Here is a 54735-nt window from a genome sequence, read left to right as displayed (position 1 = left end):
ATTCGACCAGGCTTTGCAGGCGCGCGTCGGCCGCCAGGCGGTCGCGCATCAGATTGTTGAAGGCGGCGGTCAACTGGCCGACCTCGTCGTTGGCGCGCACCGGCAGCGGCGCGAAGTGGGTGGCGTCGCCGCGCATCGCGACGATGGCGTCGCGCAATTTGATGAGCGGCGCCAGCAACCCGAGGGTGAGCCAGCCGATCAGCAGCGCCGCCAGGATCGACGCCACCACGCTCCACAGCAGCACGCGCGAGAGCACGCCGTCGAAGGGTTCGAACGCCTCCTCGGCCGGCAACGAGGCGGCCAGCACCCAGTCGACCGACTTGAGCGTCTTGTAGCTGTTGAGGGCGCGCTCGCCATTGCCGTTGATGCTGTCGACGGTGCCCTCGAAACCGTCTTGCAACGCGCGCGTGGTGGCGGCGTTGGCGCCGGCCTGGCGCGGCTGCAGCAGGCGGCTGGCGTCCGGATGCAACACGTAGACCGGATGCTCGCCGCGCGTGAGGGCGAAAAAGTAACCGCTTTTGCCGACCTTGGCGGTGCGCAGGTGGCCCAGCACATTGTCCTTGTACAGGCGCAGCACGCCGTTAAGCACGCACACCACCTCGCCGTTGGCGTTGAGCACGGGCGCCACCATCTGCACGATAGGCTGCTTATGGGATTTGCCGATCACCGGCTCGGCGATCAGCGGCTTGCGGGTGCGCATCACGGTTTTGAAGTAGACGCGGTCGGAGGCGTCCAGGCCGACCCGGCCCGGCCGGACCGGGACGTCGGCCACCACCACGCCCTGCGGGCTGAGCACCAGCAGATCGTCGAACAACGCCAACACGGCGCGGTCCTGGTAGTAGGCCCGCAGGCGCTCGGTGGAACCGGCCAGCTCGACCGGCTGATGGCGCGCCGACAAGGCGATGATGTCGAGCAGCATGGTCAGCTTGTCGTCGAGTTCCTCGGCGGTGCGGCCGATCAGCGCCGTCTGCTGCGTGAACAGCACCTTGGTGAAATCCGCCTTCATGCGTTGCATCTGGACCACGGTGACCAGCGCGATCATCAGGATCGACGTGATGCTTGTCGCCAGCGCAACTTTCGCCTTGATCCCAAGTGGCTTCATTTCATCCTTGTCGGGCGGGTCGGACATGAAATCGGAGAATTACCAGGCGCCGGGTATCGCAGTGCGCTTGGGAATTCTCCTATCAATGGCCGACCTTGGCAACAGGATTAGCGTTGTGCTGCGGCGATGATCACATCGGCCACTTTTTGCGGCTGCGACACCATCGGCACGTGGCTCGACTTCAGCGTGATCGTAGTGGCGTTGATCTTCTTGGCGAACACTTGCTGCAGGGCCGGATCGATCATGCGGTCGTCGGAGGCGGCGATGTAATAGTTCGCCTTGTTTTTCCAGGCCGCCACGGTGGTTTTGTCGGCAAAGGCCTTGGCGGCGATCGGGCCCTGGGTGGCGGCGATCAGCGCGGCGGTGGCCGGCGACACGTCTTGGGCGAAGTTGCTGGCGACCGATGCGGCGGGCAGCCACAGGAAACCGCCGGCGTCGGCCTGCAAGGTGGCGATGCCTGGTGGCACGGCGTAGTCCTTGCCCAGGTCGGCGGTGGCCTGGCCTTCCGACGGCGCGAACGCGGCCACGTAGACCAGCGCCTTGACCTTGTCGCTGGTGCCGGCCTGGGTGATCACGGTGCCGCCCCACGAGTGGCCGACCAGCACGACTTTACCGGTTTGCGCGTCGATCACGCGCTGGGCGGCGGCGACGTCGTCCGCCAGCGAGGTCAGCGGGTTTTGCACAGCCACCACCTTCAAGCCCTTGGCTTGCAGCAGCGGGATGACTTTTTCCCAGCTGGAGCCGTCGGCGAAGGCGCCATGCACCAGCACCACGGTGGTGTCGGCGGCCGGCGCGGCGGCTTGGGCGGTCAGGACGGTGGAGGCCAGCAGGGCGGAGGCGATGATCGAGCGTTTCATGGTGGTTCCTTTCGGTTGGTTGTTTGTGATTAAATAGTGTGCTACTTGCTTGAGTTGAACTATAGCGAACAATCAAATAGCGCGCAAGATAAATTTTGCGAAATGTCGAAATATTTTGGTGTGGCCCGGGAAGGGCTGCTTGCATCCCGCTATGTTGCACATGCGCAAATACTTGATCGGGCCACTGCGGCATCGCGAAAATATCGCATCCGATGGTCTACACTGGCGCATGATCAGAGACCTCCCCTCCCTGGTGCTGCCCGGCGCCACCATCGACATCCTCAAGGCGAGCTGCGCCAACTGCAGCATGCACCAGCTGTGTTTACCAATGGGCCTGGGCAACGCAGACATGGACCGGCTTGACCAGATCATTGGCCGCCGCCGCAAGGTCGCGCGCGGCAGCACCTTGTTCCGCATCGGCGATCCGTTCGTGAACCTGTACGCGATCCGGCTCGGGCATTTCAAGACCTACCAGGTCAACCGCGAGGGCGCCGAGCAGATCACCGGATTCCAGATGGCGGGCGAGCTGCTGGGCATGGACGCCATCAGCACCGACCTGCACCATTGCACCGCCGTGGCGCTGGAGGACAGCGAGGTGTGCGAGATTCCATTCGGCAGCCTGCAACAGCTGCTGGCCGACATGCCGACCTTGCTGCGACATTTCCACCGCATGATGAGCCAGGAGATCACGCGCGAGCAAAGCGTCATGCTCCTGCTGGGCAATATGCAGGCGACGCAGCGGTTCGCCGCGTTCCTGGTCAACCTGTCGTCGCGGTATGAAGCGCGCGGTTACTCGCCCAATACTTTCCAGCTGCGTATGTCGCGCGAAGAGATCGGCAACTACCTGGGTCTGACGATCGAAAGCATCAGCCGCCTGCTGTCGAAGTTCAAGAAGGGAGGCTTGCTGCGCGTCAGCAACCGCGAAATCGAACTGCTCGACCCGCCGACGCTCAAGGCCATCACCGCCGGCACCCAGACCTGCCACTAACGTCGGAATGACAACGTAAACTCGCTGCCATCACCGGGCCGGAAATCATTCGGCACGCAACGTCACGCTGCGTTCTGCCGGCCAGCTCCAGGCGCCGGCCAGGCGCCAGTCGCGTTTTTCGCCTTCCACCAGCACCACCCAGCGGCTGCGCTCGAGCATCGGCAGATTGATCTGGAAGGCGCCGAACTCGTCCGGCTGCACCACCACCTGGATGTCCTTGGCCGGCAAGGTCGCGTGCGACAGCCGCACGAACAATCGCTCCGTCTTGCCGTGGTCGTCACTGTTTCGGCGCAACTGGCCGGTCAGCATGCCTTGCGTGGCGTCGTAGCCGATCGCCATCGATAACCCCAGCGCGCTGGCCGCGCGGTCGCGCCGCAAGTCCTGGTTGATGGCCTTGCCCTGCTTGTAGTAGTCGCCCACCACCAGCGCGTCCTGCCGCGTGAAGGCCAGGTAGCCGGTATAGCTGCCGGCGACGATGACGATCGCCGGCCCGGCCATCAGCAGCCAGGGCCAGCGCTGCTTCCACCACGGCGTCAGCGTGGACTGCGATATCGATACGGTCATGGCGTTCTCCTTAGCGCGGTACGATGAAGACCGCGTCTTCTTTCACATGCAGCGACGGGTCGTCGACCGACGTCAGTTCGACGACAATCTTGTTCGAGCCCGGATGGGCGGCGCCGTGCGCCGTGCGCAACCGGATCGGATGCGCTTTGGTGTCGGTGGCGTCGACCCGCACCAGCTCCGGCGTGACCTGCGCCAGCGTGGGAATGCCGCTGACGCGGATGCGGTAGGTCTGCGCCCGCTCGGACGTGTTCATGATCTGCAGCCGGTACACGTTTTCGATCATGCCGTCCTCGACCTCGCGGCCCATGGCGCCACGGTCGCGGATCACGTCCAGCTTGAGCGGCACCCGCAGGATCAGCGCGGTGCCGACGGCGGCCACGATCAGCGCCAGGATGGCGGCGTAGATCAGCACGCGTGGGCGCAAGGTGCGCTGGCGAATTTGCGTCGGCGTGTCATGCTGGTCCATCGCGCGCTCGGTACTGTAGCGTATCAGCCCGCGCGGCAGGCCGACCTTGTCCATGACGCCGTTGCAGGCGTCGACGCAGGCGGCGCAGCCGATGCATTCATATTGCAGGCCGTTGCGGATGTCGATGCCGGTCGGGCATACCTGTACGCACATCGAGCAGTCGATGCAATCGCCGCCTTTGCCGGCTTGCTTCTTCGACAGCGGCATGCGCGGTTCGCCGCGCTCGCCGGCGTAGGTGATGATCAAGGTGTCGGGGTCGAACATCGAGCTCTGGAAGCGGGCGTACGGGCACATGTATTTGCACACCTGCTCGCGCATCCAGCCGGCGTTGCCGTAGGTGGCAACGCTGTAGAACACCACCCAAAACCATTCCCACGGGCCAAAGCTCAGCGTCGCCACCTCGCCGGCCAGATGCTTGATCGGTGTGAAGTAGCCAACGAAGGTAAAGCCGGTCCACAGCGCGACGGCGCCCCAGGCCACGTGCTTGGCGCTTTTCTTGGCGAACTTGGCGGCCGACGGCGGCCGGCGGTCGAGCGCCATGCGCGCGCTGCGCTTGCCTTCGATCTTGCGTTCTATCCACAGGAAGATTTCGGTGTACACCGTTTGCGGACAGGCGAAGCCGCACCACACGCGCCCGGCCACCGCCGTCGCCAGGAACAGCAAATACGCGCAGATGATCAGCAGCGCGGCCAGATAGATGAAGTCCTGCGGCCACAACACCAGGCCGAAGATGTAGAACTTGCGCGCGCCCAGGTCGAACAGCAGCGCCTGGCGGTCGTTCCATTGCAGCCACGGCGTGCAATAGAACGCCAGCTGCGTCAGCCAGACGAACAACCAGCGCAGCCGGGCATAACGGCCCGAGGTCTCGCGCGGGTAGATTTCCTCCCGAGCGGCGTACATGTGGACGACTTGCGATTCAGGCGAGATCATAGCGTTCTACACTTATTCCGCAGCCGGCGTGGCGGTGGCGACGGCCGGCGGCGGATTGGGCGACGCTTCGGGCGCGTTGACATCGTTCGACAAACCCCAGACGTACGCGGCCAGCACGTGCACCTTGGCGTCGCCGAGGAAGTCCTCGAACGCCGGCATGGTGGCGTTGCGGCCTTTGCGGATGGTTTCCATGATCGTCTCGGCGCTGCCGCCGAACAGCCAGATCTTGTCGCTCAGGTTGGGCGCGCCGATGGTCTGGTTGCCGGTGCCGCCGGCGCTGTGGCAGGCCATGCAGGCGCCGAACTTGCCTTTGCCGAACACGGCCTTGATCGGATCGGCGGTCGAGCCAGACAGGCTGAGCACATAATGGGCGACGTTTTCCACATCCTTGTCCGAGCCGAGCGCGGCGCCCATCGGCGGCATGATGCCCATGCGGCCGTGCAGGATGGTTTCCTTGATGATTTCCGGCGAGCCGCCGAACAGCCAGTCCTTGTCGGTCAGGTTGGGGAAGCCCTTGTTGCCGCGCGCGTCCGAGCCGTGGCACTGCGCGCAGTAGGTCAGGAACAGGCGCTGGCCGATGGCGTGCGCCTGCGGATCGGCGGCGACCTTTTTCAGGTCCTGCTTCTGGTATTGCGCGAACAACGGACCGTACTCGGATTCCGCCTGCTTGAGCTCGGCCTGGTACTGGCCGGACGATTTCCAGCCCAGCTTGCCCGCGTAGCTGCCCAGGCCCGGATACAGGAACAGGTAGGCCAGCGCGAAGACGATGGTGATGTAAAACAGCCACATCCACCAGCGCGGCATCGGCGTGTTCAGTTCGGTCAGGTCCTCGTCCCAGACGTGGCCCGTTGTATTCACCTTGCCGTCCTTGCCCTTGGCCAGCTTGACCTTGGCCTGCGAATACAGCAGGATGCCGCAGCCGGCGATACCGAGCAAGGTCAGCACGACGATGTAGAGGTCCCAGAAACCGTTGGTGAAATCAGCCATGGCCGTTCTCCCGATCAGGATGGTCGAGGTGCTCGTCGTCGAAAGGGAGTCGCGCGGCCTTGGCGAAGTCGGCTTCCTTGTTGGAGATGAAGGTCCACCACAGGATGCCGGCAAACGTGATGAAGGAAATCACCGTCATCACGCTGCTGGCGCGGTCAAACAGGTTTTCGATAGCCATGCTAGTTCCTCGTCTTGATTAGTGTGCCCAAGCCTTGCAGATAGGCGATCAGGGCCTCTTCTTCGGTCTTGTCTTTCAGCTCTTCCGGCGCGGCGGCGATCTCGGCGTCGGTGTACGGATCGCCCAGGCGTTTGAGCGCGCGCATCTTCGGCACGATCTCGGCAGGTACCAGCGCGGTCTTTGCCAGCCATGGATAGTTCGGCATGTTCGACTCCGGCACCACGTCGCGCGGGCTGGCCAGGTGGGTGCGGTGCCATTCGTCGCTGTAGCGGCCGCCCACGCGCGCCAGGTCGGGACCGGTGCGCTTGGAACCCCACTGGAACGGCCGGTCGTAGACGAACTCGCCGGCGACCGAGTAGTGGCCGTAGCGCTCGGTCTCCGCGCGGAACGGCCGCACCATCTGCGAGTGGCAGTTGTAGCAGCCTTCGCGCACGTAGACGTCGCGTCCGGCCAGGCGTAGCGGCGAGTACGGCTTCAGGCCCGCGACCGGCTCGGTGGTCGATTTCTGGAAGAACAGCGGCACGATCTCGACGGCGCCGCCGACGCTGACCACCAGGGTCACCAGCGCAATCAGCAGCCAGGGATTCTTTTCAATCCAATCATGGGAAAATTTCATCTTGTGCTCCGATATCAGGCGTGACCGGCGGCCAGCGCGGGAATGCGCGCGGTCGCGGTGACGCGGTTACGCAAGGTCATCCAGGTGTTGTAGCCCATCAGGCACATGCCGCCCAGGTACAGCAGGCCGCCGCCGAAGCGCACCACGTAGTACGGATAGGTGGCCTTGACGCCTTCGACGAAGGTGTAGGTCAGGGTGCCGTCGGGGTTGACCGCGCGCCACATCAGGCCCTGCATGACGCCGGCGATCCACATCGCGGCGATGTACAGCACGATGCCGATGGTGGCGACCCAGAAGTGCAGGTCGATCAGTTTGGTGCTCCACATCTTTTGCTGGCCGGCCAGGCGCGGCAGCAGGTAGTAGATCGAGCCCATCGTGATGAAGCCGACCCAGCCGAGCGCACCGCCGTGGACGTGGGCGATGCCCCAGTCGGTGTAGTGCGACAGCGAGTTGATGGTCTTGATCGACATCATCGGACCTTCGAAGGTGGCGATGCCGTAGAACGACAGCGAGACGATCATGAACTTCAGGATCGGGTCGGTGCGCAGTTTGTGCCAGGCCCCGGACAAGGTTATCATGCCGTTGATCATGCCGCCCCACGACGGCGCCAGCAGCACCAGCGAGAACACCATGCCGATCGATTGCGTCCAGTCGGGCAGGGCGGTGTAGTGCAGGTGGTGCGGGCCGGCCCACATGTAGGTGAAGATCAGCGCCCAGAAGTGCACGATAGACAGGCGGTACGAGTACACCGGACGCTCGGCCTGCTTTGGAATGAAGTAATAGACCATGCCCAGATAGCCGGCGGTCAGGATGAAGCCGACCGCGTTGTGGCCATACCACCACTGGATCATGGCATCCTGCACGCCCGAGTAGGCCGAGTACGATTTAAACGGCGAGGCGGGCATGCTGGCACCGTTGACCACGTGCAGCAGGGTCACCGCGATGATGTAGGCGGCGAAGAACCAGTTGGCGACATAGACATGCTTGACCTTGCGCCTGAGCAGCGTGCCGAAGAATACAATCGCGTAGCAGATCCAGACCACGGCGATGAGGATCGAGATTGGCCACTCCAGCTCGGCGTATTCCTTGCCGCGCGTGAAGCCCATCGGCAGGGTTACGACGGCGCTCAGGATCACCGCCTGCCAGCCCCAGAAGGTGAAGGCGGCCAGCTTGTCGGAGAACAGGCGAACCTGGCAGGTCCGCTGCACCACGTAGTACGAGGTGGCGAACAGGCCGCAGATGCCGAACGCGAAAATGACCGCGTTGGTGTGCAGCGGCCGCAGGCGGCCATAGGTCAGCCAGGGGATGTCCAGGTTCAGCGCCGGCCAGGCCAGTTGGGCGGCGATGATCACCCCCACCAGCATGCCGACGATGCCCCAGACTACGGTTGCGATCGAAAATTGCTTGACGATCTTGTAGTTGTAGTTCCCGTCCACGAAGTTCTCCCTTAGAACGCTTTGATGATGTAGATCAAAGGTTACTTTTCGGGGCTTCAAAAAACCTTGATGTGGATCAAAATTTTCCGGATGGATCTTTTTCGATTGAATTAACTTCTGGCGAGTCGTCATCCTGCAACACGCGCAGGGCCGGGCCGACCAGGTCGTCGAACTGACCGTCGTCGGCGGCGTTGAAGAATACCCACAGGGCGGCGAACACCAGCGCCACGCTGAGCGGAACCAGCAGGAATAAGGCTTCCATCAGATGTCCTTTTTTGCGTGAGCGCCAGCACGGGGAACCCGGCGCAGGCGCAGCGCGTTGAGCACCACCACGGCCGAGCTGGCCGCCATGCCGACGCCGGATAGCCACGGATTGAGCAGGCCGACTGCCGCCGCCGGGATCGCCAACAGGTTGTACAGGCTAGCCCACGCCAGGTTCTGGCGGATCACCGTCATCGTTTGGCGTGCCACGCGCGCGCTGTCGGCCACCGCGCCGAGTTGCCCGCCGAGCAGCACGGCGTCCGCATGGGCCTGCGCCAGTGCGGCGCCCTCTCCCATCGCGAACGAGACGTCGGCCGCGCTCAGCACGGCGGCGTCGTTGATGCCGTCGCCGACCATCGCCACCACCGCGCCCGTCATTTGCAGTTGTCGAACGAACGCCAGTTTTTCCTCCGGCAAGTAGCCGCCGACCGTGGTGCCGATACCGAGCCGGTCGCCGACACGGCGCGCCAGCACGTCGTGGTCGCCACTGAGCAGCACCACCGTCTTGCCGGCCGTGTGGAAATAATCGATGATCGCCTGGGCATCCGGTCGCAGGCCGTCGTGCAGTTGCAGACAGGCCAGCCATTGGCGTTCGGCGCCGAGGTAAACGGGTGTGGCGCCGTCGGCAATCGCGTGCGGCGGCATGGAGCCGCTGAGCTCGGCGACGAAGCCGGCGTTGCCGAGGCGGTAGCGGCGGTTGTGCACCATGCCTTCGACGCCGCGCCCGGCCGTTTCGGTCAGCGCCGTGGCGTGCCAGTCGGCGCGTGCGCCGCCGCCCACGCCGGTGGCGGCACCGACGATGGCACGCGCCAGTGGGTGGCCGCTGCCGGCGTCCAGCGCGGCAGCGACCTGCAGACAAAAGTCTTCGCGCATCGCCCCCAGCGGCAGCACGTTTTGCAGCACCGGCCGGCCGAACGTGAGCGTACCGGTTTTGTCGAACACAATATGGGTGGCGCGGTGCAGCGTTTCCAGCGTTTGCGCGCCGCTCACCAGCACGCCCTGCCGCAGAAGGCGGTCGGTGGCGGCGGCCAGCGCCGTCGGCGTGGCCAGCGACAGTGCGCACGGGCACGACACCACCAGCACGGCGATGGCGATCGGCCAGGCGCGCGCGGTGTCGCCATCGAGCCAGAACCAGCAGCCGAACGCCGCCAGCGCGAACAGCAGCAACCCGGTGACGAACCAGGCGGCGACCTTGTCGGCCCACAGCGCAATGCGCGGCTTGTCGCGCCCGGCGCGGTCGATCAGCTTGACCAGGTTGGACATCGTGCTGTCCTGCGCGCGGCGCGTCACGCGCGCGAGCACGACTGTGCCGGCGTTAATGGCGCCGCCGGGTAGTGCGTCGCCGGTCGCCTTAGCAACCGGTCCGCTTTCGCCGCTCAGCAGCGACAGGTCGAGCGTGGTGGCGCCGTCGACGATGACGCAATCGGCCGCCACCGCCTCGCCCGGTTTGATCATGATGATGTTGTCCACGACCAGTGCAGCCGCCTTGATCAGACTGGCTTCGCGGCTGGCGGGATAGTCCGACAGCAACGTCGCCGAGGCCGGCAGTGCGTGTTGCAGGCGTTCGAGCGCGGCGCCGGCTTTGCGGCGCGCGCGCAGTTCCAAAAGCCGGCTGCACAGCAGCAGGAAGATGAACATCGTTACCGAGTCGAACCAGACGTCGCCATGGCCGCGCACGGTGGCCACGACGCTGGCCCCGAAGGCGGCGATGATGCCGAGCGCGACCGGTACGTCCATGCCCGGCGCACGCGCTTTGATACTTGTCCAGGCGCCGCGCCAGAACGGCTGCGCCGAGTAGCAGATCGCCGGCAACGTCAGCAGCAGGCTGGCCCAGCGCATCAGCGACGCCATGTTGTCGTCCAGCGTGCCGTCCTCGGCCAGATAGGCCGGCGCTACATACATCATCACTTGCATCATCGACAGCCCGGCGACAAACAATTGGCGGCCCAAGCTGCGTGCCGCCTTGCGTTGCTGGTCGCCGTGACGGCCGGCGTCGTACGGGTAGGCACTGTAGCCGATCGTGTGCAGCGCGGTCAGGATGTCGGCCGGCTGGCACGCGTCCGAACGCCAGCGCACATACAGGCGCTCGGTGGCGACGTTGAGCTGGGCGCTGTCGACGCCCGGCAGGCGCGCCAAGCGGCTTTCGATCAGCCACACGCAGGCGGCGCAGCGGATGCCTTCGACCGACAAGGTGGTCTCTCGGCTGTGCTCGTCCAGCGCGAAGCGGGGATCGGCGTTGTCGTACAGCTGTAATTCCGGCGGCAGCAGTTGTGCGCCCTCGGCGGTGGCGGCAAAGGCCGAGCGGTCGCGGTAGTACGATTGTTGGCCCAGATCGACGATGGCCTGCGCCACCGCCGCGCAGCCGGGGCAGCACATCGCGTGATCCGTGTCGTCGATGCGTACGGTCCAGGCGTTGGGCGACGAGGACGGCACCGGCAGGCCGCAGTGATAGCAGGCGGCTGTGGCCGCGCTGGCTAGTGTGGTGTCAGGCATAGGGTATCCATCCAGGCGGACGCCGTGGCGTCGGCGCCGGTCAATCCGGCCGCGCGGGCGATGCCGAGCAGGCCGAAGGCGAGCACCAGCAGGCCGCAGGCGAGGCGCACTTTGCGTTGTTGCAGTGCGCCCCGCAGCCGCGCACCCAGCAAGCCGAGGCCGGTCAGCATCGGCAAGGTGCCAAGGCCGAAGGCCAGCATCACGAGGGCGCCGCCGAGCGCGCTAGCGCTGAGCATGGCGGTCAGCAGCACGCTGTAGACCATGCCGCACGGCAGCCAGCCCCACAGCGCGCCCAGCGCGAACGCCTGGTGCGGATGGTCGGCGGGCATCAATGTTTTCATCGCCGGCGCCATCCACGGCTGGGCGCGCTGCCACAGCACGCGGCCGGCCTGCTCCAGTTTGGTCAGGCCGTGCCAGACGTTCATCAGGGTCAGGCCCAGCGCCACGAGCATCAGGTTGGCCAGCCAGTAGAAACCGATTTGCCAGCCAGCCAGGGCGGCCAGGCTTTGCGCGCCACCCGCAAGTCCTCCCGCCAGCGCGCCGGCCAGCATGTAGCTGCCGATTCGGCCGGCGTTGTAGGCCAGCACGCGGGGGATCGCGCTTGCCAGCGCGGCGTGGTGGATCGGAATGACGTTGCGCTGCATTACGACGTTGACCTTGCCGCCGCTGGCCGAGATCGCACCGACAATGCCGCCGCACATACCGACGCAATGCACGCTGCCGGCAAGTCCAACCAGAAATACGGGCAGCAGCTGGTAGCCGGTGATCATGTTGTCAGATGGTCTTGGAATAACGCAGCGGCTGCGCCGTGTAGGCGCGCGCCAGGGTCAGATAGCGGTCGAACACCATGCAGATATTGCGGATCAGCAGGCGCCCTTTGGCGGTGACGGTGATCCAGTGCGCGTCGATGATGAGCAGGCCGTCGTCCTCGAAGGCTTTGAGTTTTTCCAGCTCGGCCGCGAAGTACAGCGGGAACTGGATCGGATAGGCCTGCTCCAGCGACGAGATCGACAATTCGAAATTGCACATCAGCTTTTGGATGACGATGCGGCGCAGCAGGTCGTCGGTGTCGAGCTTGATGCCGCGCGTGACCGGCAGCACGCCGCTGTCGAGCTTTTCGTAGTAGGCGTCAAGCGTCTTCTCGTTCTGGCTGTAGGTGGCGCCGACCGCGCTGATGGCCGACACGCCGCAGGCGATCAGATCGGTTTCGGCGCGGGTCGAATAGCCCTGAAAGTTGCGCTGCAAGCGGCCTTGGCGCTGGGCCACGGCCAGTTCGTCGTCCGGCTTGGCGAAGTGGTCCATGCCGATGTAGACGTAACCGGCCGCGCACAGGCGGGCGATGCACAAGGCCAGCAGCTCGAGCTTGACGGCCGCGCCGGGCAGGTCGGCGTCGAGGATGCGGCGCTGCGGTTTAAATAAATGCGGCAAGTGCGCATAGTTGTACAGCGCGATGCGGTCCGGGCTGGCGGCGATCACCTTGGCCAGCGTTTGCTCCATGCTGGCGACGGACTGCTTCGGCAGGCCATAGATCAGGTCGATGCTGACCGAGCGGAAGCCGGCGTCGCGCGCGGCGTCGATGACGGCGCGGGTCTCAGCCTCGGGCTGGATGCGGTTGACGGCTTTTTGCACGTCGGCGTCGAAATCCTGCACGCCCAGGCTGATGCGGTTGAAGCCCTGCGCCCGCAGGCTGTGCACGCGCTCGACGCTGACGGTGCGCGGATCGATCTCGATCGAGTATTCGCCCAGCGCGTCCGGCGCGAAATTGAAGTTGGCGCGCAGGTGCGCCATCAGGTCGCCCATCTGGCGGTCGCTCAGGTAGGTTGGCGTGCCGCCGCCGAAGTGCAATTGCTCGAGCTGGCCAATGCCGGCGAACAGGCGTCCCTGCATGTCGAGCTCCTGCTTCAGGTAGCCGAGGTAGGTGGCGGCCTTGCCGTGGTCCTTGGTGACGATCTTGTTGCAGCCGCAGTAGTAGCAGACCGTGTCGCAGAACGGAATGTGGATGTACAGCGACAACGGACGCTGGCTGCGGCGCAGGCGCAGGCCGGCCACCGCCTCGAGGAACTGGCCGTAGCCGAATTCGGGATTGAAACGGTCGGCGGTCGGGTACGAGGTGTAGCGCGGCCCGGACTGGCTCAGTTTGCCGATGATGGCGGCGTCGAATTCGACGGCGGGAAAGGCGGCGCCGATGCCGGCGTGGCTGGGGCCGGGAATGGAAGTGGTCTGCATGGTGCGGTCGTCCTCAAGCGGCCAGGCGCGGGGCCGCTGGCGACTTGCGGGCCGGCGGGATCGACTTCGCGCTTGGCCGGACCGGGACGACGCGGCCGAACTTGAACAGGCTGACCGCTTGGGTCAGGCCGCCCGCCTCCAGCGCCAGGCTGGCGGTGGCGGCGGCCGCTTCTTCGACCAGCGCGGCGTTTTGCTGCGTGACCTGGTCCATGTGGGCGATGGCCGAGTTGACCTGGTCGACGCCGATGCTCTGCTCGCGCGAGGCGACCGAGATCTCCTCCATGATGGCCGTCACCTGCCGCACCGAGGCGACCACTTCCTTCATGGTGGCGCCGGCGCGGTCGACCTGCAGCATGCCCGCGCTGACCTTGCCCACGGACACGTCGATCAGGTTCTTGATGTCCTTGGCGGCGGTGGCGCTGCGCTGGGCCAGGTTGCGCACCTCGCCGGCGACGACAGCAAAGCCGCGTCCCTGCTCGCCGGCCCGGGCCGCCTCGACGGCGGCGTTGAGCGCCAGGATGTTGGTCTGGAAGGCGATGCCTTCGATCAGGCCGATAATGTCGACGATCTTGCGCGAGGATGTGTTGATCTCGTCCATGGTGGCGATGACGTCGGCGACGATCTCGCCGCCCTGCACCGCCACCGTCGAGGCGCTTTGCGCCAGCGCATTGGCTTGGGCTGAGTTGTCGGCGTTTTGCTTGACGGTCGACGAGAACTGCTCGACGGACGAGGCCGTCTCTTCCAGGCTGGCGGCCTGGGCCTCGGTGCGGCCGGACAGGTCGGCATTGCCGGCGGCGATCTGGCGCGTGGCCACGGCCATCGTCTCGACATTGACCCGGACGTCGCGGATGGTGGCGATCAGGTTGCTGTTCATTTGCTGCAAGGCGCGCAGCAGTTGGCCGACCTCGTCGGTGGCCTCGGTGTCGAAGCTGCCCGACAGGTCGCCGGCGGCGATGGCGCGGGCGCCGTGCAGCGCGCGCTCGAGCGGTTGTAGCACCGACGTGCGCAGTGTGTACCAGAGGAATACGTTGATCAGCAGGCCGACGAAGGTGGCGCCGAAGATGGCGTAGCTGTGGCCGCCGCCACCGCTCATCAGCGCGGCCGCGCAGACGATCACCTGCAATACGTTGACCACGCTGGTGGCCAGCCACACGCGCATCGCCAGCGAGACATGGCTCAGGCGCGCGACCAGGTTGCCGACGCCGGGGCGTATCACCTGGCCGTTCTTGATGCGGATGCCGTGCGATGCTTTGACCAGGATGTCGCGGTAGGCCTGTTCCGCCTTGGCGATCTGTTCTCGCGGAGCCTTGACGCGCACCGACATGTAGCCGATGGTCTTGCCGTTTTCGCGGATCGGCGTGATGTTGGCGCGCACCCAGTAGTGGTCGCCGTTCTTGCAGCGGTTCTTGACCAGGCCGGTCCATGGCGTACCGGACTGGATCGAGGCCCACAGGTCGGCGAACGCCTCGGCCGGCATGTCGGGATGGCGCAGGATGTTTTGCGGTGCGCCCAGCAGTTCGGCTTCGGCGTAACCGCTGATGTGCGTGAAGTAAGGGTTTACATAGGTAATGTTGCCCTTTAAATCAGTTTTGGACACGATGGCCTGGTCGTCCAGGACGTCCACTTCACGATTGGTAACGGGTTGGTTGTTGCGCATCACTTGGCTCCGGCTGAATTGTTGCTCTATCACAATAGATGCATTCAGTGTACGGAGTCGATGCGCAAATTTTATTGATGTAGATCAAAATTCCCCGGATTGCCGCCGGGACGGGTCGGACGGCGCAAGGCGCCGTCACCGAAGCGTCAGGCCGGTTTCTTGAACGAATGCCAAATCTTGCCGCCGATGGTGACCACCACCAGCGCCAGCGCGCCGGCCAGCACGCCGGCCACCGCGTCGATTACGCTTGGGGTGATGAAGCCGAGCACCGGACCCAGCGCCGGGACCGCCGCCGCCACCTCGGTGGCGTGGTGGACGATGTCGTGCGTGCCCGGCGTGCCGTGCACCAGGATGCCGCCGCCGACCATGAACATGGCGGCCGTGCCGACCACCGACAGCAGCTTCATCAGCCGGGGCGCGGCCGCCAACAGCACGCTGCCCAGCGCACGGACGGCGCCGTTGGCGCGCTGGCTCAGGTACAGGCCGGCGTCGTCCATCTTGACGATGGCGGCGACGATGCCGTACACGCCCACCGTCATGATCAGCGCGATGCCGACCACCACCAGCGCCTGCTTGACGAACGGCTCGGCCGCCACCGTGCCCAGCGCGATGACGATGATCTCGGCCGAGAGGATGAAGTCGGTGCGCACCGCACCTTTGATCTTGTCCTTTTCGATGGCCATCATGTCGGCGTTGGGATCGCTGAGCGCGGCGCTCAGTTCCTGCTTGTGCTTGGCGTCCTCGTCCTTGTGCAGGATGCTGTGGGCGATCTTTTCGAAGCCCTCGAAGCACAGATAGAGGCCGCCGATCATCAGCAGCGGCGTGATGGCGCTGGGCAAGAAGGCGCTGATCGCCAGCGCGGCCGGCACCAGGATCGCCTTGTTCTTGAGCGAACCGACCGCCACCGCCCAGACCACCGGCAGTTCGCGGTCGGCGCGTACGCCGGCCACTTGCTGCGCGTTCAGCGCCAGGTCGTCGCCCAGCACGCCGGCGGTTTTCTTGGCCGCCACCTTGCTCATCAGGGCGACGTCGTCGAGGATGGTGGCGATGTCGTCGATCAGCGCGAACAGACTGGAGCCGGCCATCTCAGCGGCTCCCTTGCGGGGTTGTGGTGGTGGTGTGGGTCATGGAGGATCCTGGTAGCGAGCAATATTAAAGCGGCAATATTAACCCAGCACAGGTCGCGGCGGTATGGCTTCACAGCTACAATGTGCGTTGCCTCGCAGCGCCGCTGCGCTCTGAACTATGGAACGAATATGAGTTTTGCCACCTGGATGGGATTTTTCATCGCCGCCTGCATCATTGCCGTGTCGCCGGGCTCGGGCGCGGTGTTGTCGATGTCGCACGGCTTGTCGTACGGCGTGCGCCGAGCCAGCAGCACGATTTTCGGCCTGCAAACCGGCCTGCTACTGGTGTTTTTCATCGCCGGCGCCGGGGTCGGCTCGCTGTTGCTGGCGTCGGAGCTGGCGTTCAATGTCGTCAAAACCGTCGGCGCGCTGTACCTGATCTACCTGGGCCTGAGCCAGTGGCGCGCCAAGGTCTCCATCGGCGAGCAGAAAACCCACGCGGAAGTGGTCGTGCCGTCGGTGCGCAGGCGCTTTTTGACCGGTTTCCTGACCAACGCGACCAATCCCAAAGGTATTATTTTCATGGTGGCGGTGCTGCCGCAGTTTATCAATCAGCACTCGCCGCTGCTGCCGCAATTGCTGATCCTGGCCGCGACCATGTGCACCATCGATCTGGTGGTGATGCACAGCTACGCCTATCTGGCGTCGTCGATGCAGCGCTTTTTCCGCGACGCCAAGGCCGTCAAGAAGCAGAATCGGGTGTTCGGCGGCTTGCTGATGGGCGTGGGCGCGGCGCTGTTCTTCGTCAAGCGGGGCGGCGCCAGCACCTGAGGTACCACCGCCTGAGGTATCATTTACTTTGCAATGATTTGTAACCCCGGTAGTCGAATCGCGGCCTGCGGCGTTATAGGTGGAGTAAATAGAGGAGCGCTGCCATGAGCCGCAAGATCATCCCGTCCGTCGTGCTGGCCGCCTTGGCCAGCTTCAGTTCCCTTGCATTGGCCGATCCACCCGCTGTGGTGGGGCGGATTTCGGCCGTGCAAGGCCAGGTGACGCTGGTGGGCAACGACCCCGAGGGCGAGAGCGAACCGGTCGCCGCCTCGCTGAACTGGCCCGTCACGGGCGCCAACCATATCAATACCGCCAGCGGCGCGCGCACCGAATTCCGGGTCGGCTCGACGGCGGTGCGGCTGGACGGCGATTCCGATCTTGAAATCATCGGCATGGACGAGGATTTGCTGCGGCTGCGTCTCAACTACGGCAGTGTCAGCATCCGCGTGCGCAGCCCGGAGTTGCTGCGCGACTTCGAGCTGACCACGCCGCAGGCCCGCGTCACGATGCTCGAGCCGGGCTTGCTGCGGGTCGATGCCGAGCGCGTGGCCGACACCAGCCAAATCAGCGTGCTGGGCGGCAGCGCCCGGGTCGAGGGTTCCGGTTCGTCGGTGGTGGTGAGCAACGGCCGCCAGGTCGACATCAGCGGCGACGACGTGCGCACCGGCATTGCCCGGCGCGACGGTTTCGATGTCTGGGCCGACGAGCGCGACCGGCAGTCGGAGGCCGTGGTGTCCACCCGTTATGTGTCCACCGGCATCACCGGCTACGAGGAGCTGGACCGCAACGGCAGTTGGACCGAGAGCGCCGAATACGGCCCGCTGTGGGCGCCGCGCAATGTCGCGGTCGACTGGGCGCCCTACCGCGACGGCCGCTGGACCTGGCTGGCGCCGTGGGGCTGGACCTGGGTCGACAACGCGCCGTGGGGCTATGCGCCGTCGCACTACGGGCGCTGGGTGACGGTCAACCGCCGCTGGTTCTGGGCGCCGGGCCGTCCGGCCGGGCGTCCGGTGTGGGCGCCGGCGCTGGTCGGCTGGGTCGGCGGCGACGGTTTTGCGCATCAACGCGGTCCCGGCCTGGGCTGGTTCCCGCTGTCCCCGCGCGAACGCTACGTGCCGAACTACCGGGTCTCGAACAATTACGAAAACCGCATGACATGGCAGCACAACGGCAAGCCGTTCCGGCCACGGACGGACCGGCCGGAGCGCCGCGACGGCGTGACGATGTTGCCGCGCGATCAATTCGAGGGACGCCATACGGTGCCGGTCAATCGCGGCGGCGTGGTGATTCCGCCGGCCAACCTGGTCAAGAACGCGGTGACGGTGACGCCGCCGCCGCCGGGCCAGAACACGCGGGTGGTCGACCCCAACCGGCGGGCCTGGCCGGACCGCGATGGCGACGGCCGGCCGGACAGGTTCGGCCGCAACGAGCGGAACGAGCGCGACGACCGTTTCCAGCGCAACAACGGCCAGCAGCCGGGGCGGGTGATCACCGCGCCGTCGCAGCCGCAGGCGCAGCCACAAGTGCAGATCGGCCAGGGTCCGGGACGTCCGCAGACCACCACCACGCTCGCACCCGGGCAGTTCGGCACGCCGAATGCGCCGGCGCAGACGATCAACCCCAACGATGTGGCGCTCGAGCTGCGGCCGGGTTACCGTCCGCGCACGCCGAACGGGGTGCCGCAACAGGGCGTGATGCCGGCGCCGGTGTTGCACGTCAATCCGAACCGCGACCGTTTCAACCGCGACGACGACAACGGCCGCCGGCCATCGCGTCAGCGCGACGAGATGCGGGAGGCGCGTGAGCAGCAGCGTCCGGCGTTCCAGCCGCAGCCGCAACCGCAGCAACCTCAGCCGCAGCCGCATCAGGTCCAGGTGCAACCGCAGCGACCACCGCAGCCGCAGCCGCAGCAGTTCCAGCCGCCGCCGCGTCCGTCTCCACCGCCGCAGGTGAGCCAGCCGCAGCCGCAGCCAGCCCAGCCGCAAGCGCAACCGCGCCGCGAACCGCCGCAACGTAACGAGGGGCAAAACCAGGGGCGCAACAACGGCAACCGGCCTACGCACAACATGCAGTAAGCGACGGTTCATACCGGGAAATAGCAGTTCAGGCAGCAAAAAATGCAGTTCGTCACAATCGGCTGGAAGTGGTCCACCGCTTTGCATACAGTAGCAACATTGCAAAACGGTGGCAGCGCGAGAACAAGGACGGCAACGTCCGCCGCCCAGGGCCGTCGGGACCGCATCCATTTGCCCTGCTATTTTCTGGTAATTCCCGAGAGAGAATAGTCTTCGCCAGCCTTCGGGCTGGCTTTTTTTTGCCTGTAGATCCTGGCGTTGCTGCTGGTTTAGCCCGGGTTGCGGGCGGCTTTTTGGCGCAGCCGCGCGCGCCATTCGCCCAGCGCCGACAGCGCACCCTGGAATTCGCGTTCGATCAGATCGGCTTCGGCGGCCGTGACCTTGCCGTCCATTAGCGCAGTCGAGACCGCTTCAGCCACCGATCCCACCTGGCTCATCACTTTGCACACCGTTTGCGAGAGGTCATCGTCGCCAATGTTGTCGGGCAGCGGGACGACGAACGCGGCCATGCCGTGGCGCGTCAGCAGCGCATGCAGCGGCAGATGCGCTTCGGCCACGCCGGCACGGTGGCACAGGTCGACCACCGCCGACACTTCCTCGAACGACGGATAGTGCGAGGCGATCGTCGGCGCCAGCTTGTTGCGCAGCACGTTGACCGAGATCCCCATCGCTTGTGCGAGCGCGTCGATGCCGCCGGGATAGCTGCGCGCGACCTTGTAGAGCGCGTCGTGTTGGTTCATGTCCAGGTATTTGCGAGTCATGGTGAATCGTGCCTTTTATTACCGATGCATCCGCCGAGATCGGGCGCTATGCTGCTTTTTATTCAACTTGTTTGTGAAAAGACATAATGAAGCCCTTTCAATCCGCGCTGTTGCTGAGCTTTTGTATCGCACTGGGCGCCAGTTCCCCCGCCCGAGCCGAGGCCAGCCCTTATTTTGGCACATCGTCATCATACAAAAGTGGATTTTCTTCACAAAATGGCAACGCCGCGAGGAACCGGCCGTCGGCCCCGCCGGCCAACCGCCAGAGCGGCCCCGGCGCGTTCGGCAAGGCGCCCGGCTCACCGGCGTCCGCCTATCCGCGCAACCGTTCGGGGAACGCATCGGCGGCGTCGCGCGACCTCGACCGCAGCGCCGCGCAAGCCCGGGCGTTGAAGACGCTGGAGGCGCGCCGGGCCGCCGAGCGCGCGCCGGCGCCATTGCCGCCGCTGAACGATACGCCGCTCAGGCCCGCCCAGCCCTCGCAGCCGGTCCAGCCCACCAGGCCGGATGCGATTGCCGCCCGCAACTCCGGCACCATGCCGCCCGGCTATCCGCAGCAGGTCGTGGTGCGGCAGCCGTCCGGCGGGAGCGGTCTGATGCACGGGGTGCTGGGTTTCATGCTGGGCCGCGCGATGAGCCAGGCGAACCAGCCGGTCGCTTACCCGACCACGGCCGGCAGCGCGCCACCGCCGGCGCCGGCCATCAACCAGTCCGGCCAGATCACCGGCATGCCCGGTCTTGGCGATGCGCCGACCGTCAATGCGCGCACGCCTGCGCCGCCTCAACCATCGTTCGGCGCGAGCGTACTACGCTGGTTCGCTTGGCTGGGCCTGTTGAGCGGGATCGCTTGGGCGGCTGTGTTCGCGGTGCGCAAGGTGCGCGGGCTGCGCGCGGCCAGACAGCCCCATTATTCATTCGAGAGGAATTGAGATGAGCTGGACGGACGCTTATAACTACTTGCGCAACGGCGTGGCCAAACTGAGCGGCGCCGACGCGCCCCGCACGGATCAGAACTTGCCGCTGGGCGCACGCATCGGCAGCCTGGTGCGGCTGCAACAGTCGCCGCTGCTGGGCGCGCTTGCCAACGGTTCGCTGATTGGCGTACCGGACGCCGACGACAACCGCATCGTCGCCGTCTCGCAAATCCGTCTCAAGCAGACGGGCGGCCTTTACCGCTACTACCTGGACACGGGCGATGTGAGCGAGAAGGAAAAGTTTTTACAGGTGTACCAGAACGCCGAAGGCAAGGTGGCCGAGGTGATGTATTGCACCCAACTGGCGCGCGTGATTCCCGAGACCGTGGAAGACCAGGAGGCCTACATGGGCCTGGCCAACGCCGGCCTGGGCGATCGCAGCTACACCTTGTGGCGGGCGCAGTTGGACGACATCGGGCTGGACGAATCCGATCTGGACCTGGTGTTCGGCGCCGACGAAGGCGTCGATTACTGGCGCGACGCCGGCAGCGACGACGAGGAATTCATCACGCCGTTCTCCGGCACCGAAACCCGCATCGACAACCCGAGCGGCAGCCTCGGCTTGCGCCAGGAAATGTACTTCATGCCGTATGTGCGCGAACTGCGCAACGGCGGCAACGAATATCTGCTGATCACGACTGAAATCCTCAGCAGCGTGAACGGCGACGCATCGAAACGCGGGATCCATGTGGACTTTGTCATTGGCATCCCGGTGGAGCAGGAACGCATCGTTATCCAATGATGCGCATTTTTAACGTCATTTCTAGAAGGAAGACCGACATGAGCAACTCGAATGGCTGGGGTTTGACCGCGCGCCTGATCTCCAAACACTTTGGCGCCTTGGGGGACCGCGTGTCCGAAGCGATCGCCAATTTTGATCCGGAAACGGCGACCGAGGCCGACCGCGACCGTCTGGCCGACAGCCTGCGCACCACCGCGCAAAAGCTGGCCGCCGCGCGCGCCTCCTTCGATAAGGAGGCGGCCGACGTGGTCAAGCTGCGCCAGCTGATCGCCACCGACGAGCAAGCCGCCGGCACCCTGGCCGACCGCTTGGCCTCCGGCAAGATCTCGGAGGCAACGATCACCTTGTTCTGCGACGAGCTGGAGGCGAACAAGCAGCGCATGCCGCAGGAATTGCAGGAAGAGGCAGACGCGCGCCAGTACATGGACGAGCTGCAAACCATCGTCGACGCGCTGTCGAAGCAGCTGGCCGAGTTCGATTCTGCGGCGAAAAAGGCGCTGCAGGCGCTGGCCGGCGCGCGCGCCCAGCAGGATTTGCAGCAGCTGCGCGCCGAGCGCCAGGCCCAGCTGGCCGGCCTGTCCGGCATGCGCGGCAATTCCAGCGCCCTGAACGCGCTGACCCGCCGCGCACAGGCCATCAACAACGAGGCGGCCGGCCTGAAGATCGTCACCGATATCGGCCAGCGTCCGTACCAGCAGGCGGCCGAGCTCGAAGCGATCCGCAAATCGGTGAGCCAGCCCGGCCTGGGCAACGAGTCGGCGCTGGCCAGGCTGCAACGGCTGTCGGGCCAGGGCGCCGCGCCGGCCGCGCTGGCGCTGGGCAAATCGTAAGCCACGCGGCGTTTTCGGTGAATTCGCTACAATAGAGGCCGGCGGCGTCGCGTTGATGCCGCCGGTTTTATTTTTGATTGGAATGAATATGCAAGCGATCCCGCCGTCAGAGTCCCTCATCGAATACCCGAGCGACTTCCCGATCAAGGTGATGGGGCCGACTCATATCGATTTCGCCCCGACCATCGTGCTGGTTGTGCAAAAGCACGACCCGGATTTCCACGAAGGCAAAATGGAAGTGCGGCCGTCGGCCAAGGGCAACTACACCGGCCTGACCGTGACCGTACGCGCCGTCAGCCGCGAACAGCTCGACGCGCTGTATTCCGAACTCTCGGCCCATCCGATGGTCAAAATCGTCATGTAAGTTGCTGGCGCTGGAAGACGGCTATCTCTTCCAGCAACCAGTTGCGAAACGCCACCACCTGCGGCCTGCCGGCTGAGGCGGCCGGCGCGACGAAGTAGTATTCATCCGGGCACGGCGTGGCGATGTCGAACAGCCGCACCAGCTGCCCGGAGGCGATTTCCTGCATCGCCACCACATGGCGCACCAGCGCGACGCCGTTGCCGTCGGCCGCCGAGCGTATCAGCATCGACAAATCCTCGAACATCACGCCACCCGAAGGCTCGGCCATGTCCACGCCCGCCGCGCGCAGCCACGGCGACCAGGGCTCGACCGAACGCAACATTATTTGCTGGGGCAGGTGCTGCGGCGTTGCGGGCAGAGCACCTTCGCGATAGTGGGGACTCACTACAGGATAGTAGACGTCGCCCATCAGCCGCTCCACCACCATGCCGGGATAGTTGCCCCGGCCGAAACGGATGCCGACATCGATACCGTCGCGCGCCAGATCCTGCAGTTGCCCGCTCGATTGCAGCACTACCTCTATATCAGGATGCAAGTCGATGAATCGGCCCAGCCGGGGCGCCAACCAGCGCGCCGCGAACGACGGAATCGACGTCACCGTCAGCCGCTGGTTGACGCTGGCCGCCCGCATCGCATCGGCCGCGACGGCGATATCGGCAAAGGATTTGCCTAAAAACTGGGCAAATTTGAGCGCATCGCTGGTTATTTTCACCTGTCGGCCACGACGCACGAACAGCGGCCGGCCCAATTCCTCTTCCAGCGCCCTCACCTGATGGCTGATCGCCCCATGCGTCAGATGCAACTCTTCCGCCGCCCGCGAGAAGTTCTCGTGCCGGGCCGCCGCCTCGAAGGCGCGCAAAGCGGAAAAATTGGGCAGGCGGCGGCTGGCGCTCATCAGGTCGGCATGCTGTGGATAACTATGTGAATAAAATTAGCAAGAATTACGAAAATATAGCGTTATACAGGCACTACGGCAAGGTCTAACATGTGAATAAATCTACCCAAGCCGGAGCCGCCATGTCGTTTATCCTGTACGCCGATAGCCTGTTCACCAGCCCTTATGCCCTGTCCGCCTTTGTGGCGCTGACCGAAAAAGGCGTCCCGTTTACGTTGAAAACCGTGGATCTGGCGGCCGGCCATCAAAAACGCGGCGACTACGCTGACCGTGCTTTCACCGCCCGGGTGCCGGCGCTGGTGGAGGGCGATTTCGTGCTGACGGAGTCGAGCGCGATCACGGAGTACCTGGACGAGAGTTTTCCGGCGCCTGAATATCTGGCGCTGTATCCGAAGGAGCGGCGCCAGCGCGCCCGGGCGCGGCAGGTTCAGGCATGGCTGCGCAGCGATCTGTTGCCGGTGCGGGTCGAACGCGACACGGAAACTGTGTTTTTCGGCAAGGCGAGCGCGCCGCTGACGGAGGCTGGCCGCGCCGCCGCCAACAAGCTGATTCACGTCGCCGATCAGCTGGTGCAGGGTCCGAATCTGTTTAGCGAATGGTCGATCGTCGATGTCGATTTGACCATGATGCTGAACCGCTTGATCCTCAACGGCGACGCGGTGCCGCAAAAATTGAAGGACTACGCCGCCGCCCAATGGCAACGGCCGTCGATCCAGCAGTGGCTGGCGCGCCATCAGCCGGGATAAGGCCTTCAGCCCCGTTAGGCAGCCTGATTTATAATGGCGGCATGACGTCCTCTACCCACACCGAGCCGGCGCTGATCCGCCACCTCGGTCTTGCCGACTACGACAGCACCTTCGCCGCGATGCGCGCTTTCACCGACGCGCGCACGCCGGACACCCGCGACGAACTGTGGATCGTCGAGCATCCGCCCGTGTTCACGCTGGGCCTGGGCGCCGACCGTGGCCACCTGCTGGCCGGGGCCGCCGCCATTCCGGTGGTGCAGACCGACCGTGGCGGCGAAGTGACTTACCACGGCCCCGGCCAGGTGGTGATTTACCTGCTGATCGACCTGCGCCGCAACAAGCCCGGCGGCAAGCTGTACGCCCGCCAGTTCGTCCATAAAATCGAGCAGGCGATCATCAATGTATTAGGGGCGTATAATCTCATCGGTGAGCGCGTTGAAGGCGCGCCGGGCATTTATATGGCCGGCGGACCGAAGCAAGGCGCCAAAATCGCCGCGCTCGGCTTGAAAGTACGCGGCAACGGTTGCACCTACCATGGGCTGTCGCTGAATGTGGCGATGGATTTGGCCCCGTTTTCCTGGATTAATCCTTGCGGCTACGCCGGGCTGGAAACAGTCGATATGCGGTCCGTCGGCGCCCGGGCGCAATTGTCGGACGTGCAACATCAACTGGCCGACGAACTGATACGCGTCCTGGCGCTGGTAGAACCAGCAACAGACGCAACGTAAGCAACACGCGCAACACACGAACAACCAAACTATGCCCGCGAGGGCACGCAGCCAAATGACCACTGAGACCACCTCCAGCATTGCCCCCGCTTACAACCCGAGCGAAAAGCAAAAAGGCGCCAGCAAGACCGCGCGCATCCCGATCAAGATTGTGCCGATCGAGCAAGTTGAGCGTCTGAAGAAGCCGGAGTGGATCCGCGTCAAGGCCGCGTCGGCCTCGACCCGTTTCTACGAGATCAAGGACATCCTGCGCGAGAACAAGCTGGTCACCGTCTGCGAAGAAGCGAGCTGCCCGAACATCGGCGAATGCTTCGGCAAGGGCACGGCCACCTTCATGATCATGGGCGACAAGTGTACCCGCCGCTGCCCGTTCTGCGACGTTGGCCACGGCCGTCCCGATCCGCTCGATAAGGAAGAGCCGGGCAACCTGTCGCGCACCATCGCCGAGCTGCGCCTGAGCTACGTGGTCATCACCTCGGTCGACCGCGACGACTTGCGCGACGGCGGCGCCGGCCACTTCGTCGAGTGCATTCAGAACACCCGCGCGCTGTCGCCGAAGACCCAGATCGAAGTGCTGGTGCCTGACTTCCGCGGCCGCCTGCAAAAGGCGCTGGACATCTTCAAGGACGGCCTGCCGGACGTGATGAACCACAACCTGGAAACGGTGCCGCGCCTGTACAAGGAAGCGCGTCCGGGTTCGGACTACATGCACTCGCTGCAGCTGCTCAAGGAATTCAAGGACCTGTATCCGCAAGTCAAAACCAAGTCGGGCATCATGGTCGGCCTGGGCGAGACCGACGACGAAATCCTGCAGGTGATGCGCGACATGCGCGAGCACAACATCGACATGCTGACCATCGGCCAGTACCTGGCGCCGTCGAACAGCCACCTGCCGGTGCGTCGCTACGTGCACCCGGACGTGTTCAAGATGTTCGAGGAAGAAGCGTACAAGATGGGCTTCAAGCACGCGGCCGTCGGCGCCATGGTGCGCAGCTCGTACCACGCGGACGAACAGGCGCATAACGTGTTGGCTGCCGTCAACGAGTAATCACAAGCGGGGGTCAAGTCTGTCATTCGGACACGGCCTCATGCTTTGGACGTGCTATGCCCAGCTTTTTCGAGCGCAGCAACAGCGCGGCTCACCGTTTTCACCGATACCTGAAAATGTGAGGCTATTTCACTCATTGTGTATACGGTAGAGTGGTAGGACTCAGCCATCGCTACTTCGCGCGGGAAGAATTTCGCTGCGTAGTCTTCAAGTCGCAGGGCGGTCGCTCGCCGCTGCGCTCTTGCAACCTCACCCGATGTCTCGGACGGCGCTGCGCTTCGGTGTTGTGCGATGAATTCGTCGTCCCCCAAAATGCACTGGTATGTCACTTGTTCAAGCGGACTCTCGGCGCCGACTCCTGACACTAGGAAAGCTAAATAAGCTTGTCTTGCCGATGCCAGATCGGCCCCAAAGGAATCCAATAGCAAGTTTGTGCTCATCCAGGATGGCGACGGGCGTTTCCCCAGCATAAACTCGAGACTGCTCCATTCCCAGTCTCCCAATTTCGCGACGATGCCCGCTCGAATCGGGTTCAGGACGATATAGCGGGCCAGCTCAAGCAGGTAGCTTTCTTTCTGCACCAATATCGCATGGTACCTGCCCTGTAACACGTGGCCGACCAAGTTGTGGCGGCGGTTGTAGTAGCGGGAATAGACACTGTTCAGTTGCCGCATACCCTGTCCAAGATTGCCGTCGGGCGTTTCTATCAGCAAGTGATAGTGATTTGTCATCTGGCAATAGGCGTGGATCACGAAGTGGAAGCGGTCGCACATGCGCGCAGTTTCTTCGAGCCAGACGAGACGGTCTTGCCGATCGCAGAAAACCTTCTCGCGTCGGTTGCCTCGGCAAGTGACATGATAGAGTGCGCCGGGAAATTCAAGTCTCAGTGGCCTGGCCATTTCGGTCTCCTGGCGGGTTCTTGGGGAAATGCGCTTGATGCGGATCAGTCTTTGATCGGATTTGTTCGCGGAAAAGGCCGAGCACGTGTCCGAATGACAGACTTGACCCCGAAGATGTTCAAACCCGCCCGGGCCTGATCTCGCCGGCATCGGGCGCCTCCGCCAGAATCTCGCCATACAGCGCCACCAGTTTGGCGCCTTCCCCATCCCACCGATATTTGCTTTCGGCCGCGCGCCGGCCGTTGCGGCCCATTTCGTCGGCCACGTCCGGATGCATCAGCAGGAAGTTGATTGCCTTGGCGATCGCGTTCGGGTTTTCGGGATCGACGCAGATGCCGCACTCGGCGTCTTCGACGATGCCGCGCCATAACGGAAAGTCCGAGGCGATCACCGGCACGCCAGCCGACATGTATTCGAACAGCTTGATCGGCAACGCATTGACGAAGTTCGGCTCCGGCCTTAACGTCACCAGGCCGCACAGGCTGCGCGCCATGATCTCCCCCACTTGCTGCCGGTCGACGAAGCCGCATTCCTCGACCTGCGACCAGCCGCGATAAGCCCTGAGCTCCCCGCGCAGTGCGGGCGTGTCGAACGCGCCGGCCAGCAGCAGTTTGACGGGCACCATCTCCAGCGCCTGGACGATGTACCGGATGCCGCGCATTTCGTTGATCGCGCCGACGTAGCAGACGCTGTCGCGCGGGGCCGCCGTCAACACCGTTGCGCTCGCGCCTGCAAGCTCGTTGATGGCGGGATAGTTGTGGATCACCGCCACCCGCGCGGCGCTTTTGTCGAACAGCGCGCCGATGTACGGCGTGGCCGCGACCATCGCCGCGAAGCGCCGCGCCGCGAAGTGCTCGACGCCGCGCGCGACCGATCCGATGGCATGGCGCAGCAGCGCCGGTATCCATTGCTTCGAGTGGATGTCGGCGCGCAGGTCCTCATGCAGGTCGTAGATGACCTTGCGGCCCTGCCAGCTGAGCAGCAAGCCGTAGGGAATCAGCTCGGGATCGTGGAAGTGATAGACGTCGGCGTCCAGCGCCTTGGCGGTGCGGTAACAGCGCCACGTCTGCGCGACCATGCGTAGCAACCGTCCGCCGCCCAATGCGGCGAGCGCATGGATGGTGACGCCGGCGCCGGCCGCCTCGGCGATCTGCGCCTCAGTCGCGCCGATGACCAGATGCACGTCGAACCCCGCCTGCGCCAGCGAGACGCATTGCTTGCGATAGATGCGGATGTCGAGGCCGGGATGCACCGACGAAAAATGGCAGACTTTCTTCATGGCACGGCTCCGTTGCTAAGCGGCCATCCTTGCGGCGCCGGTCTGACGGCGGGGCACGCGTGTCGGATCGACCAGCCAAGCCAGCAGCAGCGCTTCGTCGAGCAGGTCGGGGTCTTGCGACAGAGATTCATCCGACAGCAGCGCGTCGAGCTGCGCGCCGCTTTTGAGCGGGCCCTGCAGCGCCGTCGCGTGGTCGAAGATGGCGCCGCGCAGCGCCGCACCGATGCCTTGCGTGATCCAGTTCTGCGTGACGTCGAAGCCGCGCTTTTTGCGGTTGAGCCGCACCGCATCGGGCACCAGGCCCTTGGCCGCATGGCGCAACATCCATTTGCCGTAGCCGTTGGCGATCTTCATCCGCGTCGGCAGCGCCAGCGCGAATTCGATCAACCGGTAGTCCATGAACGGCAGCCGCGTCTCGATGCCGTAACCCATGGAATTGCGGTCCTCGTAGCGCAGCAATGTTGGCAGGCTCCATTGCTGGATATCCTCGATCTGCCGGTCCGGCAGCGATATGCCCGCTTGGCCCCACAGGTTGTGCGCGCCGGCCTCCCAGTCGAGCAGCCGGAACGCCGGCGCCTTGCTCTTGCTGCCCTGGTAGCGGTTGAGGTTTTGCCAGTACATGCGCGCCTGTCCGGCCTCGTGCGCGAGCATCAGAGCCAGCGAATACATCAGCCGCAACGCGCCCTTCGGCTCGCGTCGGTGCAGCGCTTCGCGCAGCGCGATGACGATGAATTTGCGGTAGCCGGCGAAGATCTCGTCGCTGCCCTGGCCGCCCAGCAGCACCTTGAAGCCGGCGTGGCTGACCTTGCGGAACACGGCGTTCTGCGCGATCGGGCTCAGGCCTGAAAACGGCGCTTCCTGGAAGGCCATGGTTTGTTCCAGCACCTCGTACAAATCCCAGCCGCTATAGCGCGGCCACACGTAGGTGACGTCGATGCCGGCCGCTTTGGCCAGCGATTGCGTGCCGGGGCCTTCTGATGCCGGCTCGGACGGCGAGCCGAACGAGAACGCGTGCGTGCGCGCGCCGTGCCGCAACATCATGCAGGCGATCGACGCCGAATCGAGCCCGGCGCTCAACGATACGGCCACCGGCACATCGCTGCGCAGGCGCAGCTGGACGGCGCTGTCGAACAGCTGGCGGCACGCGTCGAGCAGATCGTCGTCGCCGCTGTGCGCCATCGCCCCGCGTCGCCGCGCCACGGCGTCGCGCAGCGAATACCAGCGCCCTTCCGTGATGCCGATACGCTCGGGCGACAACTGGAGTTTGATCCAGCATCCGGCGGCAACCGCGTGCACGTTTTTGTAGGGCGAACCGGATTGCGCGGTTTCATAGGCCTTGTAGCGCACGCCGCGCGCGCAGTAGTCGGTGTCGATGTCGGCGCCGACCACGCTGGCGACGCCGGCGACCGACGAGCCGAAGGTGATGTCGCCATTCGGACAGCGCCCCCACAGCAGCGGCTTGACGCCGAAGCGGTCGCGCACCAGCCAGAGCTCGCCGGTCTTTTCATTCAATGCGGCAAAGGCGAACATGCCGTTGAGGCGCTGCAACGCATCCAGGCCCCACAGCGCCCATGCGCGCAGCAGGACTTCGGTGTCGCTGCCGCCGTTGAATGCCTGTCCGGTGGCTTGCAGCGATTGGCGGATTTCGCGGTAATTGTAGAGTTCGCCGTTGTAGACGATGGACCAGCCCGACTCCGCATCGACCATTGGCTGCGCACCCAGCGCCGACAATTCGATCACCGCGAGCCGGCTGTGGGCCAACGTGACGGCGTGGCCGCGACAAGCCGTCCGCCTGGTGCCGCGCGCGTCCGGTCCGCGTCCGTCGATGTAACGAAAGGCGGCCGGGAGCGCGACGGAGGTGTCGCATTGCGGCGCGCCGATATTGATCATGCCCCATATTCCGCACATTTTTTTGTTCTCGCGATCGATGAAAGTGGCGTTGATCGTAGCTGAACAAAAAGACAACGGATGCGACGTGGGTCAATATCGCGCGTGATCCCTCACACCTGAATGTCAAACGCGCGCTCGACGAACCAGACCAATGCCACCAAGGCGATCACGGCCGAACCACCGGTGAGCACGCGCCGGTAGAAGACGGTATTTCGCAAGGTAAACGCCAGCGGGAGGAATAGTGCAACGATGCACAATTGTCCAATTTCCACGCCGAGATTGAATCCGAACAGGCTGGCCAGCAGCGCGGTTTTCGGCAGGCCCAGATCGATCAGCACGCTGGCGAAGCCGAAGCCGTGGATCAGGCCGAACAGGAAGGCCGCGACCGGCCGCCGTCCCCGGAACAGCGGGTAGATGTTGTTGACCGCCGCCAATATCACCGAGGCGGCGATGGCCGATTCGACAAAGCGCGAGGGCAGCGAGATCAGCGACAGGCTGGCCAGGGTCAATGTCAGCGAGTGCGCCAGCGTGAACGCGGTCACCACCTTGAGCACGTCGATGAAGGCGCCGCGCAGATTGTCCGACGGCGCGGCCAGCAGCACGGCAGGCAGCAGCAGCGACAGCAGGAACAGGATGTGGTCGTAGCCGATCCAGATGTGCCACACACCTTCCTTGATATACGTGGCGAATTGGTGCCAGCGGTTCGGCGCCGTCAGCGACAGGTTTTGGCGCGCGTGCTGCGGATCGAAGATCGCGGTGGAGGTTTCGCCGTCATGCGTCAGCCGCAGCAGCCCTTTGTGCTGCGGATCGAGATCGGCGAAGAGGCGGTAGTCGATGGTCAGTTGCGTGACCGGCTTCTGGCAGGTGACGCCAAAGCGCATGACGCTGTAGGCGCCGTCGGTGTGGTCGTCGATCAGTTGATCGGCGATGTTGATCGCGCAGGCGCCGGTATCGGTCGATAGCTTCAGGCGTTCCAGCGCGTAGGCGGAGATGGCGGCGTGGCGCGCGCGGATCTCGTCCCAGGTCAGTTTGCCGTCGCCGTCCTGATCGAGGCCGATGGCGAAGTCCAGGTCGCGCAGCGCGATGTCCCATTGGCCGGTGATGGTATCGCCTTGGGTCGTGAGTGAAAGATAGCTGTCGCTCGGTTTGTGCGCGTGCGCCGGCAGCATGGCGCCGAGCAGCAGCGCGAGGAATAATAAGAGGCGTGGCATCATGTTCCCGTGCTCAGTTGGCGCATCAGGCGTTGCGCGGCGACGTCTTCGATTTTGTGCTGCGTTATCCAGTCGACGACCGGCTTGGCCGCTGCGGCGTCGCGCGCCTGCACCGCCGCCTCCAGGTAGATGCGCATATCGGCCGGTTCTTTCTGCACGGCCCAGTTCTTGCGCGCCAGCGCCAACGCCGTATTCGCGTCGCGGCGCAGCAGCAATTCAAAGCGCGCTTGCTCGCGCTGGTGCACCGTGTCGCCGCGCAGCGCCGCCGCGTCGAACCTCGCTGCCAGCTCCTTGACATCGGTGGCCAGCGCGCGGGCATCGCCGCCCTGCTGCTGCAGTGCCAGCGCGCGCCGCAACAGCAGCGCGTCGATGCGCGATTGGTCGCGCAACAAGGTCAGCACCTCGCCGGGCCGCTTTTGCTCCAGCAGGAAGTCGGCGTAGGCGCCCAGCAGATAGCTGTCGTTCGGCGCCATGGCCAGCGCACGTTTGTAACGCGCTTCCGCCACGGCCGCATCGCCGCGCCGCTGCGCCATCTCGGCCAACAAGGTCAGCGCCCATTCCCGCAGTTCCACCGGCGCGTTGGCGCTGCGCTCCAGGGTCAGGTCCAGCAGCTGTTCGCTTTTGACGGAGCGCCCCGTGACCGTGCCGACGTTGGCGATGCAGGTGACGGTGATCAGTTCTATCGACAGGTTCGACAAGTGCGCGCAGCTGGCGGTGGCGCCGTCGTAGTCGCCCTGCACCGTTTGCACGGTCGCTTGCGTCAGCCATGCCTGCGCGTTGTCCGGCTGCGCGGCCAGCACGCCTTTGAGATCCGCCAGCGCGGGGCCGAATTGATGGGTACTTTGCAGCAGCGTGGCGCGCAGCAGGCGCACCTGCGGCGGTGGCGCGGCCTGGGTCCACCACGGCGCCAACGCGGCTTGCGCATAGCCCAGGTAGCGGGGATCGGTCTCGCTGCGGCCCAGCGCGATGTAGCGCTGCGCGACACCAATGGCCAGCGCGATGTCGGTCGGCTTCGCGTTTAACTCCGCGCGCAGACTGCGCAACTGCTGCTGCACCGGATCGCCGCGTCGCGGCAGTGTTTCGATGACTTGCTTGCCGCTGGACGGGATGTAGGGCGCGGCGTGCGCCACGGTGGCCGACAATGCCAGGGCGACGGCTATTATTGTTCTCATGAGGACCTCTAGACGGCGGAAAGGGCGGACCATGCGGCGTCCGCCCTTTTACTGCTTGCTTACTTCACGGTCGCCGGTTCCGTGTCATCCGGCGTGGTGACGGCGACAGCATCGGTCGCTGTCGGCTCGGTGGTGGTTTCGCTGCCATCGCCGATGAGGGACATCACGGCGGCGAAGAAGCTGTCCAACATGCTCACCGGCGGCGTCACCACGGGCGGGGTGACCACCGGTGGCGTTGTCACTGGTGGCGTGGAGGCGATGTGGTCGCTGCCGCCGCCGCAGGCGCTCAGTGCGAGCACGCATACCAGGCCCAGATATTTAAGGGATCTCATGTCGTCTCCCTTACATCTGCGGCGAACCGGCGATCGGGGTTTTCAGGTACGGGAACGAGGCGTTGAAGAAGCTGTCGTCCAGATAGGCGCCGTCGGTGAAGTGCAGGCCACCGGCTGCTGCGTCGGCCGGTGCGCAGCCCAGGTTCAGGGTGCACAGTTTGCCCATCACCACGCGCAGCGCGATGTCGACCACGTCGTCGCCCGGACGGCGGCCGTTCGGGAAGCCGGCGTTGTCGCCGTCGATCACGCCAAGACGCTTCTGCGCGCCGGCGGCGACGGCTGGCGTCGACGTGTTCAGGCGCAGCATTTCAGAGGCGGTGACGGTGGTCGGCTGGTTCAGACCCTTCACGCCGGTCAGGAAGGCCGCCACCAGATCGTTGCGCGGGAAGTTGGTCGGCGCCTTGGCGCCTGCGCTGCCGTACAGGATCTCGATCAAAGCCGGCAAGGTCGGATTGGTGACGTAGGTGGCGAACTGGCCGTCGCCGCTTGGCTTGCTGGCGTTGAAGGTGTCCTTGTCTTTGAGGCCGATGACGACTTCATTGACCAGCGGTGCGCCCAGGCGCGATACCTGGGTCCAGGCGCCGCCCTCTTTCGATGGCGAGCTTGAATTCGGCGTCGGGTTCAACAGGCGTCCCTGGCGCAGGCTGGCGGTGGTCCAGCCACCAATCACTGGATCGCCGCCGGTCGACGCGGTCAGGCACGATGCGGCCACTTCCAGTTCGATAGCGGTGACGTTCTTGGTCGCCAGATCATCCTTGGCGCCCTTCTCGGCGCCGGCGGAGAACTCGGTGGCCGGTGCTTTGATGTTAACCAGATCGAAGGTCTCGCCCAGGTTGACCACGAACGGATCTTTGCGCTGACCGACGAAGAGGCGTGCCGGCGTGCTGCAGCCGGGGATATTGACGCTGTAGACGTGGGCGGCGGCATAGGCTGCGTAGTTGGGGATCGACTTGTTGCCGATGTTATCGAGCGGCTTGTCGAAGACGGCGCCGCCGGCGACGTTGGTCACGGCCGCCTTGGTGCCGGTGCGGCGGTCGCCGCGCACGACGTTGACGGTGTAGGTCTCGCGCACGTTGGCGCCCGGTGCGTTGACGCCGGCGATGGCGCCGCCGTTGATCACCAGCGGAATCGAGACATCCTTGCCGCCGACGGACAGTTTGGTGTCCTTGTTGGTGTTAGTGAAGCGGAACTGGAACGTCAGGTCTTCCTTGGCGTCGCCGTTGTTATCGATGTGGATCTCGTACAGCGCGTTCGGGTCCATGGCGAAGTAGTTCGGGCCGCCGTAGGCGTCCTGCAGCGGCACGTAGTCGGCGATCAGGGTCACGAAGTTGGATCGGCCGCTCTCGTAGCTGCGGAACATATAGAAGTCGGTGGCGTCGACTTTGGGACTTTGCGTGACGAACGGTGCTTCGCGGTGGCTGGACGCCATGGCCGCCGGCGCGATGGCGCCGGCCAGCGTGCCTAGAACGGCCACGCACAACGCCTGCTTAAAGATTGTTTGCATTCGATTTCTCCCCAACTGGTTGATTTGATTGGACTGCACGGTCGTATACGCGGGACCGATGACGCCAGATTCAGATTCGATAAGATTTTTTTAAATATATTAATAAGCGATGCGTCAGAAGTTGTGCGATAGCGTCACGCGCCAGGTGCGCGGCTCGACCGGATGCGAGTGGACGTCGTCGACGCCCTCCGCCGGCTCGCCCGGCAGGCGCGAGGCGTAGTAGTAATCGATGTCGCTGGCGCGGCGGTTGAACAGGTTGAAACCGTCCAGCGTGAGTTTGGTGCGCTTGTCGAGCTGATAGCCGATGCGGCCATAGGCCAGCGCCGTCGACGCCGAGCGTACGCTGTTGTCTTCGATCAGCGGGCGCGGGCCGAAGTAGCGCAGCTCCATGCCGCCGAACCAGCGCCCCAGGTCCTTGACCGTGACGCCGAACGAGGCCACTTTGTTGAGCGAACCGGGCACGCGGTTGCCGGCCGGGTCGTCGCGGCGGTAGCGGGCGCGCGAGGCCGACAGGTCGAGGTCGAACAACAGCCACGGCGCGGCGATGTAGTGGTTGCTCCACTCGATGCCGCTGCGGCGGCTGGGGCGGCTGGCCTCGGTATCGCCGCTGTCACCCACGAAGACCAGTTCGGAGTCGATGTCGAGGGTCCACAGCGACAGCGAGCTTTGCAAACCGCTTACCAGTTCACTGCGCACGCCCAGTTCGGCGCCGCGCGTGCCCACCAGCGGCGTAGCGGCGGCCGCGCCGGGGGCCAGCACGCCACGGGCGTCGTTGCTGTGGAAGCCAGCGCCGTAATTGATGAAATATTCAGTGCTGGCCCAAGGCCCGAAGATCAGCGACAGTTTGGGCGAGGCCTTGTTCGCGCTGGCGCTGGCGCCGTTGACGTCGAAGCGGTAGGCGTCGTAGCGCAGGCCGGCGACGGTGCGGAACTCCGGCAGCCAGTAGCTGGTGTTTTCCACATACAGTCCGGCGCTGGCTTCCTTGATCCGGTCTTCGCGCACGGTATCCAGGCGCTCGCGTTCGCGCGTGGCGTACAGGCCGATCGGCGAGACATGGTCGTAGCGGGTTTGCACGCCGACCTTGTTGCGCATATCGATGCCGGCGATCTTGTCGAGCCAGGTCTCGCTGATGTTGAAGCCGCCCATTGTGCGGCGCTCGCTTTGCTGGAACTGGTCGCCGTTGACCGGATCGGCCAGCAGGTAAGTGAAGTTGCTGTAAAGGTCCAGGCTGGAGCGCACCAGATAGGCCGAGGCCTCGGTGATGCGGCCGTCGGCGCGGCGGTGCATGTCCCACGACAGGCTGGCGCGGGCGGTATCGCCGCCATCGCTGGGGTCCAGTGTGCCGAAGCGGCCGATCAGGCCGTCGCGCACGGCGCGCTGCGGCACCTGGTCGGTGGCGTTCCAGCGGTTGCGGTAGGCCATGGCGGTGACGCTGTAGCCGTTTTGCGCGTCGCCCTGGCTGTAACGCAGCATGGCGTTGTATTTTCGCACTTGCTCCGGCGTCTGCCATGGACCGTCATTGCGGCCCAAATCTATGCCGTACAGCAAGGTTCCGCCGACGGCGTCCATCGAGTCGGCCAGCAACGCGCGGCGGTAGCCATAGCGCCCCAACGTCACACTGGCGATGCCTTCCGGCAGCCGGTCCGCCAGCCGGATGTGGGCCGCACCGGCTGATGAAAAGTCGCCTTCGTCGGCGAAGTAACTGCCTTTTTTATAGTCAATGCGCTGCACCAGCTCGGGGATCAGGAAGTTGAGGTCGGAGTAGCCCTGGCCATGCGCGTTGCTGCGCATGTTGACGGGCATCGCATCGACATAGGTGGCGAAGTCGGTGCCGTGGTCGAGATTGAAGCCGCGCAGGAAGTACTGGTTGGCCTTGCCGTCGCCGCTGTGCTGGGTGACGATCATGCCGGGCACGAATTCGAGCAGCTCGCCGGTGCGCAGCGCGGCGCGGCTGGCGATCAGGTTGGCCGTCACCGTGCCCTGGCTGGCGGCGTCGGAGGTGCCGACCGCGTTGTCGTAGTGCGCCAGCACCGTCACCCGGCTCATGGCCACCGCGCCGGCCATGTCGGCGTCCTCGGCGGCCAGCGCCTGGCCGCCCGGACCCTGCGCGGCGGCCAGCGCCAGCACGGCCGCCATATTGCGTTTGACCCCCATCGCGTCTCCCATCCGTGTTGTGAATTGTTCTACGTTCGGAGCTTGTACGGCGAGGGGCGCGGTTCGGATTCAATTGTTGACCCGATAATTTATTTTCGCGCGCGCGCGAGAGTATGGTATTTTTCACACGCCCAATTTGTTTCCCGTCAATGCAACATCACTTTCAAGGCGCGCAGTGTCCGACGTTCATTCACTCGATCCCCAGCAGCTGCGCACGTGGCTGCAAGGCGCCGCAAACCGCGATGACGCCGCCTTCCGTTCCCTCTACGACGCCACATCATCGAAACTGTTTGGCTTCGCGCTGCGTATATTGAACAAGCGCGAACTTGCCGAAGAGGTGTTGCAAGAGAGTTTCGTGGCGATCTGGAACAACGCTGGCAATTATCAGAGCCATTTGGCCGCACCGATGACGTGGATGACCACCATCGTGCGCAACAAGGCTTTCGATCTTTTGCGCCGCAGCGATGTGACCACCGAAATCGATGGGGAACAGTTTGACAGCGAGGTTATCAATGCATTACGCGATCCGGGCGCCACGCCGATCGAGGCACTTCAGATGAGCAGCGACGCCAAGGCACTGGCCTACTGCATGTCCGCGCTGGAAGGGCTGCACCGCCAGGTGGTCGGCCTGGCGTTTTTCCACGACCTGTCGCATAGCGAGGTGGCGGCGCAGATGGCGCTGCCGATCGGCACCGTCAAGACCTGGATACGCCGCAGCCTCGAACGGCTCAAGACCTGTCTGGCGAAGCGGGAGCAATCATGAACATCCGCGACAACGGACCGCTGCGCGAGAAGCTGGCGGCGGAGTACGTGCTCGGCACCCTCAAGGGTGGCGCGCGCCGTCGCTTCGAAGGCTATATGCATAACGACGCGGCCCTGCGCCGCACCACGCAGGAGTGGGCCGACCGTCTGACGCCGCTGGCCGAGTTCTCGACCCCGCAGACGCCGCGCCGGCAGGTGTGGACCAACATCGAGCGGCGCCTGAACCTGAAGCGCGCGCATTCGGCATGGCAGTTCTGGCGCAACGAGTCGGTGACCTTCTGGCGTTCGCTGGGCGTGGTATCGACCGCGTTGGCGGCCTTGCTGGTGGTGGTCATCACCACGCGCACGCTGGATGCGCCGTCGCTCGATTACGTCGCCACGCTGACCGACGAGAAGTCGCAGACCGCGCTGGTGCTGACCGGCGACACCGCCCGCAAGGCGCTGACGGTGCGCATGGTGGGCAATGCGCCGGTGCCTGCGGATAAATCGCTGGAATTGTGGGCCGTGCCGAAGCAGGGTAATCCGCGCTCGCTGGGCCTTCTGGCCGATCGCGGCGAGGTCAAGCTGGCGCTGACCAGCAAGGCCATCGGCGACGACGTCGCGCTGCTGGCGGTGACGCTGGAGCCGAAGGGCGGCTCGCCGAAACCGGACGGTCCGACCGGCCCGATCCTGTACAAAGGCGCTTGGGTACGCGTGATGTAAGTTGGGTGATCGCGGGTGCTGGACTCAGCCTTCGCTCGCGATCCTTGCTAAGTCATGGGTGATAGCTTCACTTGTCTTCCAAAAGCCCCCATAGCAATTGAAGTATCGAAAGTTGTTATCATTGCCAGCTAAAATTTAAAACTGAAAGGCTGGCAAATGGACGCTCAAAAATTCACGCCCGAGTACTTCAACCAGTTCGGTCAGGAGACGCTGCCGTCCCATCTCGGCATCGTCATCACGGCGGTGCGTGAAGGGGAGTTGGTGGCGCAGTTCGAGGTCGCGGCCAAGCATCTGGCGCCGAACGGTTTCCTGCATGCCGGCAGCGTCGTCACGCTGGCCGATACCGCCTGCGGCTACGCGTGCTACGCTCACCTGCCGGAAGGCGCGCAGAACTTCACCACCATCGAACTGAAGTCGAACCATCTCGGCACCGCGCGCGAAGGCGTGGTGGTCGCCACCGCGAAGGCGGTTCACCTGGGCCGCACCACGCAGGTGTGGGACGCGGTGGTGACCAGCCGGGCCACTGGCAAAACAATAGCGTTGTTCCGCTGCACACAGATGGTTTTGTTCCCCAAATAGCTGATAGATTGTGCGTAGACAATGTTCTCGCACAAGGATATCAAATGGGTACATGGACCAAGGTGACCGGCATCGGTTTCGGCCTGCTGCTGGCCTCCTCGCTAACCTTCGCGCAAACGCCGTACACCGACGACAAGGTGTATCAGGGCCTGGGCGGCAAGGAAGGCATCAAAAAGATCGTCGACACCTTCATCCCGCTGCTGCTGGCCGATGCGCGCATCAAGGAGAGCTTCGCCGATTTCGATATGGAGCAGCTCAATGTGCGTTTGCAGGAGCAGTTCTGCGAGTTCGCCGGCGGCCCTTGCAAGTACACCGGCAAATACCGCGACAAGACGATGGACGGTGTCGGCACCGAGCGTGACATGGCGACCGTGCACCAGGATTTGAAAGTCACCAACGCGATGTTCAACGCGCTGACCGAGGATTTGCAGATCGCCATGGAGCGCAACAACGTGCCAAACAGCGTGGCGAATAAGCTGATCGCCAAGCTGGCGCCGATGCAGCGCGCCATCGTGACCAAATGATACGGCCGGGAGCCTCGCAGTGAACAATCATCCTCTGAAAAATATCCTCGCGGCGGCAGTGCCGTCGTTGGTGGCGTTGGCCGCTTTTACGTGCGGCGGCGCAGCCGCGCAGGCGATGCCGGACATGGGCAAGTTTCTCGCCACCGGTGGCGTCAGCCAGGTCGAAGGCGCCGGTGGCGGCGGCATCGTGCCGTGGGCGCTGATCTCCGGTTACGGCACGCGCGATAGCTGGGGCGCGAACACCCACTACACGTATCTGAAAACGCAGGACTACAAGTTGACCAGCTACGGCGTGGCGGTGGGGATCGCGGACCGGGTCGAGATTTCGCTGGCCAACCAGGAATTCAAGGGCAGCCTGGCGCCGCTCGACCAGCTAACCATCCGGCAGGATATCGTCGGCTTGAAAGTGAAAGTCGCCGGGGACGCCGTCTACGAGCAGGATAACTGGCTGCCGCAGATCGCCGTTGGCGCGATGTACAAGAAGAACAAGGGCGTCGGTGGACTCGGCGCGCTGGGCGTGACCAACGTGACGCAGCTGGGCGCCAGGGACGATCACGGCTACGACTATTATGTCGCCGCCACAAAGATCCTGTTCGAGCAAAGCCTGCTGCTGAACGCCACCTTGAGGTCCACCAACGCCAATCAAATGGGTTTGCTGGGATTCGGCGGCGACCTGCGCGACAGCCGGCGCTTCATGCCGGAGTTCTCGGCCGCGTACTTGGTCACGCGCAAGCTGGCGGTGGGCGCCGAGTACCGGCGCAAGCCGCACAACCTGGGCGTCGATGACGAGAAGGCGTATTACGACGCCTTTGTGGCGTGGTTCCCGACCAAGAACTTCTCGGTGACGGCGGCCTACGCGGAGCTGGGCGACATCACCATTTTCAATCCGAAGAAGCAGCACGGCGTGTACGTGTCCGTGCAGGCCGGGTTCTGATCAATAGGATTTGTAGGGCAGGAATTTGCCGCTCAGGACCACCTGCACGCGGTCGCCCTTCGGATCTTCCTCGCGCTGGATGTCCATCGAAAAGTCGATCGCGCTCATGATGCCGTCGCCGAACTCCTCGTGGATCAATTCCTTGATGGTGGTGCCGTACACGCTGACGATCTCGTACCAGCGGTAGATCAGCGGATCGGTCGGCACCGCAGACGGCAGCGAACCTTTGTAGGGGACGATCTGCAGCCACGCCGCCTCCTCGTCGGTGAGGTCGAACAGCCGCTGAGCCGTGTCGGCCTGCTGGCGGTTGAACGTCATCTGGCCGAGCAGCGCGGCGGTCGTCCACTCCTTGCTCTGGCCGATCTCTTTGGCGATGTCGCCCCACAGCATGTTGCGGGCGACTTTGACGGACAGGATTTTTTGCGTGACTTGCTGGCGGTCCATGACGGCTCCTTGGGTTGGGATGGCCATGGAGCATGCAAGCGCTGTGCCAGCGCCTGCGACGTGACGCCGGTCAGCTCTTCAGCGAGGTGGCCAGCAGCTTGTGCAACTCGTCGAAGTCCGGCTTGCCCAGATAGCGCTTGAGGATTTTGCCATCCTTGCCGACGACGAAAGTGGTCGGCGTCATGGCGACGTCGCCGTAGGCCTTGGCGGCCGAGCTGTCCGTGTCCAGCGCCACCTTGAAGGGCAGCTGGCGCGTTTCAGCATAATTGATGACGTAGTTGGCCGGGTCGTAGCTCATCGCCACCGCGACGAATTCCATGCCCTGCGGTTTGAACTTGTTGTAGGTCTCGACCATTTCGGGCATTTCGGCCACGCACGTGGTGCACGACGTCGCCCAGAAATTGACCATGTAGACTTTGCCGCGCAAGGCGTCGGCCGGGATCTTCTCACCTTTGATGGTGACGAAGGTGACGTCCGGCGCGACCGGGCGCTTGTTCAGCGAGACGTAACCGCCAAAGCCGATGGCGGCGATCACCAGCGCCGCCAGCACCGGCTTGATCCAGCCGCGCGAGGACGCATGAGGGGGAGTGGCAGTGGAAGTGAGCGTATCTTGCATGATGGTGTCGGGCGCCGAAGAGGGTGGGATCATTATAGACCGGTATCTTCGACGACGCCCGCGAGCGCTTATGGGTTATCCAAAGCGGCGGTTTTACTGCACCGAGTGGGTGGTGGCGCCACCGCTGTCGGTGTTGGCCGGTGCCGCAGCCGGCGCCGGCGTGGCCTGGTACTGCTTGTACTCGTCCTCGGAGATGTACTCGAACACCTTGACCACTTTGTTCACGCCGCTGACGCCGCGGGCGATGTCGGCGCCGATCTGGCCTTCGCGCTGGGTCACGCGGCCCTGCAGGTAGACCGTGCCGCGCTCGGTGACGACCTGGTAGGAGTTGGCCGAGATATCCTTGGCGTCGACCAGGCTGGCCTTGACCTTGGTGGTGATCAGCGCGTCGTTGGAGCGCGAGGTGTAGCTGGCCGGGCCGGCGATTTCCAGCTCGTTGGTGACCGAGATTACGCCTTCGACGCTGCGCACTTCGCGCTCGGCCGCTGCTTTCATGGCCTCGTCACGCACTTCGCCGGTCAGCAGCACGCGGCGGTTGAAGCTGTTGACGTTGGTGTGGCCGGCGTCGCCGACGACGTTGCGCAGTTTGTTGCCGGCCTTGATCTGGATCGTGGTGTCCTCGGTCTGGGCGCCGAAGGTGCGGCGGTCCGACGCGGCCAGGGTGCCGCTGATGGCGCCGCCGGCGACCAGCGCGATGCAGCCGGTCAGCGAGGTCATCATCGTTGCGCACAGCAGGCTCATGGCCAGCGGGCGCTGGATCTTGTTCCAGATAGCACCTGGGTTAGTCATTCACATCTCCTCCGAATAGCGCGACGTCGATGCCGTCGCAGATACAGTGTATGGACACCAGATGGACTTCCTGGATACGGGCGGTGCGGTCGGCCGGCACGCAGATGTGGACGTCGGCGTCGGTCAGCATCTTGCCGATGGCGCCGCCGCCCTTGCCGGTCATTGCCACCACGCGCATTTCGCGTTCCAGCGCCGCTTCGATGGCCGCCATCACGTTGGCCGAGTTGCCCGACGTCGAGAACGCCAGCAGGATGTCGCCGGCCTGGCCGAACGCCTGCACCTGCTTGGAGAAGATCTCGCGGTAACTGTAGTCGTTGGCCACGGCCGTCAGGATCGAGGTGTCGGTGGTCAGCGCCATCGCCGGCAGCGGGAAGCGTTCGCGTTCGAAGCGTCCCACCAGCTCGGCCGCGAAGTGCTGGGCGTCGGCGGCCGAACCGCCATTGCCGCACACCAGAATCTTGTTGCCGTTGGACAGCGCCGCGAACATCAGTTCGATCGCCTGCGCCAGATGCGGGGCGAGGACGGTGGCGGATTGGATTTTGATTTCGGCACTTTCGTGGAAGTGCGCCAGGATGCGTTGATTATTCATAGTGTGCTGATTATAGTGCAGTCACTGAACGAGCCGGACAAGCTCTGTTAAAAATGCTTACAACTCCAAAATATTTTGCATCCATGACAACATTTCGTTGTCGATGGCGACCAGATCGAAGCGGCAGTGAGGCGGATCGCGGTAGCGCAGCAGGTAATATTGCGCGGCATTGAGCAGGCGGCGGCATTTGGCCGGGGTGACGCTGGCGGCCGCCCCGCCGAAGCCGGCCGCCGCGCGGCGCCGCACCTCGACAAATACCAGGCAGTCCCGCTGGTGCATGATCAGGTCGATTTCGCCGACCTTGCACAGGAAGTTGCGCTCGACCAGGGTCAGGCCCTGGCCGAGCAGGTGGCTCAGCGCGCGGTCCTCGCCCAGCCGGCCCAGCCGTTGCTGCTCGGTGGGTTGACCGCCGGCGGGCGCGGCGCGTTGCCGTGGCGGCCCCATGTCGATCTCATCGGGCGACGGCCTGCGGCACGCCGTTCTTGTAGATGGCCGGCTGCTCGACGCGCTCGAAGCTGGACGCGCCCTGGCCGAAATCGATAGTCAGGCGGCCGGTGACGCCGTCGATGCTGAAGCGGCCGACCGGATGGCGGCTGATTTCGCGCGCCACGCGGTAGGCGTCGATGCCCAGCGCGTACAGGCGTTCCATGTCGGCCGTGCCCGCCTGCACCGGATGCGGATAGACCATCACGGCCGGGTGGTCGCGTTGCACCTGCCACGGCAGGTCGAGCAGGCGCACGCCGTCGAGCTCGGGACCGGCGAAAGCCATCGTCGCGCCCGGATTGAGCGCCGACGTGCCGTACACCGGCAGCGCGCTGAACGAGCTGACCGCCACCGGCGGCTGGGCCGGCATGGCGTCGGCGGTGCTGATGGTCGGATTGGTCGGTTCGGTCGTCACCGGCGCGCTCAGCGCGCTGCGCAACTGGCGGGTCTGGTCGGCGCCCATGGCCGAGAACAGCAGGCCGGGCGGATCTTGCGCCAGCCGCGCGCGCAGTTGCACCAGGTCCGGGTCGCTAAGGTAGCCGTTGGGGGCGTTAAGCTCGACCATGCGCACCGGCTGGCCGATGCGCTGCCACTGGCCGGCGAAGGCGGCGGCGATGCGGCGCTGCCACGAGGAACTGGTCGTGAGGATCAGCGCGCTGGCGCCGGGATGGTCGGCGGCGGCCCACTGGGCGGCCTGGCGCGCTTCTTCCTCGATCGACAGGCCCATGGCCAGCATCTTCGGCGGCAGCGGCGCGGCGCCGGCGCTGCCGAACCCTTCCGGATAATTCAGCGCGATGGTCGGTTTGCTTACCAGCGGGCTGGAAGCGATCGCCGCCACGGCAGAGCGCGCCAGCGGGCCGACAATGATGTCCTCGCGCTCGGCCGCGCTGGCGTAGGTCGACAGGATGTCCTGCGGCACGTCGGTGGTTTCGATGACGGTGACGGTGATGTTGTCGCGGTCGCGCTCCCAGGCGGCCATGAAGCCGGCGCGCAACGATTCGGCGGCCGCGCCCAGGGTTTCGGAGCGCAGCGGCAGCAGCAGCGCCATATTGATCGGGGCGTTCGACGGCAAGGCGCGCTCGTCGGCCATGCGGCTTTCCGGCTGATCGCCGGCGGCGCGGTTGCCGGCGTCCTCGGATGACGCGGGGGCGGCGCCGCCCGGCAGGTCGATGGCAAAGGTTTCGGCCGCCGGCGGGGTCGGCTCCGGTGGCGGCTTCGGCAGCGGTTTGGGCTGAACGGGCGGCGGCGGGCTTGCGCTTATAATGGGCGCCATCGGTGGTATCGGCGTGCTGCCGCACGCACTCAAGGCAACCGCCGTGACCGCCGCAATCGTCGTAATAGCCGCAGACCGCAGCGACAACCTCATACTTTTCATTCGACCCCCAATGACCGACCAAGATTCCCGCGCCATTTCCACCCTACCCGTGCTGGGTGAAACGGCGCACCAGGCCTATCCTAGCGCAACCTTGTATATCGTGGCGACCCCCATCGGTAATGTGACCGATATTACACTGCGGGCATTGCACGTTTTGAGTCTGGTCGACGCGGTCGCTTGCGAGGATACCCGCAACACGGCGCAGCTGATGACCCGTTTCGGGCTGCACAAGCCGCTGATAGCCGCGCACCAGCACAACGAGCGCGAAGTGGCCGAGACGCTGATCGGACGGTTGCAGGGCGGCGAGCGCATCGCGCTGGTGTCCGACGCCGGCACGCCGGGGGTGTCCGATCCGGGCGCGCGCATCGTCGACGCGGTGCGGGCGGCAGGGTTGCGCGTGTTGCCGCTGCCGGGGGCGTCGGCGGCGGTGACGGCGTTGTCGGCCAGCGGGCTGGTCAACGACCAGTTCTACTTTGTCGGTTTCCTGCCGGCCAAGGCCAAGCAGCGCGAGAATTTCCTCGGCACATTGCGTGCCGTGACCGCGACAATGGTGTTTTACGAGGCGCCGCACCGGATTCTGGATTGCGCCGTGGCGCTGGCGGCGGCGTTCGAGCCGGAGCGCGAAGTGGTGTTCGCGCGCGAGCTGACCAAGATGTTCGAGGAAATCCACCGTTGTCCGCTGTCGGAGGCGGAGGCGTGGATCAAGGCCGACCCGCATCGCGAAAAAGGCGAATTTGTCGTGTTGCTGGCCGGCGCGCCGGCCGCCGAGGACGAACAGGATGTGGAAGCGGAACGGATTTTGAAGATATTGCTGACCGAATGCTCGGTCAAGCAGGCCGCCAACCTGGCCGCCCAGATCACCGGCCGCAAGAAAAACGCTTTGTACGATCGCGCCCTGCAGTTAAAAGAAGAAGACTGATCAGAATTTGCAGCCGTGATCCTTTTTCTCCAACAACCAGAATAGCGGCGTCAACAGGTTGCCCGGCTGTGTCAGGCAGTCTTTCCGCTTGGCCCCTTCCATTTTGGTCGCCAGCTCGGTCGCCGTCCGCTCCGGATAAAGCGGGTGATCATCGAGCTGCGCCACCGGCAAGCCCGCGCGCGCCGGGTCTTTCTCGTTGGCCACTTTACGCGCCGTCTTCAATGCCGCGTTCATATCGAATGATTTGGCCTGCTGTTGCTTCTGTTGCTCCGGATAAAGCGGATCGGGCTGATTGCTGGCCTGCGCGGGCGTCGGCAGGGTGATCGCCTGCGACGGCTTGTCCTCCGACGTGTTCGCGGGTGCCGCCGCTGGCGCTGGTTTGCTGGCGCCGGCCACCTCCACCTCTACCTTTCTATCGCGTTCGCGCGGTTGAACCTGTTTGACTGGCGGCGGCTCAGGCTTGATGGCCACCGGCGTCGGCGCCGGCAGCCTGGGTGGCGGCACCAGCCACACTGTCATCGCTTCCCTCGGCGGTAACTCGGCTGGCGCTTGGGTCGGCGTCAGCCTGTAGCCGAAAATCAGCAGCGCATGCAACACCACCGATACGGCGATGCCCCAGCCCATCTTTGGCCGCCGCAGTTGTGCCGGCTCGCCGAGGGTGAAGGCTGCGCTCATGGTTTTTTAGTCAAGTTATGCATATCCTTGGAATCTTACATTGAAAAAAATCCACCGTGGTACATAATGATTTCTATAGGGGCACTTGACGGATACTGGGGCAGCTTGTATTATCTTGCTTCTTCGGAGTGTAGCGCAGCCCGGTAGCGCACCTGGTTTGGGACCAGGGGGTCCAAGGTTCGAATCCTTGTACTCCGACCAGAATTTAAAACCCCCGTTTGATGGCAACGTCAAACGGGGGTTTTTCCTTTTGTTTTTCGTTTTTACCGTATTCATCCCGCAAATTCTGCTCCCGGTCGCATGTGCCCCGGGCACGCGGGCCGGCTCGCTAGAATGCCTTCAGTTCAAACGGAGGTGCCGCCATGATGTCGTTCAAATTGCCGTTCAACGCCAGGATCGCGCTGGTCGAGCACGACGCGTCGCTTGTGCGCCGCTATTTTTTGCAAACGCTGCTGCGGCACGCGCTGGCGGCAGTGCTGGTAGGCGGCCTGTGCCTGGCGCTTCCCGTCGCGTATGTCTGGTGGTCCCAGGGCCATGTGGCCGACAGCGTCAACTGGTTCTACCTATTACCCCTGATCGATTTCATCCTCATGTTCCCGGTGCTCATCGCCATGGCGTGCAGTTACGTCGGCAAGCTGCGCGAGGCCGGCACGGCGCTGACGCCGGAGATGATCTCCTCGCAGCCACGCATCACAGTCAGCTCCCCGCTCGACACGCTCAGCACCTTCGACCTGTGCGCCGACACTTTGTCCGGCCTGACACTCGGTCTGGCGCTGGGCTATCCGGGACCGGCGTCGTTTTCGCACCAGCAGTTCAAGGGCAGGATCCGGATTTCACCGCCCCGTTCCCTATGGCTGTGGCGGCGCATGGAAGTGCTGGTGGTCGGCGAACCCGGGCAGGCGACGCAGATCCGGGTGCGGCGGCGCTTCGGCCTCGAGTTCTTCCAGGTGCAAAGGGGCGAGCCATGGGGCGCGGTGCAGATCGTGGCCTATCATTTGCAAGTCGAGGTCAAGCGCCGGCATCACACGCTTCAATTGGCGCGGCGCGGGCACGAGCTGGAACGCGCCGCGTTGAACGCGAAACTGTCGGCGCTGCAGGCGCAGGTGGAACCGCATTTTCTGTTCAATACCCTGGCCAACCTGAAATACCTGATCCGCACCGACGGCCAAACGGCGCAGCTGATGCTCGATCATCTGGTCGGCTACCTGCAAAACGCGCTGCCGGACATGCGCTCGGTGTCCTCCACCGTCGGGCGCGAGCTGGCGCTGGCAGGCGATTACCTGTCCATCATGCAGATAAGGATGGGCGAGCGGCTGCGCTTCCGCATCGATGCCGATGACGCCGTGCGCGCGCTGCCGTTTCCACCGGCGATGCTGATTTCGCTGGTGGAGAATGCGATCAAGCATGGACTGGAAAGCGCGACCCGCCCTGGCGATCTGCTGATTTGGGCGGCCGTCGATGGCGGCGCCTTGCGGCTGACGGTGCGCGACAACGGCGCGGGCCTCAGCGACCAGCCGGGCCAGGGACTGGGCCTGGCCAATATCCACGAGCGTTTGCAGCTGCTGTATGGGGAGCGGGCGTCGCTGACGGTGGAGGCGCTCCATGATGGCGGCGTCGAGGCCATGCTGTCGTTGCCCCTGCCAGTATCGGCGCGGGAGGCCGCATGACCAGTGCGTTGATCGTCGAGGACGAGCCGCTGCTGCGCGCCGAACTGGTGGACCAGTTGGCGGCGCTGTGGCCCGAGCTGGAAATCGCGGGCCAGGCGGAAAACGGCATCGAGGCGGTGGCGATGCTCGAGTCGCTGCGGCCGGATATCGTTTTCCTCGATATCCAGATTCCGGGCCTGAACGGGCTGGAAGTGGCGCGCCACGTGCCGGAATCGACGCAGATCGTTTTTGTGACGGCATATGCCGAACACGCGCTCAATGCTTTCGACGCCGGCGCCGCCGATTATCTGGTCAAGCCACTGTCAGCCGCGCGCTTGCTGCAAACGGTGAAGCGGTTGAAAAGCCGGGAAAGCCGCGCGGTGGCGCCGGAGGTATGGGAGCGCTTGTTTGGCAAGCCTGCCGCGCCGGTCTATCTGAAATGGATCAAAGCGTCGACCGGCAGTTCGGTGCGGCTGGTGATGGTGAAGGATGTGCAGTTCTTCACGTCGGACGGCAAGTACACGCGGGTGGTGACTGCCACCGGCGATGCGTTGATACGCGTGCCGCTGAAAAGCCTGATCGAGCAGCTCGACCCGGGCCAGTTCGCGCAGGTGCATCGCGGGGCGATCGTCAACCTGGAGGCGATCGAGCGCATCGACCGCGACGGCGCGGCGATGGAGATTCATTTGAAGGGACGGCCGGAGAAACTGGCGGTCAGCGAAGCCTGCACGCGCCAGTTCCGGCAAATGTAACGTTCTAGTTCGCGCGCTTGGCGGCGATGGCGTTGCCGGCTCGGCTGGCGCCTTTGCGGCCGAGGAAGTGCGAGATGAACTGGCCCGCGTCGACCACGATATCGAGGTCGATGCCGGTCTCGATCCCCAACCCCTGCATCAGATACAGCACGTCCTCGGTGGCGACGTTGCCGGTCGCGCCCTTGGCGTACGGGCAGCCGCCGAGCCCCGACACCGACGAGTGATAAATCGAAATGCCCACCTCCAGGCTGGCATAGATGTTGGCCAGCGCCTGTCCGTAGGTATCGTGGAAGTGCCCCGCCAGACCGTCGACGCGGAACTCGCGGATGGCGCTCTCCATCACTGCTTGCGTCTTGCGCGGCGTGGCCACGCCGATGGTGTCGGCGATGTCGATCTCGTCGCAGCCCAGGTCGCGCATGCGGCCTACCACGTCGGCCACCGCGTCGAGCGGCACGTCGCCCTGGTACGGGCAGCCGAACGAGCAGCTGATGCTGCCGCGCAGGCGCAGGCCGTTTTCCTTGACGGCCCTGGCCACGTCGGCGAAACGGGCGATCGATTCGGCGATCGAGCAGTTGATGTTCTTTTGCGAGAACGCCTCAGACGCCGAGCCGAAAATCACCACTTCATCGGCGCGCGCGGCCAGCGCCGCGGTCAGCCCCTGCATGTTGGGCGTGAGCGCGGAGTAGATCACGCCGTCCTTGCGCGCGATGCCCGCCATGACCTCGGCGCTCGTAGCCATCTGCGGCACCCATTTCGGCGAGACGAAGGACGCCGCCTCGATGTTCTGGAAGCCGGCGCTGGTGAGCCGGTCCACCAGCTCGATCTTGACGTTGGCTGGCACGCTGGCTTTTTCGTTTTGCAGGCCGTCGCGCGGCCCCACTTCGACGATCTTGACCTGCCGGGGCAAACTGTTCATCTTCAATATCCTTGGTTGCGGTCGACGATGTCGGCGACGGGTTCGCCCTTTTCGAGCTTGCGGATTTTCTCGGCGATCTGCTGCACGCTTTCGCGGCGCAGCGTCAGCGCCGAGATGTGCGGCGTGATCGTGATGCGCGGCTCCTGCCAGAACGGGTGCTGCGCAGGCAGCGGCTCGTTGCGGAACACGTCCAGGCTGGCGGCGGCGATGTGGCCGGACTTGATCAGCGACAGCAGGTCCGGTTCGGCCAGGTGGGCGCCGCGCGCGACGTTGATGATGAAGGCGCCCGCCGGCAGCTTGCCCATGTTGGTGCGGTCGACCAGATTAGTCGTCTCGGGCGTCAGCGGCAGCATGCAGACCAGCACACGGGTGCCGCGCAGGAAGGTGTCCAGACCCTCGCTGCCGTGATAGCACTGCACGCCCGGCATGATCCTTTCGCTGCGGCTCCAGCCGCGCAGCGGGAAGCCGAACGGCGCCAGCGCCTCGAGCACGCGCGTGCCCAGCACACCCATGCCCAGCACGCCGATGGAGAAATCGATCTTGGTATGCTGCGGCAACGGCGCCCAATGGCCGGCGCGCGCCTGCGCTTCGTATTCGTCGAAGCGGCGGAAGTAGCGCAGCACCGAGTACGTGACGTATTCGGCCATCTGCACCGCCATGCCGGCGTCGCCGAGGCGGATGATGGGCACTTCGCGCGGGATCGCATCGCCAAAGCGCAGCAGCGCGTCGACGCCGGCGCCGGTGTTGAAGATCGCCTTGACCTGCGCCAGTTCCGGCAGCATGGCCTCGGGCGGCGACCACACCACCGCGTAGTCGCAGGGCTGGCTGGTTTCGCCGGCGTGCCAGATCTCGAATTCCGCCTCGGGCAGGAATTTGGTGAAGTCCTTGATCCACGGCTCGGTCTTGCCGTCCGCGCGGTGCAAAAGAATGCGCATGATGATTTCCCCGATTTCTCTTTACGTCGTCTTGAACGCCAGCAGCGGTGCACCGTCGGCCACCTGGTCGCCGACGCCGTAGAGGATGTCATCGACCACGCCATCGTGCGGCGCGGCGATGGTGTGTTCCATTTTCATGGCTTCCATGATGACGAGGGCCTCGCCTTTTTTCACTTCCTGGCCTTTGGCGGCCAGCACCGCGACCACTTTGCCCGGCATCGGCGCGGTCAGGCGGCCGCCTTCGGCCTCGGCCTCGCCGGCATGGGCCATCGGGTCGTTGTAGGTCAACTGGTAATGCGCGCCGCCGGTGAAGACGTGCAGCACGTCGCCGTCGCGCCGCACCGCGCCTTGCACGGCCTGGTCGCCCAGCTTGATGCGGTAGCCATCCGCATCCTCGGACGTGAGGCTGAGGACTTCTGGCTGTGCGCCCGCGCCCACGCTGAACAGCCAGCCGTCGGCGCGGTAGCTGACGTGGGCGGTGTAAGGTTCGTCGCTGGCGAATTCGTCGCCGAACGACAGCGCGCGGACATACTGCTGGTTCATGCGCCAGCCCAGCGCCTGACCCCACGGATCGGCTGGATTGGCGCGCGATTGCGCGGCGGCGCTGTGTTTTTCGGCGGCGATCAGCGACACCACGGCCAGCGCCAGCGCGGCTTTGGGCGCGGCCTGCGGCGCCGGGAAGAGCGCGTCCTGATTACGTTCGATCAGGCCGGTGTCCAGATCGGCGGTGGAGAAGGCCTGGCCTTCCACCAGGCGCTTGAGGAAGGCGATATTGGTCGCCAGGCCCACCACCTGGTATTCGGACAGCGCCTGCGCCATGCGGGCCAGCGCCTGCTTGCGGTCCGCGCCCCAGACGATCAACTTGGCGATCATCGGATCGTAGAACGGCGAGATGGCGTCGCCGCCACGCACGCCGGAGTCGATGCGCACGCCGGCGGGCGTGTTTACCGCGCCGCCAAGCTCGAACGAGACGGCGTCCGGCGTGGCCAGATGGCGCAAGGTGCCGATCGACGGCAGGAAGCCCTTCTCCGGGTTTTCGGCGTAGATGCGCGCCTCGATGGCATGGCCGTTGATGGCCAGTTCGTGCTGCTGTTTCGGCAGCGCTTCGCCGGCGGCGACGCGCAGCTGCCACTCCACCAGATCGGTCCCGGTGATCATCTCGGTGACCGGGTGTTCGACCTGCAGGCGGGTGTTCATCTCCATGAAGTAGAACGAGCCGTCCTGGTTGGCGATGAATTCCACCGTGCCCGCGCCCACATAGCCGACCGCCTTGGCGGCGGCCACCGCCGCTTCGCCCATGGCGGCGCGGCGTTCGGCCGTCATGTTCGGCGCCGGGGCTTCCTCCAGCACTTTCTGGTGGCGTCGCTGCACCGAGCAATCGCGCTCGAACAGGTAGATGCAATTGCCCAGCGTATCGGCAAACACCTGGATTTCGATGTGGCGCGGACGCTGGAGGTATTTTTCCGCCAGCACCTTGTCGTCGCCGAAGGAGCTGATCGCTTCGCGCTTGCACGACGCCAGCGCGTCCTTGAACTGCGCCGAGTTCTCGATCACGCGCATGCCCTTGCCGCCGCCGCCGGCCGAGGCCTTGAGCAGCACCGGGTAGCCGATCTTGTCGGCCTGCGTGTGCAGGAAGTCGGCATCCTGCTGTTCACCGTGATAGCCCGGCACCAGCGGTACGTTGGCCTTTTCCATCAGCGACTTGGCGGCGGACTTGGAGCCCATCGCGCGCATCGCCGATGCCGGCGGGCCGATGAAGACCAGGCCCGCCTCGGCGCAGGCGTCGGCAAAGCCGGCGTTCTCGGACAGGAAGCCGTAGCCGGGGTGGATGGCCTGCGCGCCCGTGGCCTTGGCGACGGCGATGATCTTGTCGCCGCACAGGTAGCTCTCCTTGGCGGCGGCGGGGCCGATCAGCACCGCCTCGTCGCAGACGGCTACGTGCTTGGCGTTGGCGTCGGCCTCGGAATAGACGGCGACGGTTTTGATGCCCATGCGGCGGGCGGTGGCGGCGACCCGGCAGGCGATCTCGCCACGGTTTGCGATCAGGATTTTGGTGAACATTTTCGTCTCTCTCTATTCTTTGTTTTTTAACCCCCGGCCAACCCTGTACTGCTTAGCAGCCGCACTTTTCCTTCGGCGCCGATTCCAGCACGGCGCCACGGGTTTTGAGGCCCAGTTTCGCCAGCAGGTTGCGGTCGTCCTCCGCTTCCGGATTCTCGGTCGTCAGCAGCTTGTCGCCGTAGAAGATCGAGTTGGCGCCGGCCATGAAGCACATCGCTTGCACCGCTTCGCCCATCTGGCGGCGGCCGGCCGACAGGCGCACGCGCGCCTTCGGCATCGTGATGCGGGCGACGGCGATGGTGCGCACGAACTCGAACGGGTCCAGCGGGTCCATGCCGTACAGCGGCGTGCCTTCGACCTGCACCAGGTGGTTGACCGGCACCGATTCCGGATACGGGTTCAGATTGGCCAGCTGCGCGATCAGGCCGGCGCGCTGCAGGCGCGTCTCGCCCATGCCGACGATGCCGCCGCAGCAGACCTTCAGGCCCGCTTCACGGATGCGGACCAGCGTGTCCAGGCGGTCCTGGTATTCGCGGGTGGAGATGACGTTGTCGTAGAACTCGGGCGCGGTGTCGAGGTTGTGGTTGTAGTAATCGAGGCCGGCGTCCTTCAGGCGCTGCGCCTGGCTTTCCTCCAGCATGCCCAGCGTGGCGCAGGTTTCCAGGCCGAGCGCCTTCACTTCGCGCACCATCTCCTCGACCTTGTCCATGTCGCGTTCCTTCGGGCTGCGCCAGGCGGCGCCCATGCAGAAGCGGGTGGCGCCGTTGTCCTTGGCCTGGCGGGCCGCGTCGAGCACCGTGTCGATGTCGAGGATCTTCTTGGCCTCGACGCCGGTGTCGTAGCGCGCCGCCTGCGGGCAGTAGCCGCAATCCTCCTCGCAACCGCCGGTCTTGATCGACAGCAGCGTGGCCAGTTCGACGTCGCCGTCCGGGAAGTTCAGGCGGTGCGTTTGCTGCGCCTTGAACATCAGGTCATTGAACGGCAGGTCGAACAGGGCCATCACGTCTTCCAGCGGCCAGGTCGCCGCCGGCGGCAGGGTGATCGCGGCGGTCGGACGGTGCAGGGCGACGGTTTTAGGTTCTTGGAGGGTGGTCAGGGACATCGTGTTTCCTTGTCTGTTCAAAGTTCGTTCAAAGTTTGTTCTGAGTTGGCCAGTTGGGCAGCTCGGTAAAATCGAGATGGGCGGCCGCGGCCTCCGCGCTCGGCTGCGCCAGGCGCGGGATGCGTCCCAGCAGCGGCGCGTCGATGCGCTGCGCCAGCGCGGCGACGTTTTCGTCGGCAAAGGCCATGTCGGCCTGGGTTTCGTTGGCGACCCAGCCGATCACGGTCAGGCCGCGCGCTTCGATCGCCTCGACCGTCAGCAGCGCATGGCTGATGCAGCCGAGCCGCAGACCCACCACCAGCACCACCGGCAGCGCAAGCTGCTCTGCCAGGTCGGCGGTGTCGAATTCGTCGTTGAGCGGCACGCGGAAACCGCCCACGCCCTCGACCACCACGGCGTCGGAGGCGGCATTGATTTCGACGTAGGCCGCCAGGATCGGCACCGGCGAGATGACGATGCCTTCCAGCGCGGCGGCGATGTGCGGCGCGGCCGGCTCCTTGAGCAGGAACGGCGTGGTGATGGTCGGCAGCAGGTGGACATTGCCGGCGGCGGCCAGCTGGTCGCAGTCGTCGTTGTGCCATTCGCCGTCGCGCAGCTCGGCGCCGGCGGCGACCGGCTTCATGCCGCAGGCGCGCACGCCGGCCTTGACCAGTGCGTGCAGCAGCGCCGACGAGACCAGCGTCTTGCCGATTTCGGTGTCGGTGCCGGTGACGAAGCAGCAAAAGCGCGGCGGCAAGCCGTTGGCCAGCGCGGCCGGCTGCACCTGTTGCTCCAGCTCCAGTTCTTCGTCCACCACTGGCGCATCGGACGGTATATCGACTGCTATGACGGGATCATCTAGACTCATCTGACGTCCTTTCCGGGCCTGCACCCACTGCCAAACTCATATCCAACGTATTCAGCGCGGCGATCAGCTGCGCCACCTCCATGCTGCTATGGGCCGCCGACAGCGTCACGCGCAGGCGCGATGTGCCTGGTGCGACGGTGGGCGGACGGATAGTGCCGACCCACAGCCCCTGCTCGTACAGGGCCGCGCCGGCGCGCATGGTTTCGGCATTATCGCCGATCAGGATCGGTTGGATCGCCGTCAGCGACGGCAAACGCCGCCAGCGACGCAGTTTGAGCCCAACCTCCCCATCGTCCAATTGTGCCACCAATGCGGCGAGGTGCGCGCGCCGCTTTATCCCCTCCTGGCCTTCGATCAGCGCAATGCTGGTCAGCAGGGCGTGCGCCAGCGCCGGCGGGGTGGCGGTGGTGAAGATATACGGCCGGGCTTTCTGGATCAGCGTTTCGATCACCGTTTCGTGGGCCGCCACGAAGGCGCCGCCAACGCCGGCCGCCTTGCCCAGGGTGCCCATATAGACCAGATAGGGCGAGCGCAGGTTGAAATGCTCCAGCGCGCCGCGCCCGTGGGCGCCCAGGGTGCCGAAGCCGTGGGCGTCGTCGATCACCAGCCAGGCGCCGTGTTGTTCGCACAACGTCAGCAGCGCCGGCAGCGGCGCCAGGTCGCCGTCCATGCTGAACACGCTGTCCGTCACTACCAGCTTGGTAGCGGCGTTGCTGGCCGCGAGCATGGTAGCCAGTTTTTCCAGATCCGCATGCGGATAGACGGTGACCTTGGCGCGCGACAGGCGGGCGCCGTCGATCAGCGAGGCGTGGTTGAGCGATT

At 64.8% G+C, this 54735-nt stretch carries 55 protein-coding genes and 1 tRNA gene (2 of these 56 only partly in view); 19 read left to right on the top strand and 37 right to left on the bottom strand.

All coding sequences use genetic code 11. The annotated features are described in order from the left end of the window. Window positions 1-1102: the 5' end (the start) of a response regulator gene (locus ACZ0BA_RS22695; protein ID WP_463453425.1), read on the bottom strand. It extends 2450 nt beyond the left edge of the window; the window shows 1102 of its 3552 coding nt (coding positions 1-1102); the start codon lies at window positions 1100-1102; its stop codon lies off the left edge, out of view. 107 nt (window positions 1103-1209) lie between these two features. Next, window positions 1210-1959, bottom strand: coding sequence for an alpha/beta fold hydrolase (locus tag ACZ0BA_RS22690; RefSeq protein ID WP_463453424.1), 750 nt, complete (start codon window positions 1957-1959; stop codon window positions 1210-1212). A 229-nt stretch (window positions 1960-2188) separates the two neighbouring features. Between ACZ0BA_RS22690 and fnr the strand changes: the two genes are divergently transcribed. Then, entirely contained in the window at window positions 2189-2947 is a 759-nt protein-coding gene (gene fnr, locus ACZ0BA_RS22685) for a fumarate/nitrate reduction transcriptional regulator Fnr (protein ID WP_463453423.1), read from the top strand. Window positions 2948-2992: 45 nt separating this feature from the next. Here fnr and ACZ0BA_RS22680 read toward each other — a convergent pair whose 3' ends face one another. The 12 genes from ACZ0BA_RS22680 to ACZ0BA_RS22625 all read right to left on the bottom strand — a co-directional run bounded on the left by ACZ0BA_RS22680 (window position 2993) and on the right by ACZ0BA_RS22625 (window position 15846). Beyond that, window positions 2993-3511, bottom strand: coding sequence for a FixH family protein (locus tag ACZ0BA_RS22680; protein WP_463453422.1), 519 nt, complete (start codon window positions 3509-3511; stop codon window positions 2993-2995). A 10-nt stretch (window positions 3512-3521) separates the two neighbouring features. Continuing rightward, a complete protein-coding gene (gene ccoG, locus ACZ0BA_RS22675; protein ID WP_463453421.1) occupies window positions 3522-4907 on the bottom strand; it encodes a cytochrome c oxidase accessory protein CcoG in 1386 nt (461 codons plus the stop codon). A 12-nt stretch (window positions 4908-4919) separates the two neighbouring features. Then, window positions 4920-5894: a cytochrome-c oxidase, cbb3-type subunit III gene (gene ccoP / locus ACZ0BA_RS22670; RefSeq protein WP_463453420.1), complete on the bottom strand. Its 975-nt coding sequence runs from the start codon at window positions 5892-5894 to the stop codon at window positions 4920-4922. Beyond that, window positions 5887-6072, bottom strand: a complete 186-nt coding sequence (locus ACZ0BA_RS22665; RefSeq protein ID WP_463453419.1) for a cbb3-type cytochrome oxidase subunit 3 — start codon at window positions 6070-6072, stop codon at window positions 5887-5889. The genes ccoP and ACZ0BA_RS22665 overlap by 8 nt, the downstream gene beginning before the upstream one ends. Before the next feature lies 1 nt (window position 6073). Next, window positions 6074-6688 carry a cytochrome-c oxidase, cbb3-type subunit II gene (gene ccoO, locus ACZ0BA_RS22660; RefSeq protein WP_463453418.1) on the bottom strand — a complete coding sequence of 205 codons (615 nt, stop codon included), beginning with the start codon at window positions 6686-6688 and terminating at the stop codon, window positions 6074-6076. A gap of 14 nt (window positions 6689-6702) precedes the next feature. Continuing rightward, the gene (gene ccoN, locus ACZ0BA_RS22655; RefSeq protein ID WP_463453417.1) at window positions 6703-8124 is read right to left on the bottom strand and encodes a cytochrome-c oxidase, cbb3-type subunit I; all 1422 of its coding nucleotides are present in this window, start codon (window positions 8122-8124) and stop codon (window positions 6703-6705) included. Between the two features lie 76 nt (window positions 8125-8200). Next, window positions 8201-8386 carry a cbb3-type cytochrome oxidase assembly protein CcoS gene (ccoS, locus tag ACZ0BA_RS22650; protein WP_463453416.1) on the bottom strand — a complete coding sequence of 62 codons (186 nt, stop codon included), beginning with the start codon at window positions 8384-8386 and terminating at the stop codon, window positions 8201-8203. Beyond that, complete coding sequence (locus tag ACZ0BA_RS22645; RefSeq protein ID WP_463453415.1) at window positions 8386-10878, bottom strand: heavy metal translocating P-type ATPase; 2493 nt, start codon at window positions 10876-10878, stop codon at window positions 8386-8388. The genes ccoS and ACZ0BA_RS22645 overlap by 1 nt, the downstream gene beginning before the upstream one ends. After that, complete coding sequence (locus ACZ0BA_RS22640; protein WP_463454811.1) at window positions 10860-11645, bottom strand: sulfite exporter TauE/SafE family protein; 786 nt, start codon at window positions 11643-11645, stop codon at window positions 10860-10862. Before ACZ0BA_RS22640 ends, ACZ0BA_RS22645 begins: the two co-directional genes overlap by 19 nt. 7 nt (window positions 11646-11652) lie before the next feature. Further along, window positions 11653-13104 carry an oxygen-independent coproporphyrinogen III oxidase gene (gene hemN, locus ACZ0BA_RS22635; RefSeq protein WP_463453414.1) on the bottom strand — a complete coding sequence of 484 codons (1452 nt, stop codon included), beginning with the start codon at window positions 13102-13104 and terminating at the stop codon, window positions 11653-11655. A 13-nt stretch (window positions 13105-13117) separates the two neighbouring features. Beyond that, entirely contained in the window at window positions 13118-14761 is a 1644-nt protein-coding gene (locus tag ACZ0BA_RS22630; RefSeq protein ID WP_463453413.1) for a methyl-accepting chemotaxis protein, read from the bottom strand. A gap of 146 nt (window positions 14762-14907) precedes the next feature. After that, on the bottom strand, window positions 14908-15846 hold the full coding sequence (locus ACZ0BA_RS22625; RefSeq protein WP_463453412.1) for a DUF808 domain-containing protein: 939 nt from the start codon (window positions 15844-15846) through the stop codon (window positions 14908-14910). 171 nt (window positions 15847-16017) lie between these two features. On the opposite strand from ACZ0BA_RS22625, the gene ACZ0BA_RS22620 reads away from it, so the two are divergent. Next, complete coding sequence (locus ACZ0BA_RS22620; RefSeq protein WP_463453411.1) at window positions 16018-16659, top strand: LysE family transporter; 642 nt, start codon at window positions 16018-16020, stop codon at window positions 16657-16659. Window positions 16660-16763: 104 nt separating this feature from the next. Beyond that, window positions 16764-18734 (top strand): DUF6600 domain-containing protein, encoded by a 1971-nt coding sequence (locus tag ACZ0BA_RS22615; protein WP_463453410.1) that lies wholly within the window; start codon window positions 16764-16766, stop codon window positions 18732-18734. A gap of 269 nt (window positions 18735-19003) precedes the next feature. On the opposite strand, the gene ACZ0BA_RS22610 is transcribed toward ACZ0BA_RS22615, so the two are convergent. Further along, window positions 19004-19495, bottom strand: a complete 492-nt coding sequence (locus tag ACZ0BA_RS22610) for a phage regulatory CII family protein (protein WP_463453409.1) — start codon at window positions 19493-19495, stop codon at window positions 19004-19006. A gap of 86 nt (window positions 19496-19581) precedes the next feature. On the opposite strand from ACZ0BA_RS22610, the gene ACZ0BA_RS22605 reads away from it, so the two are divergent. The 4 genes from ACZ0BA_RS22605 (at window position 19582) to ACZ0BA_RS22590 (ending at window position 22405) form a co-directional block, all read left to right on the top strand. Then, entirely contained in the window at window positions 19582-20424 is an 843-nt protein-coding gene (locus ACZ0BA_RS22605) for a hypothetical protein (protein WP_463453408.1), read from the top strand. 1 nt (window position 20425) lies between these two features. Continuing rightward, window positions 20426-21211 (top strand): DUF2491 family protein, encoded by a 786-nt coding sequence (locus tag ACZ0BA_RS22600; RefSeq protein WP_463453407.1) that lies wholly within the window; start codon window positions 20426-20428, stop codon window positions 21209-21211. A 38-nt stretch (window positions 21212-21249) separates the two neighbouring features. Continuing rightward, window positions 21250-22041 carry a hypothetical protein gene (locus ACZ0BA_RS22595; RefSeq protein ID WP_463453406.1) on the top strand — a complete coding sequence of 264 codons (792 nt, stop codon included), beginning with the start codon at window positions 21250-21252 and terminating at the stop codon, window positions 22039-22041. Between the two features lie 88 nt (window positions 22042-22129). Further along, window positions 22130-22405: a DUF493 family protein gene (locus tag ACZ0BA_RS22590; protein ID WP_209721819.1), complete on the top strand. Its 276-nt coding sequence runs from the start codon at window positions 22130-22132 to the stop codon at window positions 22403-22405. Here the strand turns inward: ACZ0BA_RS22590 and gcvA are convergent. Continuing rightward, complete coding sequence (gene gcvA / locus ACZ0BA_RS22585; protein WP_463453405.1) at window positions 22398-23300, bottom strand: transcriptional regulator GcvA; 903 nt, start codon at window positions 23298-23300, stop codon at window positions 22398-22400. The two genes, ACZ0BA_RS22590 and gcvA, sit on opposite strands and share 8 nt — an antisense overlap. Window positions 23301-23422: 122 nt before the next feature. Here gcvA and yfcF point away from each other — a divergent pair, with 122 nt between their 5' ends. Genes yfcF through lipA form a run of 3 tightly spaced genes read left to right on the top strand, consistent with a single transcriptional unit; the run spans window position 23423 to window position 25822 of the window. Continuing rightward, entirely contained in the window at window positions 23423-24046 is a 624-nt protein-coding gene (gene yfcF, locus ACZ0BA_RS22580) for a glutathione transferase (RefSeq protein ID WP_463453404.1), read from the top strand. A 41-nt stretch (window positions 24047-24087) separates the two neighbouring features. Continuing rightward, a complete protein-coding gene (lipB, locus tag ACZ0BA_RS22575) occupies window positions 24088-24774 on the top strand; it encodes a lipoyl(octanoyl) transferase LipB (protein WP_463453403.1) in 687 nt (228 codons plus the stop codon). A 55-nt stretch (window positions 24775-24829) separates the two neighbouring features. After that, window positions 24830-25822: a lipoyl synthase gene (gene lipA, locus ACZ0BA_RS22570; protein ID WP_463453402.1), complete on the top strand. Its 993-nt coding sequence runs from the start codon at window positions 24830-24832 to the stop codon at window positions 25820-25822. A 38-nt stretch (window positions 25823-25860) separates the two neighbouring features. Here lipA and ACZ0BA_RS22565 read toward each other — a convergent pair whose 3' ends face one another. From ACZ0BA_RS22565 to ACZ0BA_RS22530, 8 genes are all read right to left on the bottom strand, one after another. Next, window positions 25861-26721 (bottom strand): REP-associated tyrosine transposase, encoded by an 861-nt coding sequence (locus ACZ0BA_RS22565; RefSeq protein ID WP_463453401.1) that lies wholly within the window; start codon window positions 26719-26721, stop codon window positions 25861-25863. 118 nt (window positions 26722-26839) lie between these two features. Next, entirely contained in the window at window positions 26840-28000 is a 1161-nt protein-coding gene (locus tag ACZ0BA_RS22560; RefSeq protein ID WP_463453400.1) for a glycosyltransferase family 4 protein, read from the bottom strand. A gap of 15 nt (window positions 28001-28015) precedes the next feature. Continuing rightward, a complete protein-coding gene (gene asnB / locus ACZ0BA_RS22555) occupies window positions 28016-29908 on the bottom strand; it encodes an asparagine synthase (glutamine-hydrolyzing) (RefSeq protein ID WP_463453399.1) in 1893 nt (630 codons plus the stop codon). 92 nt (window positions 29909-30000) lie between these two features. Beyond that, window positions 30001-31104: a HupE/UreJ family protein gene (locus ACZ0BA_RS22550; protein ID WP_463453398.1), complete on the bottom strand. Its 1104-nt coding sequence runs from the start codon at window positions 31102-31104 to the stop codon at window positions 30001-30003. Further along, window positions 31101-32273 (bottom strand): tetratricopeptide repeat protein, encoded by a 1173-nt coding sequence (locus tag ACZ0BA_RS22545; protein WP_463453397.1) that lies wholly within the window; start codon window positions 32271-32273, stop codon window positions 31101-31103. Before ACZ0BA_RS22545 ends, ACZ0BA_RS22550 begins: the two co-directional genes overlap by 4 nt. A 59-nt stretch (window positions 32274-32332) precedes the next feature. Then, the gene (locus ACZ0BA_RS22540) at window positions 32333-32605 is read right to left on the bottom strand and encodes a hypothetical protein (protein ID WP_463453396.1); all 273 of its coding nucleotides are present in this window, start codon (window positions 32603-32605) and stop codon (window positions 32333-32335) included. 10 nt (window positions 32606-32615) lie between these two features. Continuing rightward, window positions 32616-34109: a DUF4331 domain-containing protein gene (locus ACZ0BA_RS22535; protein ID WP_463453395.1), complete on the bottom strand. Its 1494-nt coding sequence runs from the start codon at window positions 34107-34109 to the stop codon at window positions 32616-32618. Window positions 34110-34223: 114 nt separating this feature from the next. Further along, entirely contained in the window at window positions 34224-36263 is a 2040-nt protein-coding gene (locus ACZ0BA_RS22530; protein WP_463453394.1) for a TonB-dependent receptor, read from the bottom strand. A gap of 175 nt (window positions 36264-36438) precedes the next feature. Here ACZ0BA_RS22530 and ACZ0BA_RS22525 point away from each other — a divergent pair, with 175 nt between their 5' ends. The 5 genes from ACZ0BA_RS22525 (at window position 36439) to ACZ0BA_RS22505 (ending at window position 39764) form a co-directional block, all read left to right on the top strand. Beyond that, the gene (locus ACZ0BA_RS22525; RefSeq protein WP_463453393.1) at window positions 36439-37026 is read left to right on the top strand and encodes a sigma-70 family RNA polymerase sigma factor; all 588 of its coding nucleotides are present in this window, start codon (window positions 36439-36441) and stop codon (window positions 37024-37026) included. Next, on the top strand, window positions 37023-37727 hold the full coding sequence (locus ACZ0BA_RS22520; protein WP_463453392.1) for an anti-sigma factor: 705 nt from the start codon (window positions 37023-37025) through the stop codon (window positions 37725-37727). Before ACZ0BA_RS22525 ends, ACZ0BA_RS22520 begins: the two co-directional genes overlap by 4 nt. A 156-nt stretch (window positions 37728-37883) precedes the next feature. Continuing rightward, a complete protein-coding gene (locus ACZ0BA_RS22515) occupies window positions 37884-38306 on the top strand; it encodes a PaaI family thioesterase (RefSeq protein ID WP_463453391.1) in 423 nt (140 codons plus the stop codon). A gap of 44 nt (window positions 38307-38350) precedes the next feature. Further along, window positions 38351-38830 (top strand): group I truncated hemoglobin, encoded by a 480-nt coding sequence (locus ACZ0BA_RS22510; protein WP_463453390.1) that lies wholly within the window; start codon window positions 38351-38353, stop codon window positions 38828-38830. Window positions 38831-38945: 115 nt separating this feature from the next. Beyond that, window positions 38946-39764, top strand: a complete 819-nt coding sequence (locus tag ACZ0BA_RS22505) for a DUF3034 family protein (protein ID WP_463454810.1) — start codon at window positions 38946-38948, stop codon at window positions 39762-39764. Here ACZ0BA_RS22505 and cynS read toward each other — a convergent pair whose 3' ends face one another. From cynS to ACZ0BA_RS22475, 6 genes are all read right to left on the bottom strand, one after another. After that, window positions 39765-40208: a cyanase gene (gene cynS / locus ACZ0BA_RS22500; protein WP_463453389.1), complete on the bottom strand. Its 444-nt coding sequence runs from the start codon at window positions 40206-40208 to the stop codon at window positions 39765-39767. It lies immediately after the preceding gene. A gap of 70 nt (window positions 40209-40278) precedes the next feature. Then, entirely contained in the window at window positions 40279-40824 is a 546-nt protein-coding gene (locus tag ACZ0BA_RS22495) for a peroxiredoxin family protein (RefSeq protein WP_463453388.1), read from the bottom strand. Between the two features lie 93 nt (window positions 40825-40917). Beyond that, window positions 40918-41613, bottom strand: coding sequence for a BON domain-containing protein (locus ACZ0BA_RS22490; protein WP_463453387.1), 696 nt, complete (start codon window positions 41611-41613; stop codon window positions 40918-40920). Beyond that, window positions 41606-42202: a phosphoheptose isomerase gene (locus tag ACZ0BA_RS22485; protein ID WP_463453386.1), complete on the bottom strand. Its 597-nt coding sequence runs from the start codon at window positions 42200-42202 to the stop codon at window positions 41606-41608. The genes ACZ0BA_RS22490 and ACZ0BA_RS22485 overlap by 8 nt, the downstream gene beginning before the upstream one ends. A gap of 57 nt (window positions 42203-42259) precedes the next feature. Then, window positions 42260-42646 carry a YraN family protein gene (locus tag ACZ0BA_RS22480; protein ID WP_463453385.1) on the bottom strand — a complete coding sequence of 129 codons (387 nt, stop codon included), beginning with the start codon at window positions 42644-42646 and terminating at the stop codon, window positions 42260-42262. A gap of 7 nt (window positions 42647-42653) precedes the next feature. Continuing rightward, window positions 42654-43958: a penicillin-binding protein activator gene (locus tag ACZ0BA_RS22475; protein ID WP_463453384.1), complete on the bottom strand. Its 1305-nt coding sequence runs from the start codon at window positions 43956-43958 to the stop codon at window positions 42654-42656. Between the two features lie 112 nt (window positions 43959-44070). Between ACZ0BA_RS22475 and rsmI the strand changes: the two genes are divergently transcribed. After that, window positions 44071-44979 (top strand): 16S rRNA (cytidine(1402)-2'-O)-methyltransferase, encoded by a 909-nt coding sequence (gene rsmI / locus ACZ0BA_RS22470; protein ID WP_463453383.1) that lies wholly within the window; start codon window positions 44071-44073, stop codon window positions 44977-44979. Here rsmI and ACZ0BA_RS22465 read toward each other — a convergent pair whose 3' ends face one another. Continuing rightward, complete coding sequence (locus tag ACZ0BA_RS22465) at window positions 44980-45654, bottom strand: hypothetical protein (RefSeq protein ID WP_463453382.1); 675 nt, start codon at window positions 45652-45654, stop codon at window positions 44980-44982. 124 nt (window positions 45655-45778) lie between these two features. On the opposite strand from ACZ0BA_RS22465, the gene ACZ0BA_RS22460 reads away from it, so the two are divergent. From ACZ0BA_RS22460 to ACZ0BA_RS22450, 3 genes are all read left to right on the top strand, one after another. Continuing rightward, a tRNA-Pro gene (locus tag ACZ0BA_RS22460) sits at window positions 45779-45855 on the top strand. 161 nt (window positions 45856-46016) lie between these two features. Further along, window positions 46017-47321 (top strand): sensor histidine kinase, encoded by a 1305-nt coding sequence (locus ACZ0BA_RS22455; RefSeq protein ID WP_463453381.1) that lies wholly within the window; start codon window positions 46017-46019, stop codon window positions 47319-47321. After that, the gene (locus ACZ0BA_RS22450) at window positions 47318-48052 is read left to right on the top strand and encodes a LytR/AlgR family response regulator transcription factor (protein WP_463453380.1); all 735 of its coding nucleotides are present in this window, start codon (window positions 47318-47320) and stop codon (window positions 48050-48052) included. Before ACZ0BA_RS22455 ends, ACZ0BA_RS22450 begins: the two co-directional genes overlap by 4 nt. Window positions 48053-48056: 4 nt before the next feature. Here ACZ0BA_RS22450 and ACZ0BA_RS22445 read toward each other — a convergent pair whose 3' ends face one another. The 6 genes in view from ACZ0BA_RS22445 to bioF are tightly spaced (at most 52 nt apart) and all read right to left on the bottom strand, a layout consistent with a single transcriptional unit that may run on beyond the window. Then, window positions 48057-48968, bottom strand: a complete 912-nt coding sequence (locus ACZ0BA_RS22445) for a hydroxymethylglutaryl-CoA lyase (RefSeq protein WP_463453379.1) — start codon at window positions 48966-48968, stop codon at window positions 48057-48059. 2 nt (window positions 48969-48970) lie between these two features. After that, a complete protein-coding gene (locus ACZ0BA_RS22440) occupies window positions 48971-49903 on the bottom strand; it encodes a 2-hydroxyacid dehydrogenase (protein ID WP_463453378.1) in 933 nt (310 codons plus the stop codon). A 21-nt stretch (window positions 49904-49924) separates the two neighbouring features. Next, complete coding sequence (locus ACZ0BA_RS22435; RefSeq protein ID WP_463453377.1) at window positions 49925-51964, bottom strand: acetyl/propionyl/methylcrotonyl-CoA carboxylase subunit alpha; 2040 nt, start codon at window positions 51962-51964, stop codon at window positions 49925-49927. 52 nt (window positions 51965-52016) lie between these two features. Continuing rightward, window positions 52017-53066, bottom strand: coding sequence for a biotin synthase BioB (gene bioB / locus ACZ0BA_RS22430; protein ID WP_463453376.1), 1050 nt, complete (start codon window positions 53064-53066; stop codon window positions 52017-52019). A gap of 28 nt (window positions 53067-53094) precedes the next feature. Next, a complete protein-coding gene (bioD, locus tag ACZ0BA_RS22425) occupies window positions 53095-53913 on the bottom strand; it encodes a dethiobiotin synthase (protein ID WP_463453375.1) in 819 nt (272 codons plus the stop codon). Next, window positions 53900-54735 carry the 3' portion of an 8-amino-7-oxononanoate synthase gene (gene bioF / locus ACZ0BA_RS22420; RefSeq protein WP_463453374.1) on the bottom strand. The gene runs 403 nt beyond the window's last position, so only the last 836 of its 1239 coding nucleotides appear in the window; its start codon lies off the right edge, out of view — the gene reads right to left on this strand; it ends in the stop codon at window positions 53900-53902. Before bioF ends, bioD begins: the two co-directional genes overlap by 14 nt.

Source organism: Duganella sp. AC917, from assembly GCF_979258245.1.
The sequence above is the reverse complement of the archived record's forward strand: the minus strand, read 5'-3'. Positions and strand labels throughout refer to the sequence as shown.

What these genes read in the sequence shown, in the direction of transcription:
- ACZ0BA_RS22690 (WP_463453424.1), bottom strand. Translation starts at nt 1,959, where the DNA reads ATGAAACGCTCGATCATCGCCTCCGCCCTGCTGGCCTCCACCGTCCTG.
- fnr (WP_463453423.1), top strand. Translation starts at nt 2,189, where the DNA reads ATGATCAGAGACCTCCCCTCCCTGGTGCTGCCCGGCGCCACCATCGAC.
- ACZ0BA_RS22680 (WP_463453422.1), bottom strand. Translation starts at nt 3,511, where the DNA reads ATGACCGTATCGATATCGCAGTCCACGCTGACGCCGTGGTGGAAGCAG.
- ccoG (WP_463453421.1), bottom strand. Translation starts at nt 4,907, where the DNA reads ATGATCTCGCCTGAATCGCAAGTCGTCCACATGTACGCCGCTCGGGAG.
- ccoP (WP_463453420.1), bottom strand. Translation starts at nt 5,894, where the DNA reads ATGGCTGATTTCACCAACGGTTTCTGGGACCTCTACATCGTCGTGCTG.
- ACZ0BA_RS22665 (WP_463453419.1), bottom strand. Translation starts at nt 6,072, where the DNA reads ATGGCTATCGAAAACCTGTTTGACCGCGCCAGCAGCGTGATGACGGTG.
- ccoO (WP_463453418.1), bottom strand. Translation starts at nt 6,688, where the DNA reads ATGAAATTTTCCCATGATTGGATTGAAAAGAATCCCTGGCTGCTGATT.
- ccoS (WP_463453416.1), bottom strand. Translation starts at nt 8,386, where the DNA reads ATGGAAGCCTTATTCCTGCTGGTTCCGCTCAGCGTGGCGCTGGTGTTC.
- ACZ0BA_RS22645 (WP_463453415.1), bottom strand. Translation starts at nt 10,878, where the DNA reads ATGCCTGACACCACACTAGCCAGCGCGGCCACAGCCGCCTGCTATCAC.
- hemN (WP_463453414.1), bottom strand. Translation starts at nt 13,104, where the DNA reads ATGCAGACCACTTCCATTCCCGGCCCCAGCCACGCCGGCATCGGCGCC.
- ACZ0BA_RS22630 (WP_463453413.1), bottom strand. Translation starts at nt 14,761, where the DNA reads ATGCGCAACAACCAACCCGTTACCAATCGTGAAGTGGACGTCCTGGAC.
- ACZ0BA_RS22625 (WP_463453412.1), bottom strand. Translation starts at nt 15,846, where the DNA reads ATGGCCGGCTCCAGTCTGTTCGCGCTGATCGACGACATCGCCACCATC.
- ACZ0BA_RS22620 (WP_463453411.1), top strand. Translation starts at nt 16,018, where the DNA reads ATGAGTTTTGCCACCTGGATGGGATTTTTCATCGCCGCCTGCATCATT.
- ACZ0BA_RS22615 (WP_463453410.1), top strand. Translation starts at nt 16,764, where the DNA reads ATGAGCCGCAAGATCATCCCGTCCGTCGTGCTGGCCGCCTTGGCCAGC.
- ACZ0BA_RS22610 (WP_463453409.1), bottom strand. Translation starts at nt 19,495, where the DNA reads ATGACTCGCAAATACCTGGACATGAACCAACACGACGCGCTCTACAAG.
- ACZ0BA_RS22605 (WP_463453408.1), top strand. Translation starts at nt 19,582, where the DNA reads ATGAAGCCCTTTCAATCCGCGCTGTTGCTGAGCTTTTGTATCGCACTG.
- ACZ0BA_RS22600 (WP_463453407.1), top strand. Translation starts at nt 20,426, where the DNA reads ATGAGCTGGACGGACGCTTATAACTACTTGCGCAACGGCGTGGCCAAA.
- ACZ0BA_RS22595 (WP_463453406.1), top strand. Translation starts at nt 21,250, where the DNA reads ATGAGCAACTCGAATGGCTGGGGTTTGACCGCGCGCCTGATCTCCAAA.
- ACZ0BA_RS22590 (WP_209721819.1), top strand. Translation starts at nt 22,130, where the DNA reads ATGCAAGCGATCCCGCCGTCAGAGTCCCTCATCGAATACCCGAGCGAC.
- gcvA (WP_463453405.1), bottom strand. Translation starts at nt 23,300, where the DNA reads ATGAGCGCCAGCCGCCGCCTGCCCAATTTTTCCGCTTTGCGCGCCTTC.
- yfcF (WP_463453404.1), top strand. Translation starts at nt 23,423, where the DNA reads ATGTCGTTTATCCTGTACGCCGATAGCCTGTTCACCAGCCCTTATGCC.
- lipB (WP_463453403.1), top strand. Translation starts at nt 24,088, where the DNA reads ATGACGTCCTCTACCCACACCGAGCCGGCGCTGATCCGCCACCTCGGT.
- lipA (WP_463453402.1), top strand. Translation starts at nt 24,830, where the DNA reads ATGACCACTGAGACCACCTCCAGCATTGCCCCCGCTTACAACCCGAGC.
- ACZ0BA_RS22565 (WP_463453401.1), bottom strand. Translation starts at nt 26,721, where the DNA reads ATGGCCAGGCCACTGAGACTTGAATTTCCCGGCGCACTCTATCATGTC.
- ACZ0BA_RS22560 (WP_463453400.1), bottom strand. Translation starts at nt 28,000, where the DNA reads ATGAAGAAAGTCTGCCATTTTTCGTCGGTGCATCCCGGCCTCGACATC.
- asnB (WP_463453399.1), bottom strand. Translation starts at nt 29,908, where the DNA reads ATGTGCGGAATATGGGGCATGATCAATATCGGCGCGCCGCAATGCGAC.
- ACZ0BA_RS22550 (WP_463453398.1), bottom strand. Translation starts at nt 31,104, where the DNA reads ATGATGCCACGCCTCTTATTATTCCTCGCGCTGCTGCTCGGCGCCATG.
- ACZ0BA_RS22545 (WP_463453397.1), bottom strand. Translation starts at nt 32,273, where the DNA reads ATGAGAACAATAATAGCCGTCGCCCTGGCATTGTCGGCCACCGTGGCG.
- ACZ0BA_RS22540 (WP_463453396.1), bottom strand. Translation starts at nt 32,605, where the DNA reads ATGAGATCCCTTAAATATCTGGGCCTGGTATGCGTGCTCGCACTGAGC.
- ACZ0BA_RS22535 (WP_463453395.1), bottom strand. Translation starts at nt 34,109, where the DNA reads ATGCAAACAATCTTTAAGCAGGCGTTGTGCGTGGCCGTTCTAGGCACG.
- ACZ0BA_RS22530 (WP_463453394.1), bottom strand. Translation starts at nt 36,263, where the DNA reads ATGGGGGTCAAACGCAATATGGCGGCCGTGCTGGCGCTGGCCGCCGCG.
- ACZ0BA_RS22520 (WP_463453392.1), top strand. Translation starts at nt 37,023, where the DNA reads ATGAACATCCGCGACAACGGACCGCTGCGCGAGAAGCTGGCGGCGGAG.
- ACZ0BA_RS22515 (WP_463453391.1), top strand. Translation starts at nt 37,884, where the DNA reads ATGGACGCTCAAAAATTCACGCCCGAGTACTTCAACCAGTTCGGTCAG.
- ACZ0BA_RS22510 (WP_463453390.1), top strand. Translation starts at nt 38,351, where the DNA reads ATGGGTACATGGACCAAGGTGACCGGCATCGGTTTCGGCCTGCTGCTG.
- ACZ0BA_RS22505 (WP_463454810.1), top strand. Translation starts at nt 38,946, where the DNA reads ATGCCGGACATGGGCAAGTTTCTCGCCACCGGTGGCGTCAGCCAGGTC.
- cynS (WP_463453389.1), bottom strand. Translation starts at nt 40,208, where the DNA reads ATGGACCGCCAGCAAGTCACGCAAAAAATCCTGTCCGTCAAAGTCGCC.
- ACZ0BA_RS22495 (WP_463453388.1), bottom strand. Translation starts at nt 40,824, where the DNA reads ATGCAAGATACGCTCACTTCCACTGCCACTCCCCCTCATGCGTCCTCG.
- ACZ0BA_RS22490 (WP_463453387.1), bottom strand. Translation starts at nt 41,613, where the DNA reads ATGACTAACCCAGGTGCTATCTGGAACAAGATCCAGCGCCCGCTGGCC.
- ACZ0BA_RS22485 (WP_463453386.1), bottom strand. Translation starts at nt 42,202, where the DNA reads ATGAATAATCAACGCATCCTGGCGCACTTCCACGAAAGTGCCGAAATC.
- ACZ0BA_RS22480 (WP_463453385.1), bottom strand. Translation starts at nt 42,646, where the DNA reads ATGGGGCCGCCACGGCAACGCGCCGCGCCCGCCGGCGGTCAACCCACC.
- ACZ0BA_RS22475 (WP_463453384.1), bottom strand. Translation starts at nt 43,958, where the DNA reads ATGGCGCCCATTATAAGCGCAAGCCCGCCGCCGCCCGTTCAGCCCAAA.
- rsmI (WP_463453383.1), top strand. Translation starts at nt 44,071, where the DNA reads ATGACCGACCAAGATTCCCGCGCCATTTCCACCCTACCCGTGCTGGGT.
- ACZ0BA_RS22465 (WP_463453382.1), bottom strand. Translation starts at nt 45,654, where the DNA reads ATGAGCGCAGCCTTCACCCTCGGCGAGCCGGCACAACTGCGGCGGCCA.
- ACZ0BA_RS22455 (WP_463453381.1), top strand. Translation starts at nt 46,017, where the DNA reads ATGATGTCGTTCAAATTGCCGTTCAACGCCAGGATCGCGCTGGTCGAG.
- ACZ0BA_RS22450 (WP_463453380.1), top strand. Translation starts at nt 47,318, where the DNA reads ATGACCAGTGCGTTGATCGTCGAGGACGAGCCGCTGCTGCGCGCCGAA.
- ACZ0BA_RS22445 (WP_463453379.1), bottom strand. Translation starts at nt 48,968, where the DNA reads ATGAACAGTTTGCCCCGGCAGGTCAAGATCGTCGAAGTGGGGCCGCGC.
- ACZ0BA_RS22440 (WP_463453378.1), bottom strand. Translation starts at nt 49,903, where the DNA reads ATGCGCATTCTTTTGCACCGCGCGGACGGCAAGACCGAGCCGTGGATC.
- ACZ0BA_RS22435 (WP_463453377.1), bottom strand. Translation starts at nt 51,964, where the DNA reads ATGTTCACCAAAATCCTGATCGCAAACCGTGGCGAGATCGCCTGCCGG.
- bioB (WP_463453376.1), bottom strand. Translation starts at nt 53,066, where the DNA reads ATGTCCCTGACCACCCTCCAAGAACCTAAAACCGTCGCCCTGCACCGT.
- bioD (WP_463453375.1), bottom strand. Translation starts at nt 53,913, where the DNA reads ATGAGTCTAGATGATCCCGTCATAGCAGTCGATATACCGTCCGATGCG.